Here is a 54,554-nt window from a genome sequence, read left to right as displayed (position 1 = left end):
CCAGGTCGAGACGCTGCTCTCCGGCGAGGCCGACGGCTTCGACACCTACCTCGAAGTCCATTCCGGCGCCGGCGGCACCGAGAGCCAGGACTGGGCCAACATGCTCCAGCGCATGTATGCCCGCTGGGCGGAGCGCCGGAAGTACAAGGTCGAGATCGTCGAGTGGTCGGACGGCGACGAGGCCGGGATCAAGGGCGCCACGCTCCTTATCAAGGGTCACAACGCCTATGGCTGGCTCAAGACCGAGTCCGGCGTCCACCGCTTGGTGCGGATCTCGCCCTACGATTCAAGCGCGCGCCGCCATACCAGCTTCGCCTCCGTCTGGGTCTATCCGGTGATCGACGACCGGATCGAGATAGAGATCAAGGAGAGCGACTGCCGCATCGACACCTATCGGTCGTCCGGCGCCGGCGGCCAGCACGTGAACACCACGGATTCGGCGGTGCGCATCACGCATATCCCGACCGGGATCGTGGTGGCCTGCCAGCAGGAGCGCTCGCAGCACAAGAACCGCGCCACCGCCTGGAACATGCTGCGCGCCCGCATGTACGAGGCCGAGCTGAAGAAGCGCGAGGAGAAGGCCAGCGCGGAGGCCGCCGCCAAGACCGATATCGGTTGGGGCCACCAGATCCGGAGCTACGTGCTCCAGCCCTACCAGCTCGTGAAGGACCTGCGCACGGGCACCCAATCCACCGATCCCGACGCGGTGCTCGACGGGTCGCTCGACCCGTTCATGGAAGCGTCGCTGGCGCAGCGGGTCTACGGTGGAGCCGAGGGCGTCGAGGATATCGATTAAGGCCGTCGACCCACGCATCGGGGTGGGCGAGATGGAGTGGAACTCGGCCTCGACCTCGCATAGGTTTTCGCCATGCGGGTCAAGGTCACGGCCGATTACGAGTGCTGGCCCCTCTGGTGGGACGAGGCCGAGCGTGTCGGAAATGTCTCCCCCACAGAGCTGGGGCTGAGCGACCACCTATCCTCTGATCTTCTCGCATGGGCGTCGGCCTACGACGCGACCCTGAACCGCGACGATCCCTCGTCGTCCGGTTTCGCTTCCGCCAACGAGGAACGATTGTTCCACGAGCAAGGTCGACGCTTGGCCTCTCGCGTGGCTGATGAACTCGGGAGCGGCGCGACCATCAGGCACATCGCGCACGACGAAGAAAGGTGACGTCAGCAACATCTCACAAGACAAGAGTCCAGGCGTCCAGCTGGCTTTCTTTCCTGGCCGCGAGTGAGCTTGCTGCCTAAGCTCGAAAAGTTCGCTTCTCACCCACCTTTTAAGTGCGGGCGCCTCAGGCCGAGACCGAGGCGCCTCAGACGTCGACGATATCGCGCAGCAGGACCTTCAGCACCGCCTTGAGCCGCCGCTCGTCGAGGGGCTTTTGCAGGAAGGCGACGGGGCCGGTCGCCTCGGCCGCAGCCCGGGTCGCCGGGTCGCCCGAGCCCGACACGAAGACATGCGGGATCGACCGGGCCTGCGCCGTCCCGGCCACGTCGATCCCGGTCAGCGCGCCCTTCAGCTTGATGTCGAGGATCGCGAGGTTGATCCCGCCCTGAGCCAAGTGGTCCAGGGCCGCCTCTCCCGTCGGGACGCTGGCGACCACCTCGTGGCCGGCCTCGTCCACGAGATCCGCCATGTAGCTGGCGACGAGATACTCGTCCTCGACGATCAGGACGCGCAGGCGGCGGCTCACAGCGCCACGCCCACGCGGCAGCGCGTTCCCGGGTTTCGCTCCTCCACGACCACCTCTCCGTCGATCTGCTGCGCGAGCCGCTCCACGAGCTGCAGCCCCATCCCGGCCGGTGCCGAGCGGAGATCGCCCGCGAAGCCGCGCCCGTCGTCCTCCACCGTGAGAACCACGCGGCCGGGCTCCCGCTCCAGGCGCACCCACAAGGTTCCGTCCTGCGCGTCGGCAAAGGCGTGCTGGACCGCGTTGGTGATGATCTCGTTGGCGAGCAGACCGAAGGGAACGGCGATGTCCACGGGGAGGTCCACGGCGTCGAGCCCGGATTCGAGGGTGACGGGAACGGGCGCGAGGGCCACGAGGCTGGAGGTCAGCTCTCGCAGGAAGCCCCCGAAATCGACCCGGCGGAAGTCCGGCGAGCGGTAGAACTGCTCCTGCAGCCGGCTGAGCGCCTGGATGCGCTGGCGCAGATCGGACAATCGCCGCCGGTCCGCCTCGCTCTGGATCGACTTTTCCGTCTGCCGGATCAGGCTGATGACGATCTGCAGGTTGTTGTGGAGACGGTGGTAGAGCTCGGCCAGCACCAGATCCCGGTTCTCGACCAGGGCGCGCTGGGCAAGGCCGCGTTCGACGACCATGCGCGCCGTCAGCGCCAGGCGCTTCAGCTGGTTGCGGCCCTTCACCACGTAATCGTCGAACCCCGCCTTCATGGCCCGGACCGCGAGATCCTCGGAGCCGGTTCCGGTCACCATGATGGCGTGGCAGTGGGGGTAGCTGCCGCGTACGGTTTCGAACAGCGCGAACCCATCGATCCAGCGCAGGTCATAATCCGTTACAAGGAGGTCGGGCACCAACTGGAGCGCCTGTTCGAGGCTGGGCGGATCGGAGACTTCGACGATGTCGAGGTCGGGAATTTCCTGGGAGAGCGCGCGAACGTTCAGGGCACGCGTGTCAGGGTCGTCGTCGGCAACGATAACGCGCATGAACGTTCCACTGCTCAGGAAACCGGTCCGCGGTGCTAACAGCGAGCTTCGGGCGTTTGATCCGCGATCCGGCAGGCTGAAACGTTCGAGGACTTATGGCAAGGCAGAACCTCTGACGTGGCCGCCCTGACGCAGTCCAAGCGAGGCCGCTACTCGGCCCTCGGGGTCACGGCGCTGGTCGCAGCCCTGGTGCTCACCGCGCTGAGCAGCGCCGTTCTCCTCCTCAACCTCTCGCGGCTCAACACGAGCCGGGCGGAGGTCTCGCGCATCAACGGCGTCCTGACCCTGGTGGCCGAGTTCCACGAGGCCATCCGGGCGGCCGAGACGGGACAGCGCGGCTTTCTGCTGACGGGCGAGCAGCGCTACCTCGCCACCTACCAGCAGGCCGTTCCGCGGGTCTGGTCGAAGCTCGCCGCAGCGGAACGATCGGTCCGACGGCCGGAGCAGATCGGCCGTCTGGCGAGCCTTCGTGCGCTGACCGAGAGCAAGCTCGACGAGCTGGCCAACACCGTTGCCCTTCACGCACGCAGCCAGAGCGCGGCCCTCGGCGTCGTCCGCAGCGATGTCGGACAGAATCTGATGGAACAGATCGACGCGACGATCCGGAGCATACGGGAAACCGGAACCGAGGCGCTGGCGACGCAATCGGCGCGCGAGCAGAGCGAGGCGGCCTGGGCGACGGTAATCGGCGTCGCGAGCGGCGGTTTGGCGCTCGCCAGCGCGATCCTGGGCGTCGTCACTCTCGTGGGCCAGCGCGCCCAGGGCCGCCTGTTCGAGGCGGAGGAGCGGTTCCGCAACCTCGCCGGAAACATCGAGGACGCCTTCTGGGTCTCGGATCCGCGCAGCAACACTCTGCTCTACGTCAACCCGGCCTTCGAGCGCATCTGGGGCCGTCCCCTGGCGGCGATCTACGAGAATTCCAGGGTCTGGCTGGACGCCGTCATCCCCGAGGATCGCGAGCGGGTGAGCGCCAGCTACGCCGCGAACGCGATGAAGGGGACTTACGACGAGACGTACCGGATCACGCAGCCCGACGGCTCGCTGCGCTGGATCCGCGACAGGGGTTGGCCTGTGAACGATGAGCGCGGGCGGTTCGAGTACGTGGTCGGCATCGCGGAGGACATCACGCCGATGCGCCTGACGCAGGAGGCCCTCACCAGCCTCAACGCGGACCTGGAGCGCAGGGTCGAGGACCGCACGCAGGCCCTCGTCGAGGTCAACCGCGAGCTCGACGCTTTCGCCTATTCCATCTCTCACGATCTGCGCGCGCCGCTGCGCTCGATGCAGGGCTACGCCGACGCCCTCGTGGAGGATTTCGGCGAGGGCTTGGCCTCGGAGGGGCGGCACTACACGCAGCGCATCGCCGCCGCCGCGCGGCGCATGGAAGACCTGATCCAGGACATCCTCGCCTACAGCCGCCTGGCCAAGGAAGAGGTCAGCGTCCGACCCGAATCCCTCGAAGCCTCGGTCGATCACGTCCTGTCGGAGCTGGCGCCGACCCTGGCGGAGGGGCGGGCGACGATTCGGGTCGAGCGGCCGCTGCCGGTGGTGCGATCCAACCGCCCGGTCCTGCGGCAGGCCCTGGGAAACCTCATCGCGAATGCGATCAAGTTCACGGCGCCGGGCGAGGCGCCCGACGTCCGGATCCACGCGGAGCGCCGGGGCGACCGCGTCCGGCTCTGGATCGAGGACCGGGGGATCGGGATTGCCCCGGAGCACCAGGCGCGGGTGTTCGACCCGTTCCAGCGCCTCCACGGGGTCGAAACCTATCCCGGAACCGGGATAGGGTTGGCCATCGTCCGGCGTGCGATGACGCGCATGGGTGGCACCTGCGGCGTCGAATCGGAGCCCGGTCTCGGAAGCCGGTTCTGGATCGAGCTCCCGGCTTCCGAGGAAGGTTCGCAAGGATGACGGCACTGCTCGAGGACGTGATCGTCGTGATCGAGGACGATCCGGACGACAGGCACCTTCTGGCGCGCTCCTTCAGAAAACTGGGGTCGAGCGTGCCGCTGCGCTTCGCCTGCGACGGCGACGAGGCGCTGACTCTGCTGAGCGGGCTGGTGTCCTCGGCCGATCAGCCGATGCGCCCCCTGGTGATCCTGCTCGACCTCAAGCTGCCACGCCGCTCCGGATTCGAGGTCCTGACCTGGATCAAGGCGCAGCCTGCCCTGCGCCGCATCCCGGTGGTGATCCTCACCTCGTCGCGGGAGAATTCCGACCTGAGGCAGGCCTATGATCTCGGCGCGAACTCGTTCCTGGTGAAGCCGAGCCAGCCCCAGGCCCTCCATAGCCTGATCGAGCAGGTGAACGGGTACTGGCTCGGCCACAACGAGGTGGCACCGTTGATGGTCTAGCCCCCGCGGGGACGGGCCTGCCGCGGCCTCGGTGCGCCCTAACGCGCGGCGGTCTCCAGCCCGCTTCGCGCCCGCAGGAACCGCTGCGGGTCCACCGGCTCGCCATCGATGCGGGTCTCGTAATGCAGGTGGCTGCCGGTGGAGCGGCCGGTGGAGCCGACGCGGCCGACGATGCGCCCGGCCTCGACGCTCTGGCCGGGCTGGACCGCGATGGTCGAGAGGTGAGCGTAGCGCGTGGTGACGCCGTGGCCGTGGTCGATCTCGACCATGTTGCCGTAGCCGCCGGCATATTCGGCCGCGATCACCCGACCCGCTGCTGTGGCACGGGCCGGATCGCCGGCCTCCGCCTTCATGTCGATGCCCGTGTGCATCGCCAGCCCCCGGGTGAAAGGATCGAGGCGAGGCCCGAAATGGCTCGACAGGCTGAAGGATCCGGCGAGCGGCTGGCGCAGGGGCAGCCCCTCGGCCACACGGCGCAGGCGCTCCTCCTCGCCGAGCGAGCGCTGCGCGTCGGCGAGCGCCATGCCGAAGCGATCGATCACGATCGGAACGAGGGGGCCGCCGAGGCCGGTGGCGGCCGGGCGTTCGAAGCGCGAGGCGTCGAGGCCGGTGCGGGCGACGAGGCTGCGCAGGCGCTCGGCGTTCCGTCCGGCACGCAGCGCGATCGCGGCGAGGCTGCGGCCTTGCGCTTCCGCGAGCGCGTCGAGCCGGTGCTCCAGGGCGGCGACGGTTTCCGGCAGGTCGAGGGCGGAGCGGCGCCCGGTTCCTTCCAGGCCGCCAGCCTCCTGCGTGCGGAGTTCCAGGGCATCGGGCGTGGGGATTGGCTTTCCCAACCCAGGGCGCCGGCCGCGCGCCGGCGGGACCGGAGCGGGATCGGTGGCCTCGGCCGCGGGGAGGGCGCCTTCGCCGGCCAAGGCTGCGAGCATCGCCTGGCGCCGCTCCATTCCGGCCTGACGCTGGGCGAGTTCCGCCAGCCGCGCCTCGAGGCCGTCGCGGGTGGTCGCGCGCTCGATCGCAGCGTGGTCGAGCTGGACCCGCAGGGCGTTGATCCGCCCCTCGTAGCTGTACTGCATGGCGCTCTGCTGCGAGACGAAGCGCGCCAGGACCTCGTCGTGGAACACGAGGTAGCAGGTCGTGGCGCCCGCCCAGGCCATGGTGCCGGCAAGCGCCGCCGCGAGGCAGTGGACGCTCCGGGGCGCGGCTGCGAATCTCGCGAGGCCGGATCGAAGGGAAAAGCGCATGTCGTCGGACCTGGTCCAGGTCGGTCCGTTCTGACATCGTTAGGGTTAAGGAAGGTGTAAGCGTCGGGACGGTTCGATGCAGGCAGCCCCTGCCGGAAGTCAGGCGAGGGCGCGCGTGGCCTCTAGGACCTCGTCAGCGTGGCCCGGCACCTTCACCTTCGGCCAGACCCTGGCGATCCGGCCGGCCCGGTCGATCAGCATGGTGGTGCGCTCCACGCCCATATAGCTCTTGCCGTACATGCTCTTCTGGACCCAGACCCCGTAGGCCTCCAGCATGGCCTTGCCCTCGTCGGAGGCGAGGGGGAAGGAGAGGCCGTACTTCGCCCGGAACTTGTCGTGGCTCTTCACGGAATCCGGCGAGACGCCGATGACGACCGCGTCGGCGGCGGCAAAGGCTTCGCCCAAAGCGTTGAACCCCTGCGCCTCCAGGGTGCAACCGCTGGTATCATCCTTCGGGTAGAAATAGAGGACGACCTTGCGCCCGCGGAGCGCCGACAGGCTGACGGTCTCGCCGCCCGCGCCGGGCAGATCGAAATTCGGGGCCTCGTCACCGGTGTCGAGGGGCATCGTGCCTTCCTTTCGGCCGATTAATGGTGTGCCAAGGGAGGAACCGGATGGCGTCGGCGCAGAAGACCGCGAATCTCCGGACCACCGCTCGATAACCTGGGCCGGCGTTCCGATCCAGCGGCTTACGGATTGATGAACAAGGATAACGGTCCAGGCCTACGATTGAAGCGGCCGGCCCGCCGGCGGCGCCCCCTGCTGCGGGTTGCGCTCGTGGGCCTCCTGCTCCTCGTCCTCGCGGTGGCGGGTTGCCTGGTGCGTCTCGCCGCCGGCCCTTGGCGCATTGATGGCCTGTCCGGCCAGATGGCGCAGGCTATGGCCGAGCGCATCGGACCCGGCTGGCGCGTGGATATGCGCGACAGCTCGCTCGAACTCGACTCCGAGAACTCGCTCGCCCTGCGGGTCGCGGGCCTCGACATCCACAATCCCCAGGGCGCCCTCGTGGTGCGCGCGCCCTTGGCCTTGGTCAGCCTCGACACCTGGGGCTTGGCGCGGCTCGCGGTGCAGCCCCGCTCGATCGAGTTCCGCGACCTTCAGATGACCGCCCTCGTCCACCGCGACGGTTCAATCGCCTTCGCGGCCTCCGCTCCGGCCGCACCTGGAAGCCTGTCGAAGGACCAGGCTCAGCCGCACACGCTGCCCAGCGTCGACTCCGCCCGCGGCAACGTCTCGCCGATCTCGGCGGCGGCAGCCTCGATCTTCGGTGTCGTGCTCGATTCAGCCGGCGTCGTCGGCGCCCTCGACAGAGCCCGGATCACGAACGGCCGCCTGACGCTCATCGACGACGATGCCCGCGAGCGCGCGGTGTTCGAGCGCGTCAACGGCCTGTTCCGGCGCGACGCCACCCGCGACGCCCGCATCTTCGAGCTGCGCATCGACGGCCCGCACGGAGAATGGCGCTTCGGCGGCGACGTGCACGAGGCTGGCGGCACCAAACGGACAGGCATCATCACCCTCGACGACCTGCCGATCAGCGACCTGCTCCTGCTCTCGGGCCAGTCGAAGCTGCCGATCGCGACGGACCTGAAGCTTTCCGCCAAGGCCGACGTGGCACTCGATGCCGGCCGGATCGAGACGATGACGGGAACGGTGCGGACGAGCGACGGAAACTTCCTCATCGAGGAGAAGGATTTCAACCCGGTCACCATCGAGAGCCTGGAGGCGCAGGTGAACTGGGACGAGGCCGGTCGGGTCATGAACCTCGAGGGTCTTGATTATCGCGGCGGCGGCAACGTCGTGCAGCTCACCGGCGCCTGGACCGCGAGTCCGGCGGGCGCCGACACAGCCTGGACCTTCGCGCTGGCGAGCCGCGACGCGGTCCTGCGCGGCGCCGCGGCTCAGGACAAGCCGGTCAAGCTCGCGGCGATGTCGGCCCGCCTGTCCGGACGAGGCGGCGGCATCGCCATCGACGAGTTCACGGCCGCGGGCGAGGGCTGGAACGGGCGCATCACCGGCACGATCGCAACCGCGGGCGACGAGGAGGGCCTGACCCTCCACATCGCGGCCGCCAATGCCGGGGTCCGCGATGCGCTCCGCCTGTGGCCGGAGCACGTCGCGCCGCCGGCCCGCAACTACCTCGTCGATTACCTGCGCGGCGGCCGGGTCGAGACCGTCGACATCCGCGTCGACATGAGCGGCAGCGAGCTCGCGGCCGCGACCAAGGGCGAGCCGATGCCGGACCACGCGGTGCGGATCGCCTTCGTGGTCGCGGACGCGACGTTGGCGATCTCGCCTGACGCGCCGCCGCTCAGCCATGGCCGCGTCACCGGCACCATCACCGGCCTGACCACGACGATCCGCGGCGTCACCGCCGAGGTCAGGATGCCGGACAACCGCAGCCTCGCGATCTCCGACGGCTCCTTCGTCATCCCGCAGATCACGCCGGAGACGGTCGTCGCCCAGATCGGCTTGCGCCTCGCGGGCGGCGCCGATGCCCTGGCCGCACTCCTGCAATCGAAGATGTTCAAGACCGTGATCGGCGCCGATATCGACCCCGGCACCGTCAAGGGACAAGCCGATCTGCGGATCGATTTTCCCCTTAATCTCAAGCAGATGCCGGAGCTCGCGGACCTGCCCGTGACGATGACGGGCAGCCTGTCGGAGCTGAGCGTCGACAAGGCCTTCGGCAAGGAGCGGCTCGACTCGGGCAAGTTCGCCGTCAGCTACGATCGCAACGGCTTTGTCCTGAAGGGCGACGGCAAAGTCGTTGGCTCGGCCCTCAGCCTCGATCTTCGCCAGGCCAAGGCGGGAGGGCCCGGCGAGGTATTGGTCAATCTCAGCCTCGACGAGGCCCTGCGCGCCCGCAAGGGCCTGCCCGTGGCCCCGCAGCTCTCGGGACCCGTGGCAACGAGGTTCAGCCTGCCCATCGGACGCAGCGGCAAGACGGCGATCCGGGTCGAGGCAGATCTGGGCCGGGCTGGGATCGACGGGCTCCTGCCGGGCTTCGTCAAACCGGCCGGCAAGCCCGGCCGGCTCAGCTTCATCCTTTCCGAGCCCCCCGGAAGCGGGCCGATCGAGCTGCGCGACATCGCGCTCGATGCCGGCGCGACCACGGCACGCGGCAGCGCCACGGTCAGCGCGGAGGGCACGCTTGAACGGGCGGAGCTGTCAGCGCTCAAGCTCTCGCCCGGCGACGACATGCGGGTCGGAGTGGAGCGCAGCGGCGGCGGCTACAAGGTCAGTGTCCGAGGCGCAGTGGCCGACGCACGGCCCTTTCTGCGCTCGCTCACTGGGTCCGACAGCAAATCGCCCAAGGACAGCGCGCCGAAGGAGGTCGAGGCGGAGATCAGCCTCGGCATTCTGACTGGCTTCAACGGCGAAGCCCTGACCGGCGCGAGTGTGAAGCTCGCAACCAAGGGCCGCGACATCCGTTCCGCGCAGATGCAGGGCAAGTTCAACGGCGCGCCCGTCACCGCGCAGATCGCCCGGGGCGAGCGCGGCGTGCCCGTCCTCACGGTGGAGGCCGCCGATGCCGGCGCAACCCTGCGCTTCGCCGACCTCTACCGACGAATGTATGGCGGGCGGCTCTCCATGAGCAGCGCGCTCAACGATGGACCCCAGGCTGGCGTCGTTCAAATCCGCGACTTCTCGCTGCGCAACGAGCCGGCGCTGGCGAGCATCATCGCGCAGGGGCCGACGAGCAACGAGATCGTCGACGCGCGCGGCCGCAAGCAGGTGGTCCAGGGGCAGGGCAGCGAAGTGGGCTTCGACAGGCTGCGGGCGAACTTCACCCGCAGCGGCTCACGGGTGGACTTCACCGACGCGGCGATCTCCAACGCTGCGATGGGCTTCACGCTCTCGGGCTACCTCGACACCGCCAAGGAGCGAACCGACGTCAACGGCACCTTCGTGCCGCTCTATGGGCTGAACAACGTGGTCTCGCAGCTGCCCATCCTCGGGCAGCTGCTCGGCGGCGGCCGCAACGAGGGCCTCTTCGCCCTCAACTTCCGCGTCGCCGGGCGGCTCGCCGCGCCGGACGTGAGCGTGAACCCGCTCTCCGCCCTGGCGCCGGGCATCCTGCGCAAGCTCTTCAGCGCCGGCGGCGATGACGGCTTCTCGGCGGATGCCGGAGCCAGGCCGGTGCGCTGAAGCCTTGGATCAGCACTCTTCGACCGGGGACGTAAGCTTGACCATTACGCTCATGACTGAATAGCTAAGCATCGAGCGCCGCATCGGGCCGCGCGTCGAGGACAAGCCGTGAAGACTCTTCTCCAATCCGTGCTCGCCGCGAGCGTCCTGGCCGCCGGCATCGCCGGAGCATCGGCCCAGACGACCGGCGACTGGGTCCTCTCGCGCTACAAGGGCGGCGAGTACTGGTATCCCGGCATCATCCAGGGCGTGACCGGTGACCGGGTCACTATCGCCTACGACGACGGTGATCGCGAAACGCTGAGCCTGAGCAATGTCCGTCCCTACAACTGGGCGATCGGCGGCCGGGTCGAGTGCAACTTCCAGGGCTCGGGCAAGTGGTACCCCGGCGTCATCGCCTCGCTCTCGGGAGGGACGATCGGCGTGAACTACGATGACGGCGACAAGGAGCGGATGAGCACGGGACGCTGCCGCTCGCGCTGAGGTGCTGACCGCCGAAGCCACGTCGCCGGGCTTTCCGGAGCCCGGCGACGACGTTTCAACAGAAGCACTGCGTGCCCGGCCCTACTCCGCCCGCAGCAGCGCGTGCTTCTTCTTGCCGAAGGACAGCTTGATCACGCCCTCCGGCGTCAGGTCGCCCGCGCCGAGGACGGCGCGCTCGTCGGCCACGGGCACGTCGTTGACCCGCAAGCCCCCGTTCTTGATCTGGCGCCGCGCCTCGCTGGTGGAGGGTAGGAGCTTCGCATAATCGGGGCCGAAGGCAGTCAGCACGCCCAGACCCGACTCGATCACGGCGCGCGCAACCGCGACGCTCGGCAGGTCGCTTGCCACCGAGCCCTCGACGAAGGTTTTCCGTGCAGTCTCCTCGGCAGCGTCGGCCGCCTCGCGTCCGTGCATCAGCGCGGTGGCCTCGGTCGCCAGAATCTTCTTGGCCGCGTTGAGCTCGGCGCCCGACAGCGCCTCAAGCCGCCCGATCTCAGCCATCGGCAGCAGCGTGAACAGCTTGAGGAAGCGGACGACATCGGCGTCCTCGGTGTTGCGCCAGAACTGCCAGTAATCGTAGGGGCTCAAGGACTCCGCGTTGAGCCAGACCGCACCGGCCGCCGTCTTGCCCATCTTGGTGCCGGAGGCCGTTGTGAGCAGCGGCGTCGTCAGCGCGAAGAGCTGCTTGGTGCCCATCCGCCGGCCGAGGTCGAGCCCGTTGACGATGTTGCCCCACTGGTCCGAGCCGCCCATCTGCAGGGTCACGTCGTAGCGCCGGTTCAGCTCGACGTAGTCGTAGGCTTGCAGCAGCATGTAGTTGAACTCGAGGAACGAGAGTTCCTGCTCTCGCTCCAGCCTGAGCCGCACGCTGTCGAAGGACATCATCCGGTTGATGGAGAAATGGCGCCCGACGTCGCGCAGGAAGTCGAGGTAGTTCAGGCCCGACAGCCACTCGGCGTTGTCGACCATGATCGCGGCGTCCTCGCCGAAGCTCAGGAACTTCGCGAAGACCTTGGCGATGCCGGCCTTGTTCGCCTCGATGTCATCGAGGCTCAGCACCCTGCGGCCCTCGTCGCGGCCCGTCGGGTCGCCGATCCGCGTGGTGCCGCCGCCCATCAAGACGATCGGCCGGTGCCCCATGGCCTGCAGCCAATGGAGCATCATGATCTGCACCAGCGAGCCGACATGGAGCGAGGGCGCGGTGCAATCGAAGCCGATATAGGCGGTGATCCGCCCGGCCCGCAGCGCCCCGTCGAGCCCGTCGAGGTCCGAACATTGATGGATGAAGCCCCGCTCCTGAAGGGTGCGGAGGAAGTCGGATTGAAGGGCGGACATCGGAGCGGTCTCGTCTGGCGCGGGCCGGCGACAAGGGCCGCGCCCGCGTGCTAGCTCGGCTGATCGTCTTGGTCGGAGCGGGCTCATAGCAGCCTCGATCGGGAAAGGCACGGGGCGCAGGGGCTTGGGCCATGACCATGATGCGTGCGATCGGCTTGATGAGCGGCACCTCGCTCGATGGCGTCGATGTGGCCCTGATCGAGACCGACGGCGAGGATGTGCGGGTGGTGCGCAGCCATAACGGCTACCTCGAACCTCTCGGGCCGACGGGCTATCGCGGCTACACCGACGAGGATCGCGCCCTGCTGCGCACCGCCCTCGTCGACGCCGAGGCCGTGGTGACGCGGGAGGATCGGCCGGGCTGCCTGCCCGAGGCCGAGGCGTTCGTGACGGCCGCCCATGCCGAGGCGGTGGAGGCTTTCCTGGCCGACAACGGCCTGACGCCCTCCGACATCGACGTCATCGGCTTCCATGGCCAGACCGTGGTGCACCGCCCGGACCAGCGCATGAGCGTGCAGGTCGGCGACGGCGCGGCGCTAAGCCGGCGTCTGGGCATTCCCGTCGTGTCCGACCTGCGCCACGCGGACATCGCGGCCGGGGGCCAGGGTGCCCCGCTGGTCCCGGTGTTTCACCGGGCGCTGGCCAAGGCCTCCGGCTTCGAGGGGGCGCTCGGCATCCTCAATATCGGCGGCGTCGCCAACGCGACGCTGATCGCCTCGGACGGAACGATCATCGCCTTCGACACGGGCCCCGGCAACGCGCTGATTGACGACTGGATGCGCGAGCGCACCGGCCGTCCCCTCGACGACGGCGGGCGCACGGCGGCCCGCGGGCGGCCCGACGAGCCGCTGCTCGCCTGGCTCCTGATCCACCCCTTCTTCGCCAGAAAGCCGCCGAAATCGCTCGATCGGAACTGGTTCTCGCACAAGCTCGCGGGCCAGCTCTCGACGGAGGACGGGGCGGCGACGCTCACCGCCTTCACGGCCCGCGCCGTCGCCCGGGCGCTGGACCACGCGCCCGAGCCGCCGACCCGATGGATCGTGGCCGGCGGCGGCGCCCGCAACGGCGAGCTCGTCCGCCTCCTCAACTACCATCTGCGCGCCGAGATCACGACCGCCGACGCCATCGGCTGGTCCTCGGCCTATCTCGAGGCCCAGGCCTTCGCCCACCTCGCCGTGCGCTCGCTCAAAGGCCTGCCGATCACCTTCCCGAGCACCACGGGCGTGCGCGAGGCGATGACGGGCGGCGTTCTGAACCAGCCGGCGGGGTCCTGATCATCGCCTCCGGACGAGACGCCGCTTCGGTCCCTCGCCCGGCCCCCGCGGCGTCACTGGATCTTGTCGTAGGCCTCGTTGAAGGCCGTGGTGACGTCGGCGCAGGAGGACGCCTCCGGCCCCGACATCGTGGGGACGCCGTCCGCGACGCCTTCCGTGAACCGCTTCATCGCGGGGCTCGGGCCGCTCGCATCGATCCCGGCGGATTCGAGGAGCGCCGAGGCGACCTGATTCACCTTCTCACGCGGGATCTTGCAGAAGGTCGCCGCTCCGGTGAACTGGCCGAAGCCGAAGGCGGTCTCCTCCGGCGTCTCTGCGAGAGCCGGGCCTGAGAGCGCGACCAGGCCCGCGATCGCGGCGGCGAAACAGGATTTCATGGAACGGCTCCGTTGTTCGATGGGCATTCCGGCCGTTGTCGGAAGGGCTCATGACCTGCCCCACCCGGCGCAAGCCTGACGACGCAAGCTTGGCCGTGAGATGGAGCATCTTTGCAGGGTCGAGTCCACGACCCCGAGAACCGGTCCATGATCGCTCCGGTGGATGAGAGCGGGATTGCGCGTGGTTGCTCTACCGAGCGTGGCGGATCGCTCCCTGTCGGACGCGGCATGCCGAATGGGAATTGCGCGGTCCGCGCCGCGCAGGCAGGGTTTGTGCCGTCGGCGCACCCGCGCTAGAGCGGGCCTGCGATGTCCCACAACAGCTTCGGCCACCTCTTCCGCGTGACCACTTTCGGCGAGAGCCACGGACCGGCGCTCGGCTGCGTAGTCGACGGCTGTCCGCCAGGCATCCCGCTCGAGGCGGACGATATCCAGGCTGAGCTCGATCGGCGCAAGCCCGGCCAGTCCCGCTTCACCACGCAGCGGCGCGAGCCCGACCAGGTGCGCATCCTCTCAGGAGTGTTCGCGGACGATCGCACCGAGGGGCGCCAGCTCACGACCGGCACCCCGATCGCGCTGCTCATCGAGAACACGGACCAGCGCTCCAAGGATTATTCGGAGATCCGCGACAGCTACCGGCCTGGCCACGCCGACTACGCCTACGACGCCAAGTACGGCATCCGCGACTATCGCGGCGGCGGCCGATCCTCAGCTCGCGAGACGGCGGCGCGGGTCGCCGCCGGCGCCATCGCCCGCAAGGTGCTGCCGGCCGAGGTGATCGTGCAGGCCGCCCTCGTCCAGATGGGGCCGCACGCGATCGACCGCGCCCGCTGGGACTGGGCCGAGGTCGAGCGCAACCCGTTCTTCTGCCCTGACGCCGAGATGGCCGCCTTCTACGAGGGCTACCTCGACGGCATCCGCAAGGACGGCTCCTCGGTCGGCGCCGTGATCGAGGTCGTGGCCGAGGGCGTGCCGCCGGGCCTCGGCGCGCCGATCTACGGCAAGCTCGACGCGGATCTGGCCGCAGCGATGATGTCCATCAACGCGGTCAAGGGCGTCGAGATCGGCGACGGCTTCGCAAGCGCGGCGCTCCGCGGCGAGGAGAACGCCGACGAGATGCGCTCGGGGAACGCCGGCGCTCCGACCTTCCTCGCCAACCATGCTGGGGGCATCCTCGGCGGCATCGCCACGGGCCAGCCCATCGTCTGCCGCTTCGCCGTGAAGCCGACCTCCTCCATCCTGACGCCGCGCCGGACGGTGACCCGCGACAACCGCGACGCCGACATCGTCACCAAGGGCCGCCACGATCCCTGCGTCGGCATCCGCGCGGTGCCCGTCGCCGAAGCGATGATGGCCTGCGTGCTCGCTGATCACTATCTACGGCACCGGGGGCAGGTCGGCGCGAACTGAACCTACGAAGAGACATCCTTTGCCTCATACATCGGTCACCGAGGCCATCGAGGCCTATGCGCGCGGCGAGATCGTCGTCGTTACCGACGACGACGATCGCGAGAACGAGGGCGACCTCGTCGTCGCGGCCTCCCTCTGCACGCCCGAGAAGATGGCCTTCATCATCCGCAACACCTGCGGCATCGTCTGCGCGCCGGTGACGGCGGCCGAGGCCCGGCGCCTGCAGCTCGCGCCGATGGTCGCCTCGAACGACGCGCCGCTCGGGACCGCCTTCACCGTCACGGTCGACGTGAAGCACGGGCTCACCACCGGCATCTCGGCCGAGCAGCGGTGCAACACGGTGCGGGCGCTCGCCAACGGCAACATGGGCGCCTCCGATTTCGTGCGGCCGGGCCACGTCTTCCCGCTGATCGCCAAGGACGGCGGCGTCCTCATGCGTTCGGGCCACACGGAGGCCGCGGTCGACCTCTGCAAGCTCGCGGGCCTGCCCCCCGTCGGCGTGATCTGCGAATTGGCCAACGACGACGGCACCGTGATGAAGGGGCCGCAGATCGAGGCTTTCGCCGAGACCCACAAGCTCCGGCGCGTCTCGGTCGCCGACCTCATCGCCTATCGGCAGGCGCGCGAGAAGCTCGTCGAGCGGGTCGGGAGCTTTCCGGTGAAGACCGAATTCGGCGAGCTGACGGGCTACGCCTACACCACGCCCTTCGAGGCGATCCAGCAATTCGCCTTCGTGCACGGCCGCATCGGCGACGGCCGCGATTTGCTCGTGCGCCTGCACCGCTCGAACGTCGTCGCCGACGTAATGGAGGGCGGCAAGATGATCGAATGCGTGATGCGCCGCTTCGCCGCCGAGGGCAGGGGGGTTCTCGTCTACCTGCGCGACGGCACGGCGGGCGTGCCGCTCTCTCGCTACGTCGAGGAGGGGGCGGAGGCTCAGCGCGTCCGGCAATGGCGCGAGGTAGGCCTCGGCGCCCAGATCCTGCGCGACCTCGGCGTCGTCTCGATCCGCAATCTCGCGACCTCGTCGCGGGCCTATGTCGGATTGTCCGGCTTCGGGATCGAGCTGTTGGGTGAGGAGCGGCTGGAGGGGTGAGGGGTCTCGCGAGCGATTGACCGTGGTTCTCCGCCGCCGTTATCCCTTCCCCATGTCCTTCGAGCATCGGCCGAATCTCCTGATCACCGAGACCGCCCGCCGATTTCCCATCGACGAGCTCGATCTCGTCACGCTCGCCGTCGACGTCGAGAGCAACGAGGGCGAGATCGTTCCGGCAGGATCCTCGGGCACGGTGGTCGGCGTATGGGGCGCCGGCGAGGCCTACGAGGTCGAGTTCGCCCAACCGCTCCAGGCGCTGGCAACGGTCGCGGCGAACCTCATCGCCGAGCACGAACGGACGCGCCCTTGAACGCGTATATCTCGTGGCCGTCGGGCTTCAGCGTCGGTGCGAGAAAGGTCCGGGATTACCTGCTCAATTCCCCGAGCCGTGACAGCCGCGGCAAGGCGGCTTTCTTCGAGCGCCTCGGCCATCGACGCAGCGAGCCAGACGCGCTGATCCAGCGCCTGCACTGGCACACCGACCTCGGCAACTTCGTCGGGATCAAGGTCGTACCGCGCGGCCACAAGCTGATCTTCGAGAGCGTCGTTCGGACCGGGAAGGCGCAGCGTTCCGCCTGCGCTCCATTTGGCAGGTCGATGCGGACGGGGACGGCGTCGCGCGCTTCATCACGGCCTATCCCGTCGCATCACGGTAGACTGCGCCGAACCCGCTTCACCGCCCCATCAGCGCATCCACATGCGCCGCCACGGACCGGCCCAGTCCGTTGAGATCGTAGCCGCCCTCCAGCACCGAGACGATGCGGCCGCCCGCGTGCTTGTCGGCCACCTCCATCAGCTTGCGGGTGGCCCAGCCGAAATCGCCTTCGTCCAGCTCGACGCTGCCCAGCGGATCGAGGCGGTGGGCGTCGAAGCCCGCGGAGACCACGATGAAGTCCGGCGCGAAGGCGGCGACGCGGGCGAGGATGCCCTTCTCGAAGACCTCGCGGAAGATGGCGCTGCCGTCGCCCGCCCGCAGGGGCACGTTGACGATGGTGTCGTGGGTGCCCCGCTCGCCCACGGCGCCGGTGCCGGGAAAGAGCGGCATCTGGTGGGTCGAGGCGAACATCACCGAGGGATCGTCCCAGAAGATGTCCTGCGAGCCGTTGCCGTGGTGGACGTCCCAATCGACCAGCGCCACCCGCGTCGCCCCGTGCACCTGGCGGGCGTGACGCACGGCGATGGCCGCGTGATTGAACAGGCAGAAACCCATCGCCTGCATGCGCTCGGCGTGGTGCCCGGGCGGTCGCATCGCGACAAAGGCGTTGGCACACTCGCCCCTCATCACCGCGTCTACGGCGTGCACCGCCCCGCCGACGGCACGCAAGGCCGCCTCGAGGGTCCCGGGCGACATCAGCGTGTCGGAATCAATCTGGACGAAGCCCGATTTCGGAGAGGCCTCGACGATCGCCTCGACGTAGGGCACCGGATGGGCGAGGGCGGCGACCTCCGACGTGGCGAGCGGCGCGGCGGCCCGGACGAGGCCGGCGAAGCGCTCGTCCTCAAGCGCGCGGTCGACGGCGCGGATGCGGTCGGGCCGCTCGGGGTGGCCCGGCGGCATGGCGTGATCGAGGGCGGCGGGATGGCTCAGGTAAAGGGTCGTCACGGATCGCTCCTCCCGGCCTTGCGTCCTGTCACCTTGGCGCAACAAGACGGGCAATTGCGCCGCGGTTCCCTCGGCGCCGGCTACGCCTGGCTTCGAACAGAGGTTAAGTTTCCGCCCCTCCCGTCAACCATGTTCTTTCGAACCCGGGCCGGGATCTCGGACAGGCCCTGCCATGCGCGTTCCCCTCACCCTCCTGATTCCCGTGCTGGCGCTGGCCGGCTGCAACACGCGGATGGCACAGACCTCGCCGCCGGTGCAGGTCGCGACGGCGACGCCGCTCGCCGGCGAGGCCAGGGACCGCGAGTGGATGAAGCTCGCGCCACAGGCGGCAATCGACCCGAAGATCGCGCGGGCCGTCGTCGACAATCCGACGAAGGAGGCGCCGGGCACCGTCGTGGTCGTCACTAAGGAGCGCCGCCTCTACTATGTGATGCCCGACGGCAAGGCGATGAGCTACCCCGTGGCCGTCGGCAACGCCGGCATGGCTTGGGCAGGCGTAGCGAATATCGACCGAAAGAGCGAATGGCCTGACTGGAACCCACCGCCGGAGATGCTGGCGCGCCGTCCCGAGCTACCTAAGCGCCTGGAGGGCGGCCCCACGAGCCCCATCGGCGCCCGCGCCCTCTATCTCGCCGAGGGCAAGCGCGACACTCTGTTTCGCATTCACGGCACCAACGAGCCGGAGAAGATTGGCCAAGCCGTGTCGTCCGGCTGCATCCGCATGCTCAACGCCGACGTGGTCGATCTCTACGACCGCGTTCCGATCGGCACCAAGGTCGTGGTGCGGTAAGCTCCCGTTCAGAATTACACTTCCGAAAGCCTGCTTCGTGAGCCGACTTTAACCTGAACGCCAGTTCAGACTTCCGTATTAACCTCAAGAGCGATGCCCGTCCGTCATGGTGATGACCAGACAGGACGAACGCCGGCCAAGCAAAAGCCGGGGAGGCATCAACCAATGATTGACACTGCTCTTCAGGTTTTCTGTAACCGTATGGTCGCTGCGGGTCGGATCGCCCGCGCTGACGTGCAGCAACTCGCCCGCAGCCTCCTCCGGGACGGACTAGCCAGCCGCGACGACGCCGACATGCTGATTGCCCTGGAGCGGGCGATCCCCGACAGCGATCCGAGCTTCGGCGACCTTCTGGTCAGCTTGGTCGTCGACTTCGCGGTCTGGGGCGAGCGTCCGACGGGCTACATCAATCGCGAGGTCGCGAATTGGCTCGCCGCCTCTCTCAGCGGTCGCAACGGGCCGACGCCGATTGGTGCCCGCATCGCGCTCGAACTCGTGCAGGCCGCGGAGTCCAGCGACGAGACGCTCCTTGCCTTCGCGCTTGCAGCCAATCCTCGGCGGAACGCGGCGCGGGAGCCCGCCCCGCACTTTCCCTTGGCCGCATGATCTCGAAAACTATCGCATCACTTTAGCGCGTCGTTAAGCAGCTGAAGTTGAACATCTATCAACCAGATCGGCGCTTTCATCCTCCCGTGCAATCCAGAATTGCTGCGGTACCTGAAGTGATCGGGGACATGCGTTCCCGTGATGACGGACATCTGCCTGTGATGGGGACGGAGACGAAGCGACAGGGCGGGTCGTCCAGCGGGCGCTGGGCGGCGGTCCTCGACGCCCTCGACCCGCAGAGTCGCGACGCGCTCTCCGTCGAGGTTGATGAAGCGTTATCCAGGCGCATCCGTGATCTTGATCTGAAGGGGGGGGCTGCACCGACTCTACCTCGATACGAGTTGGCGGCGGCGCAGCCAGTTGGCGCGGGCTTGGTTGATCTGGTCGATGATCTTGAGCGGCCTGATGATCCCGCTCGACTGGGTGCACGTGCCCGCGCTGCTCTACCCGTCCAGCCTGCTGCGGCTCTGCTGCCTGCCCATCGGCTACGCGGCCCTCGCCTGGGTCTGGTCGCGACCGCGCGCCGATTGGGTCGAGGGGGCGACGTTGCCGCTGGCCGTGATCATGATGATGACCGGAGGCGGGATCCTCGGCCTGCTCGGCGAGGAGCAGACGCTCTACCGCTACCTCACCGCGACCCTCCTCGCAGGGTCGACGGCGCTCCTCCTCTTCCCGGTCACCCTCGCCTGGACGATCGGCGGCGCGGGCGCGTCGATCGCCTGCTTCGTCGGCTTCGGCCTGTTCGATCCCGCGTCCCCGGTGAAGGACACGCTCGTCTTCGCCCTGTTCTTCGCGCTGATCCTGGGCGCGGTCGTCCGTGCCCGGCGCACCAAGATGATCCTCCAGCAGCACGCCTTCCTGCTCAACCTACGCGGCGCCCTCCAGGAGCGGGCGCTCGCCGGCGCGAATGCGCGCCTCGCCCTGCTCGCCAACACCGATGCGCTGACGGGCCTGCCCAACCGCCGCGCCTTCGAGGACGAGGCGGCACGGCTCTGGTCCGATCCGAGCAACCCGCCGCAGAGCTTCGGCATCGTGCTGTTCGACATCGATCACTTCAAGCGGTTGAACGACACCGCCGGCCATGCCGAGGGCGATCGCTGCCTCGCGGCCATCGCCCGTGCGATCCGGGAGGTCCTGCCCTCGACCGGGATGTGCGCCCGCTACGGCGGCGAGGAGTTCATCGCCATCCTGCGGAACGCGGGCCCGCGCGACGTCCTTCGCTTCGCCGAGCACCTGCGGGCCACGATCGAGGCCCTGGCCTGGCCCAATCCCGGCATCAAGGCCCCCGTGACCGTCAGCCTCGGCCTCGCCGTGGGCGAGACCGACCGCCGGAGCGAGACGCTCGCGGCCCTGATCGACCTGGCGGACGCCGCGCTCTACCGCTCGAAGGCCGAGGGCCGCAACCGCATCGTCCCCTCCTGGGAGCCGACCCTCGGCGAGGCGATCGACCGGCCGCTCCTGCCCGCCCAGCTCTGCGCCTGAGGAAAGGCGCGCCGGGCCCGGGCCTCGTCTTTGCGAAGCCGCGCAACTGCTTTAACGGAGACGAGCTTGGGCTTATTCCGCCCGCCGCCATCCCCGACCAGAGTGCCCGGCCCGATGTTCGAGAAGATCCTGATTGCCAATCGCGGCGAGATCGCGTGCCGCATCATCAAGACCGCCCGCCGCATGGGCATCAGGACGGTGGCCGTCTATTCCGATGCCGACCGCGACGCGGTCCACGTCGCTATGGCCGACGAGGCCGTGCATATCGGCCCGGCGGCGGCGGCGCAGTCCTACCTCGTCATCGAGAAGATCATCGCCGCCTGCAAGCAGACGGGCGCGCAGGCCGTTCACCCCGGCTACGGCTTCCTCTCCGAGCGCGAGGCCTTTCCGCGGGCGCTCGAGGCCGAGGGCATCGTCTTCATCGGCCCCAACCCCGGGGCCATCGCCGCCATGGGCGACAAGATCGAGTCGAAGAAGGCGGCCTCCGCGGCCAAGGTCTCGACGGTTCCGGGCTTCCTCGGCGTGATCGAGGACCCGGCGCATGCCGTGAAGATCGCCGACGAGATCGGCTACCCCGTCATGATCAAGGCCTCGGCCGGTGGCGGCGGCAAGGGCATGCGCATCGCCCACTCGGCCGGCGAGGTCGCGGAGGGCTTCGCCCGCGCCAAGTCGGAGGCCGCCTCGTCCTTCGGCGACGACCGCGTCTTCGTGGAGAAGTTCATCACCGATCCGCGCCACATCGAGATCCAGGTCATCGGCGACAAGCACGGCAACGTGATCTACCTCGGCGAGCGCGAATGCTCGATCCAGCGCCGCAACCAGAAGGTCATCGAGGAGGCGCCCTCGCCGCTGCTCGACGAGGAGACCCGGGCCAAGATGGGCGAGCAGGCCGTCGCGCTCGCGAAGGCCGTCAACTACGATTCCGCCGGCACCGTCGAGTTCGTCGCGGGCCAGGACAAGTCCTTCTATTTCCTCGAGATGAACACGCGTCTGCAGGTGGAGCACCCCGTCACCGAGATGATCACCGGCCTCGACCTCGTCGAGATGATGATCCGCTCGGCCGCCGGCGAGAAGCTGCCGCTCAGCCAAGCCGAGGTGAGGCTCGACGGCTGGGCGGTCGAGAGCCGCGTCTACGCCGAGGACCCGACCCGCAACTTCCTGCCCTCGATCGGCCGGCTCACCACCTACCGGCCGCCGGAGGAGGGGCGGTTCGGCACCGCGATCGTGCGCAACGATACGGGCGTGGAGGAGGGCGGCGAGATCGCGATCCACTACGACCCGATGATCGCCAAGCTCGTGACCTGGGCGCCGACCCGCGGCGAGGCGATCGCGGCGCAGGGCCAGGCGCTCGACGCCTTCGCCATCGACGGCATCCGCCACAACATCCCGTTCCTGGCCGCGCTGATGGCGCATCCGCGCTGGCGGGAGGGCCGGCTCTCGACGGGCTTCATCGCCGAGGAGTTCCCCGAGGGCTTTTCCGCCCCCGAGCCGCAGGGCGAGACCGCCCGGCGCATGGCGGCGACCGCGGCGGCGATCGACCACAAGCTCAACCAGCGCAAGCGCGGCATCTCCGGGCAGATGCGCGCTCCCGAACTGCTGCATTTCGAGCGCGACCGGGTCGTGATCCTGGCCGGCCAGTCCTACCCCGTCACGGTGGATGCGCGGGACGGCGTGCTCGTGGTCACCGCCGAGGACGGCGAGGTCTTCGAGGTCCTGAGCGATTGGCGCCCCGGCGAGCCGGTCTGGTCGGGCACGATCGGGGGCGAGCGCGTCGCGATCCAGGTGCGCGCGCTGCTCAACGGCGTCGCCCTGCAGCATGCGGGCGCGGCGGCCGAGGCCCGGGTCTTCACCCGGCGCGAGGCCGAGCTCGCCGCGCTGATGCCGGTGAAGGTCGATGCGGGCGCGGGCAAGCAGGTGCTCTGCCCGATGCCGGGCCTCGTCAAGGCGATCCTCGTCAGCGAGGGCCAGGAGGTGAAGAGCGGCGAGCCGCTGGCCATCGTGGAGGCCATGAAGATGGAGAACGTGCTGCGGGCCGAGCGCGACGCCACGGTGGCCAAGATCGCCGCCAAGGAGGGCGACAGCCTGGCCGTCGACGCGGTGATCCTCGAATTCGCCTGAGCGGGCGTGATCAATCCGGCCCGCCCATGATCAACACGGTTTTGCGCAAGATCATGCCCGTTTTGTCGCCGATCGGCGCGGTCTCGCGCGGTTCGGGTGGGATGATCACGGCCTCGCGCCGGCCCTCCGCACGGCCCGGGGCGGCCGCGAGCCCCGCGCCGGGCCGGGGGGCGTAGGCGCCGGCGAACGATGCCCCTCTACTTCGCCTACGGCGCCAACATGGACGCGGCCGCGATGGCCCTGCGCTGCCCGGGCTCGGTCCTGCTCGGCCGGGGGCGGCTCCACCGCCACCGCTTCATCGTGATGCGCGAGGGCTACGCCTCCGTGGTGCGCGACCCGAACGCCACGGTCTGGGGCATCGTCTGGGACCTGGCGCTGGCCGACGTGCCGGCGCTGGACCGCTACGAGGGCGTGGCGGGCAAGCTCTACACCAAGGCCTCGCAGCCGGTGGCGACGGAGCGGGGCGTGAAGCGGGCGCTGATCTATCTCGGCTGCAGCGCGGTCGCCGGCCGGCCGCGGCCGGGCTATCTCGAGGCGGTGCTCGCCGCGGGCGCGGCGGCGCAGCTGCCGGCCCCCTACCTGCGGGAGATCGCAGGCTGGGCGCGGGGACCCCGGCCCTCCCAGGACAGGTAGCCAAGACAGGTAGTCAAGACAGGTCGACGAGCCATGCCCGAGCCTCTCCCGCCCGCCCCCGCGACGCGCAACGTCGAGGCCCTGATCCGCGGCCGCGTGCAGGGGGTCGGCTACCGCTACTGGACCCTGGCCCAGGCCGAGCGCCGGGGCCTCTCGGGCCACGTCCGCAACCGCGACGACGGCAGCGTGGAGGCCGTCTTCCACGGCCCCGCGGAGGCGGTCGCGGCGATGCTCGCGGCCTGCCGCGAGGGCCCGCCCGGCGCGCGGGTGGAGGCAGTGGCGGTGCGGGAGCTCGAGGGGCCGGGGCCGGGCGGCGTGTTTCGGATCCTGCGGGGCTGACGCCGGGGTCAGCAGCCGTTGCAGATCGAGCGCGGGGGCACGAAGTCCGGGGCAAAGCTCACCGGCAGCGTCACCGCCAGTCTCGGTTGGTCAGGCGGAAAGGGCGGCGCCGGCAGGGGGCTTGCCCGGTTCACCGCCGTCAGCGCGGCGCGGTCGGCCATGTCCGAGCCGGTCTTCTCGACCAGCCTGGCCTCGCTGATCACGCCCGCCCGATCCACCAGGAACGTCACCACCGCCCGCCGCTTCTTGGCGGGGCTCATGCCCTTCGGCCAAGCCAGGTGCGAGCGGATGCGGGTCGCCGCCTCCCGCGCCCATCGCGACTCCTCCCCTGCCGCAGCGGCGCCGGTCGAGAGATTAGCGAGGAGGACGAGGACCGAGATTAAGCGCAGGATCGTCGGCATGGCTTAGCTCGGAGGGGGTTAGAGACGAGGAACAGTCAAAACCGCGGTTGGTGGAAACTCGATGTTGACCCCGAGCTGACGTTCGGAGGTCCGCGTCCGGGCGGAAATGCTCTTACCATGCCCGGCCACCGCGTCCGCTCTCAGCCGGGCCCCTCTCGCTTGACACTGCGCGTTGGCGCCACCCAGCCATCATAAAGTCCAACCACATTGTACGGTCTAGAACGGGGCTTCGTTGGTTTCGCGAGCGTCGAGCGGCAAAGTCGATTGAATGGAAATCAAGTGTCCGAAACTATCTCCCATTGCTGTCGTCAGCGATGATGCGTTCCTTGCGGGCGAACTGTCATGCGCGCTTGCTCGCCGCAGGCGCTACGTTTGCGTGCTGGACGGCCCTCGGCTGGGCCGTGATGATCGTGATGCCGAAGTCATTCGCCGGACTAACGCGCTAGCGCGCTTAGACGCGCGATACATTTTTCTTGCGGGACTCTCTCCCGAGTCGAAGACGGTCATGTTGGAGAGATTGCCGAAGGGGTACGCCTCGGAGGTTCAGCGACAACAACTTCCCATCATTGCCGCCGCCAGTGGGAAGCGCGACGCGGCAACACTGCGCTGGGGCCGTGATCGCATCGGCCTCGGCGTGCTGCTGGCGATGTATACTGGGCAACTGATCGTGTTCTTGGACGAGGCTTCGCCCGTGCAGCCGGTCGCATCCAGATCGGGTCATCTAGTTGTTTGCGAGGCTGGCGAGCCGTTAAGCGAAATTATCGCCGCTAACTACGCTTTCTCGCTGGACGCTGGGCTCCACATCATTGAACAGACGGACGAAGTTGAGCGAGCGCAGCTACTTCAAGCTTACTATAGCATTGACGCGCCGGGTGTAGATGCGTCGGCAGAGCGCAAGCACCTAAGAAATCGACTGCGCGAACTCGTTGGTGCCATCGACTTGCCAAAAGGGGGGTCGCTGACCTTTATCACGCGCCAGTTACCGTTCGGCGCAGCGTTCCCAGAAAGGCCGTCGACCCATCTCTTCACCTATCCCGATCTCGGCATCGTGGTTGTCAACGGTTTTACTGCCGAGCAGAAAGGCAAGCGCGGCACCAACGTCGCTGTCCTAGTTGACCCGGAAAAGGTTCGCGCCCCCGAAATTGAGGCCGCTGCCAAGCTGTTGCCCGAGCGCGGGATGTTTGTTCGCGGCTACAGGGGCCGAGGCGCCAGCGTGCGCGCGATCTCCGAAATGGTCGACCTGTTTCCGTATGACCTGTTAATCTTCGCCACACACTGCGGCGATGCGTCAGGCTGGCGATGGACGTATGACTTTCGTGACAGCGAAGGCTTCGATCGTCGGTTAGTTACTGACATCGCTATCGGTGTCGGCCAGACTGACGACGCTGATATGCTACGCGTACTGGAGTTTATCCGCTTTCATTCGCTAGATGGCGTCGATTGGAACGATCCAGTAGCCAAAGCCAGACTGTATGTCGGCACGGCGATGCGCGACTGGGCCGAGTTGAAGAAGGCAAATTCGCTCAAGCCGGTGCACAAAGAAAAAATCGGTCGTGTCGTGGGATCTGCCGCGATGATGATGTGGGACCATAACTACATTGCTATGCCTCGCACCCTAGCGGCGGAAGGCAGCCCGATCATCATCAACAATGCCTGCGTATCTTGGCACGAGCTTGCGGAGCGCTTTCTTTTCTCTAACGCACGAGCTTATGTCGGCACGCTCTTTTCGGTGTCGGACATAGAGGCTGAAGAGATTGTGGTTAGGCTGCTCGACAAGTACTTCGGAAAATCACTGCCGCACGGGCTGTGGGCTGCCCAGAACGTTGTGTATGGAGCTGGCGGTGATCGACGACCGTACGTCATGACGGGCGTCTACCCGCAGCGCTTGCGTGTGACCAAAGAGGATATTCCAGGACGAGTCCTGAGTCGGTTGCGCAGCGGTCAGAGTTACTGGCGTCGTCGAGCAGACGTGAGTCGCGGCTACGACGGACGAGGAAACAAAAACTTTGACGACATAGCGACGTTCTATGCGCGTGAGGTTGCATCCTTTGAAGCGCGGTGGTTTGCGCCGAAGTTGGCTCGCAATACGTCAGGCGACGCCTAGAGGAAGCTTATTGAGCTTACCGCTCTAGGTGCCTTCGCGGGGTTGGATGTAAAAAGGGAATTGTCGACTTAGATCCGTAAGCGTCCTCTTTCAGGCGGTGAGCTCATGTCTGTGGGTGGTGCCTCGCTACGAAGCAACAACGCGATAAGCATAGCTCCGCAAGCCATCCCCTGCGATGGCATTCGTCGATGCCCTGATGCAACTGCTTCGACGGGCTGCCCACCGCCCCACCCCTGGACAGCCCCATCCCATCCGCGCTAGCCGCGCCGCACAGCCTCATTCCAAAAATTCGCCGCGGGGCCGCCGGCCGGAGATCATGCCACCACCGAGCCTCGCCACCGCCTTCTCGCCCCTCGACCTCGCCGCGCTCGGCTTCTTCGTCGCGGTCTGGATCGGCTACGGCTTCGCCGTGGGGCGCATGCGCGGGCGGCGGGTGAGCCTGAGCGGGGTCATGAACGGGCAGCGCGAGGTCTGGGCCCGGCAGATGATCCTGCGCGACAACCGGGTGGTGGACACCACCATCAACGCCTCGCTCCAGAACGGCACCGCCTTCTTCGCCTCGACCTCGCTGATCGCGCTGGGCGGCGTGCTCACCCTGTCGCGCTCCGGCGACGACGTGCTCACCCTGTTCGGGGCGCTGCCCTTCGGCGCGGTGGCGAGCCGGACGGCCTGGGAGCTCAAGGTCGCGGGGCTGGCGGTCGTGTTCGTCTACGCCTTCTTCAAGTTCGCCTGGGCCTACCGGCTGTTCAATTACGGCGCGATCCTCATCGGCGCGGTGCCGCCCAAGGGCGCGGGGGTCTCGGCGGGGGAGATGGAGCGGGCGGCCAGGCGCGCGGCGGCCATGAACATCGCGGCCGGCAGCCACTTCGCGCGCGGGCAGCGGGCCTTCTTCTTCGCGCTCGCCTATCTCGGCTGGTTCGTGGGGGCCTGGCTCCTGATCCTGGCCACGGCCGGGGTCGTCGCCGTGATGTGGCGGCGCCAGTTCGCCTCCGAGATCCGCGAGGCGCTGCTCGCCGAGGACGATCCCCTGGCCCGGGCGCGGCTGCCATGAGCGGGGCGGGCGAACCCGAGATCGAGGAGACCCTGCTGCGGCTCGTCGCCGAGCGGGGGGCGGGCAAGACGATCTGCCCCTCCGAGGTGGCCCGGGCGCTCGGCGGCCCGCATCCGGACGGCTGGGGGCCGCTGATGCAGCCCGTGCGCCGCGTGGCCGTGCGGCTTTGCAAGGCGGGACGGATCGCGATCCTGCGGAAGGGCAAGCCGGTGGCGGACCCGGATGACTTTCGGGGGATCTACCGGCTGGGGCCACCGGTGGGGGTGGCCTAAGGCGCCGGCAGCCACGCATCCGTGTAGCCGGCGAGCCGATAGGCGGTGAGGCCGACCCATTCCTTCACCACGAGGTCGAGCAGCGCCAGCCCCTCGGAGGCGAAGCCGGCGAAGCGCAGCGCGTCGGCCGGGCCGCCGGTGCGGTAATCGACGGGATAGGCGGTGACGTCGAAGCCGGCCTGGCGGAAGCAGCCGATCGCGCGCGGCATGTGCCAGGCCGAGGTGACGAGGAGCCAGCGCTGGTCGGGCCGCGGCTTCACCAGGGCGGCCGTGAAGGCGGCGTTCTCGCGGGTGTTGCGGGAGCGGTCCTCCAGGATCAGCCGGGTGCGCGGCAGGGCGAGGACGTCGGCGAACTTGCTGACCACGTCGGCCTCGGAGCCGCCGTCGCCGCGCAGGTTGCCGCTGCCGCCGGAGAAGACGAGCCGCGCCTCGGGGAAGCGCCGGGCGAGGTCGGCCATGATGATCTGGCGCTCGCCGGCATCGTTGAGGAGGAGCTGGCCTCGCGCCAGGGCGAGCCGCGTCTCGATGGCCCCGCCGAGCACGATGATGCCGGCGACCGGCCGCTCGTCGGGGGCGAAGGCGGGGAACCGCTCCTCGAGCGGCCGGGCCACCCAGTTCGCGAGGGGCGAGAGGCCGGCGACGAGGAGCCCCGCCAGCCCGAACAGCGCCAGCCAGCGCCCGCTCCGCACGCGGCCCGCCAGCACCAGCACGATTCCGAGGAGGCCCATGAGGATCAGCAGGTTCGAGGGCGTGATCGCGAAGAAGATCAGCTTCGAGAGCGGGAAGAACATGCGTCAGGCTCGTCCGGGTCGGCGTCGGGAGGGTAGGCGTGGTCGGTGCCGGCGGGATCGCGCACGCGCCAGCCCTCCGGGGTCTCGCGAAGGTAGTCGGGCCCGACCGACACCTTGCCGTGGCCGCCGGGGATGTCGAGGACGTAGGCGGGCTGGGCGAGGCCCGAGAGCCTCCCGCGCAGGGCGCCCATCAGGGCGCGGCCCTCCCTGAGCCCCGTGCGCAGGTGCGCGGTGCCGGGCGCGAGGTCGCCGTGATGCAGGTAATAGGGCTTCACCCGGTTCTCGACGAAAGCGCGCATCAGGGCCTCGAGCGTCGCCGCATCGTCGTTGACCCCGGCCAGCAGCACCGACTGGCTCACCACCGGGATGCCGGCGTCGACGAGCCGGGCGATGGCGGCGCGCGCCGCGGGCGTGAACTCGCGCGGGTGGTTGGCGTGCAGCGCCACGAACACCGCGCCCTGGAAGGCCTTCAGCGCCGCAACGAGGGCGGCGTCGACCCGGTCCGGCTCGACCACCGGCACGCGGGTGTGGAGGCGCAGGACCCGCACATGCGGGATCGCCGCCAGCGCCTCCGCGATGCGCCCCAGGCGCCGCGGCGACAGCGCGAAGGGATCGCCGCCGGTGACGATCACCTCCCAGATCGCCGAATCCGCCGCGATGTAGGCGAGCGCCGCGTCCAGTTCCGCCTCGCTCAGCGTGCCGAGCCCGTCGGGGCCCACCACCTCGCGCCGGAAGCAGAAGCGGCAATAGACCGGGCAGACGTGGAGCGGCTTCAGGAGCACGCGGTCGGGGTAGCGGTGGACGAGGCCGGGCAGGGGGGCGTGGGCCGCGTCGCCGATCGGGTCGGCCCGCTCGTCCACCCCGGTCTCGAGCTCCTCCGCGCGCGGCACGAACTGGCGGGCGATGGGATCGGCGGGGTCGGCCGCATCGATCAGCTCGGCCATGTCGGGCGTCACGGCCACGGCGTAGCGGGCCGCCACCGCCTCCAGCGGCGCGAGGTCGGCGGGCGCGATCAGGCCGGCCCGGGCGAGGTCGGCGGGGCTGCGCAGGGTCCGGGTCACGGCGCGGCCACCGGCGTCCAGATCACGTCCTCGATCCGCGGCGCGCCCGTCGCCAGCATCACCAGTCGGTCGAGGCCGAGCGCGATGCCGCTCGCCTCCGGCATGATCGCGAGGGCGTCCAGAAACGCCTCGTCGATGGGGTAGGTCTCGCCGTAGACCCGCGCCTTCTCGGCCATCTCCGCCTCGAAGCGGCGCCGCTGCACTTCCGGGTCGGTGAGCTCGCCGAAGGCGTTGGCGAGCTCGACGCCGCAGGCATAGAGCTCGAAGCGCTCGGCCACCCGGGGATCGCGCGGGCTCGGCCGGGCCAAGGCCGCCTCGCTCACCGGGTACTCGCAGAGGAGAGTGGCGCGGCCGAGGCCCAGATGCGGCTCGATGCGCGCGACGAGGACCCGGCTGAACAGGTCGGCCCAGCTGTCGTCCTCCGCCACCCGCAGGCCCGCGCGGGCCACGCCTGCGGCGAGCGCGTCGCGGTCCGTGCCGCCGTCGGGCGCCACCGTCGCCAGGAGATCGATGCCGGCGCGCTCGGCGAAGGCCTGCGCGAGCGTCAGTCGCTCGAAGGGGGCGAAGGGATCGGCCTCGCGCCCGCGATAGGTCAGGCGGGCCGTCCCGGCCGTCTCGGCGGCGAGCGCCAGGATCTCGGCGCAATCCGCCATCAGCACCGTGTAATCGGCGCCCGCGCGGTACCATTCGAGCATCGTGAATTCGGGGTGATGCAGGGGCCCGCGCTCGCGGTTGCGGTAGACGCGGGCAAAGCTCGCGATCCGGGCCTCGCCGGCGGCGAGCAGCTTCTTGCAGGCGAATTCCGGCGAGGTGTGGAGGTAGAGCGGCGCCCGCGCGCCATCCGGCCCGATCGCCTCCGTGGCGAAGGCCGAGAGATGCGCCTCGTTGCCCGGCGAGACCTGCAGCGCGGCCGCCTCCACCTCGACGAAGCCCTCCGCCGCGAAATGCGCGCGCAAGCCCGCGACGATCCGGTTGCGCAGGAGGAGGCGCGGGCGCCGGTCCGCGTGGACGTGCGGCGCCCACCAGGGGGAGGGGGTTGTCATGGCCGATCAGGGACGGGCGGCATGTCGGGCTTCGCTCGGTCAGGGGTGAGGGCGGTCCAAACCCGGCGACTGGCAACGAGGCGACGAATAGGATAGTGCCGAGCAACCGTCGATGCGCGGGCGGCGTGTTCCGCCCCGGTGCGACGCTCGATCTTCGAAGAATGCAGGACCTGACCCCGTGAAGGTGATCGCCTCTACGCTCCGCAAGGGCAACGTCGTCGAGAAGGACGGCAAGCTCTACGTGATCCTGTTCGCCGAGAACATCCATCCCGGCAAGGGCACGCCCGTGACGCAGCTCGACATGCGCCGCATCACCGACGGCGTGAAGGTGTCCGAGCGCTACCGCACCACCGAGCAGGTCGAGCGCGCCTTCGTCGAGGACCGGGAGCACACCTTCCTCTACGAGGACGGCGAGGGCTACCACTTCATGAACCCGGAGAACTACGACCAGGTCGCCGTGCCCAAGGACGTGGTCGGCGATGCCGCCCCCTACCTGCAGGAGGGCATGGCCGTGATGATCTCCTCCCACAACGGCGTGCCGCTGACGATCGAGCTGCCCCAGCGCGTGACCCTGGAGATCGCCGAGACCGAGCCCGCCATGAAGGGCCAGACGGCCTCGTCGTCCTACAAGCCGGCGATCCTGTCGAACGGCGTGCGCACGGCGGTGCCGCCCCACATCGCGGCCGGCACCCGCGTCGTGATCATGACGGCCGACGGCTCCTACGTGGAGCGCGCCAAGGACTGAGCGGGCCCCCGTTCGATCGGTTCGGCCGTGCGCGTCCTCCTCTCCCCGCCGGGCGGGGAGAGGGTCGCATGGACCCCGTCGTCCATGCGACGAGCGGAGCGAGGGTGAGGGGGCCTCGCCGCGTGAGGCTCGTCCGGCACCGCCCCCTCACCCTCGGCTGCCGCCTCGCTTCGCCGACGACGAGGTCGGCAAAGCCCTCTCCCCGCCTGATCCCAGGCCTGCCTGGGATCAGCAAGCAAAGACCGAAGTCGGGCAAGCCCGACTTCGGGCGGGGCGAGGGGAAACGCGCCGGACCGGGCTCATCACGCTAAATTCGCATGAGCGCGGCTCCGTCCCCTCGCCCGGAGGTTACTGGCAGCGTCACTGACCCCGCCGCCGTCAGACGAACCGCACCCCGAGCTCGCCCTTGCCGCGGCGCCGGACCTCGCAGGTCCGCGGCTTGGGCTCGCCCTCGATCGAGAGGACGAAGCGGTCGGGGATGCCGGCGGGCTCGACGCCGATCTTGGCGCCGCCGGGCGAGATGTTCAGGATCATGCACGGGATGGCGCCGCCGCCCGCCTCGGTGGCGATCGTGCCCCGCTGGATGGTCGCCCGCAGGGCGACGCGGACGCGGTCGTTCGCGCGCCGCTCCTCGACGCCGACCACCCACTCGTCGAGGCTGCGCGCGATCCCGGCCACGCCGTCGGCGGCGATCCGCATGTTGGCGCTGACCTCGACCGTCGCGGCGGTCTGCCGCTCGATCGAGCCCGCGGCCTCCACGACGAAGCCCTGCACGGCGCCGACGGCCTCGGTGATCGAGGCCAGCGCGCTCTCGACGTCGCCCGACACCGCCTGCATCGCGCTGATCTCGCCCGAGATCCGGGCCGTGGCGGCCGTGGCCTGACCGGCGAGGTTCTTGACCTCGGTGGCGACCACCGCGAAGCCGCGCCCCGCCTCGCCGGCGCGCGCCGCCTCGATGGTGGCGTTGAGCGCGAGCAGGTTGATCTGCTCGGCGATGGTGGTGATCACCTGGACCACGCCGTCCATGGCCAGCGCCGCGTCCCGGAGCTTGGCGGTCGAGCGGTCCGCCGACAGGGTCCGCGCCCGGATCGCGTCGACCGCGCCGAGGGATTGCTGCATGTGGGCCGAGATCTGGCCCGCGGCCCCGTTCATGCCCTCGGCCGCCCTCGCCACGGCCTGGACGTTGCCCAAGGTGTCCTCGGCGGTCTGCACCGCGCGGCTGCGCACGGTCATGCTGCGGGTGATGTCGATGGCGTACTTGACCACCTTGAAGGGCCGGCCGTTCATGTCGAGGACCGGGTTGTAGCTGCCCTGGATCCAGATCTCGCGGCCGTCCTTGCCGAGGCGCTGGTAGACGCCCGTCATGTGCTCGCCCCGGCGCAGCTTGGCCCAGAACGCCGTGTATTCGTCGCCCTCGGCATAGACCTTGGGCACGAACATCCGGTGATGCTGGCCCCTCACCTCGGCCGCCGCGTAGCCCACGGTGTCGAGGAAGTTCTGGTTGGCGTCCTGGATCGTGCCGTCCATGTCGAAGTGGATCACCGCCTGGGAGCGCCCGATGGCGGCGATCTGCCCGTTGGAATCGGCGCTGCACAGCTTCTCCGTGGTGACGTCGGAGGCGTATTTCACGACCTTGAACGGCCGCCCGGCCGCGTCGAAGATCGGGTTGTAGCTCGCCTGCAGCCAGATCTCGCGGCCGCCCTTGCCGAAGCGGCGGTACTCGCCCGTCTCGTACTCGCCTCGGCCGAGCCGCTGCCAGAAGGCGGCGTAGTCCGGGCTCCGGCGGTACTCCTCCTCGACGAACATGCCGTGATGCCGGCCCCGGACCTCCTCGAGCCGGTAGCCCGTCGCGGCGAGGAAGGCCTCGTTGGCGTCGGTGATGGTGCTGTCCAGCGCGAAGTGGATCACGGCCTGGGACTTGTTGATCGCCTGAAGCTGGCCCTGCGCATCGGCCGCCCGGAGCTTCTGCTCGGTGATGTCGGTGGCGAACTTCACCACCTGGGCGACGCGCCCGTCCCGCCCGACGATCGGGTTGTAGGTCGCCTGGATCCAGACCTCGCGGCCGCCCTTGCCGAAGCGGCGGTACTCCGCGGACTGGAAGGCGCCCTGGCCCAGGGCCGCCCAGAACCGTGCGTAGTCCGGGCTCGCCGCCTCGGCGGGATCGACGAACATGCGGTGGTGCCGGCCGCGGATCTCCTCGAGCGTGTAGCCGAGGAGCGCCAGGAAGTTGTCGTTGGCCTCCAGGACGGTCCCGTCGGGGCGGAAGGCGATGGTGCCGAGCGACCTGTTCAGCGCGTCGACCTTGCCCGCATCCGACCGCAGGCGTTGAAGCGCTTGGAACATGACCGCGAATCTCCCTTGATCCGCGTCATCCTACTATACGAACGTTTACAACCCCTAAATGCATGCCGGCTTGCATCACATCATGAAGTATCCGCGTGTAACGTGAAATATTGCATTCAACAGCGCGGACCGCGTTGCCTGCAGCGCGAGGGCACAACCTTCAGGGCGGCGCCGCCGTGCCCTCCGCGGCGGCGTAGCAGCTCTCGGAGAGCGCCTGCGCCCGGGCCCGCTCGGCCGGCGTGAAGCCGCGCGCGCCGGTGGCCCACAGCCCCTCGCGGCGCAGGGCCTGCGACACGCAGCGGGCCGCGACGCGGCACGCCGCCTCTCCGCCGCCGGTGCGGGTGCAATGGCCCCGGTACTCGGCGTGAAAGGCGGCGAGGCCGGCGCGGGGATGGGGGCCGGTCACCGCCGCGAGCCCGGTGAGGAGGCCGAGCAGCAGGGGCTGGTGGATCAGGTAGATCGCGAGGCTGTGGCGCCCCGCGCCGACGGCGAGGCGGGCCGGGCGGGACCGCGCCCGCCAGCGGGCGAGCGGCGCCGTCGCGATGGAGGTTCGGGCGAGGCGGGCCGTCGCGACGCCCGCGAGCACGAGCCCGAACCAGGGAAGCAGCGGCACGTAATCGTTGGTCTGCGGCACCCGGGAGCCCAGCCCGAGGAAGAGCAGCGCCGGCGCGTCGAGGAGGGGATGGGCGACGAGATGCGGCGCGGCGATGGCAAGGATCGCCGCCAGCGCGGCGAGGGGCGCCGGCACGAACAGGAAGGGCAGGGCCAGCAGGCTCGACAGGGCGATGCAGTGCAGGATGCCGAAGAAGATGTAGCTCTGCGGAAAGGCGAACCAGGTCGCGGCGGTGATCAGGAGGGCGGCGCCGGCGATGCGCGCGAGGCGCCGGAGCACGGACCGCCAGCGGATGCCCTCGCCATGCGCCAGCACGAGCCCGATCCCGACGAGGACGAGGAAGCTGCCGGCGATGGCGTGCGCGGCGACCTTGCCGGCCGGGCTCATCGCGACGGGTTCGGGGATCAGCCGCAGGTAGCCGAGGTCCCAGACGAGGTGGTAGGCCGCCATCGCCAGGAGGCAGGCGGCGCGCGCCGCGTCGAGGGCGTCGATCCGGGGCGGCGGGGCGGAAGCAGAGGCGGGCATCATCGGCCGCCGCCCTAGCACCGGCGGGGCGGGACCGCGACCGCCCTCAAGACGCCGCGCTGGCGAATACGTGATCATCTGTCGCAACACCGGGATCGCCGCGCGCCCGCGGCGGTTTTCTGCGAGTCGCATCACGGGGTTGCGGCCGATCCCCCCGCTCCGCCGATGGGCGCGCGCCTGTGGCCCCGGTGCCCGCTCGGCCCGGAATGCGCAGCCGGAAGGCAGCGTGGCGGGCAAACGGGCTTCCGCCGAGTCAGCACTTTGTTAATCTCTCCTAGCGAACCGCGCAGTGCGATTCGGTGTGAGTTGCTTTGCATGTCCGATGAATTCGAATCCGGCCTTCGCGGCCCGCGTTCGGCAGCGGCATCCGGCGACGCCCGCGCCCAGGATGGGCTCGCCGGCGAGGAGGGCCGCCCCCTCGACCTCGTCGAGGTCGCCGGCCGCATCAAGTGGTTCGACGTCGCCAAGGGCTTCGGCTTCATCGTGCCCGACGACGGCGCGGCCGACGTGCTCCTGCACATCACCTGTCTGCGCCGCGACGGGCACCAGAGCGCCAGCGAGGGCGCCCGCATCGTCGTGGAGGCCACCGAGCGCGCCCGCGGCTGGCAGGCCTTCCGGGTGATCTCGCTCGACCAGTCGACCGCGCTCCACCCCTCCGAATTGCCGCTGCCGCGCACCCATGTCAGCGTGACGCCGACGAGCGGGCTTGAGACCGCGGTCGTGAAGTGGTTCAACCGCCTGCGCGGCTTCGGCTTCCTGAGCCGGGGCGACGGGACGCCGGACATCTTCGTCCACATGGAGACCCTACGCCGCTACGGCATCGCCGAACTGAAGCCGGGCGAGACGGTGCTGGTTCGCTACGGCGACGGCTCCAAGGGAAAGATGGCGGCCGAGGTCCGGCTCCTCGACGGGGCGCTCCCGGCCTCGCATTGAGGGGACGCCTGCGTGATCGTCGAGTTGTTTAGCGGCAGGCGGGCCGTTCTCGCCCTCGGCCTGTTCCTCCTCGCGGCCGCCGCGACGGCGCAGGAGGCGGTGCTCGAGCCACTGGCCATCGCCACCCGCGAGGGCCGCCGGGCCTTCCAGGTCGAGGTGATGCGCGACGACGCCTCCCGGGCGCGCGGCCTCATGTTCCGGCGCTCGATGCCGCCGGACCGCGGCATGCTCTTCGACTTCGAGCAGGTCGCGCCCGTCGCGATGTGGATGAAGAACACCTACCTGCCCCTCGACATGCTGTTCATCCGCGCCGACGGCACCGTGGCGCGGATCGCCGCCGACACCGAGCCGCTCTCGACCAAGGTGGTCCCCTCCGGCGAGCCGGTGCTCGCCGTGCTCGAGCTTAATGCCGGCACCACCGCGCGCCTCGGCATCCGGGCCGGCGACCGGGTCGAGCACGGGATGTTCAAGCGGCGCTGATCGGGCCTGTCGAACGCACCGTGAACACGCCTTGACGCGAATCCCATTCCGGACCAATGTTCCCCGAACGTTCTGGTCCGGTCGCCGCCGCGCCGGGATCGCAGGGGGAGCCACGATGATCGACGCCGACCTGGATCGCACCGGCACCGTCCCGTTCGAGAACGCGGCCTGGCGCCTGCTCTCCGACGGGCTCGAGCATCGCGACACGGGCTACTTCATCGAGGCCGATCTCCTCGGGCGACGCCGCGACGACGGCCTCTGGGACTGGCCGATGCACCTGGCCGAGAAGCGCTGGTGCGCGCCGCGCCTCTTCCGCGAGGCCTTCCTCGCCGCGCTCGACGCCTTCGGCGTCGCCCGGGACGCCGCGCTGGCGCGCTCCTTCGTCGCCGGGTTCGGCGCGCTCGCGGGGCAGGGCCGGACGGCGACCTCGACCGAGTTCGTCGCGCTGGGCGAGGTCTTCGCCCGCAAGCCCTCGGCGCGCCGGCCCGCGATGCCCGTCACCGGTCCCGCCGCCCGCCGGGGCCTCGACCCCGCCGGCCTGCGCGTCCCGGCCGGCGCCTGAGGCTCGCGGCGGCCCGACCGTCATGTCGCCGTGATGTTGCACGACCATCACCTCGCGCAAGGAACGCAGCGAGGACAGGATGCAGCACGACGAGCGCCCCACGGGATCGCCCCTCGACGGCCTTGAGGGGCTGATCACCCCGCCCGTCTCCCGGCGCGGCTTCGTGATGACGAGCCTGATCGGCGGCCTCACACTCGCGACGACGCGGGTCGAGGCGCAGGCGATCCGGACGGATTCGGAGGGGATCGAGGCCGGCGAGGTCGCGATTCCGACCGGCGACGGGCCGATGCCGGGCTACCGGGCCGTGCCCAGGGGCGAGGGGCCGTTCCCGATCGTCCTCGTCATCGAGGAGATCTTCGGCGTCCACGACTACATCAAGGACATCTGCCGGCGGCTCGCCAAGGCCGGCTACTGCGCCGTCGCGCCGGAGCTCTACGCGCGGCAGGGCGACCTCGCGACGATGACCGACGTCCAGGTCATCCTGCGCGACGTCATCGCCAAGACCCCCGACGCCCAGTGGATCGCCGACCTCGACGCGACGGCGGCCTGGGCCGCCTCGGCCGCCCGCGGCGACGGCAAGCGGCTCGGCGCGATGGGCTGGTGCCGGGGCGGGCGCGCGACCTGGCTCTACGCCGCGCATCGCGCCGACCTGAAGGCGGCGATCGCCTGGTACGGGCCGCTCGGCGGCGAGCGCACGCCGATCCAGCCCAGAACCGCGGGCGACGTCGCCGCCGAGATCAAGGCGCCGCTGCTCGCCCTCTACGGCGGCCAGGACGCGGGCATCCCCGTCGCCGCGGTCGAGGAGGCGCGGGACCGGGCGAGGGCGGCGGGACGGAGCGTGGAGCTCGTCGTCTATCCGGAGGCGCCCCACGGCTTCCACGCGGATTACCGGCCGAGCTACCGCAAGGCGCAGGCCGAGGACGGGTGGAGCCGCGCGCTCGCCTTCCTCAAGGCGAACGGGGTCGGCTGAGGCGCGGCACCGGAAAGGGCTGTCGGAACAATCTTTTCGACGATGCTCCCAGGATCGACACAATGGTTCGCCACGTTGCCTCATCGGAATCACGGCTCGGGCGGTCCGCCGTTCGGCCCTGAAGAGCGTCCCGGACCCATGAGCACTGCCAAACCGCCGGGCGCGAGGCCCGTCATCCTCGTGGTCGAGGACGAGCCCGACGAGCGCTTCCTCGCCGCCGAGATGCTCGAGGAGACCGGATTCGCGGTGATCGAGGCCGAGACCGCCGAGCGCGCGCTCGCCATCCTGAACGACCGCGGCGACGAGGTCAGCGTCGTGTTCTCGGACGTGCGCACGCCGGGTCCCATCGGCGGGTTCGAGCTCGCCCGGATCATCGGCGTGACCTGGCCGCGAGTGCGCGTGCTCCTCACCTCGGGCGATGCCGGCGATCAGCCGAGCGACCTCCGCGTCTCGGCGACCTTCATCCCGAAGCCCTGGCGCGCCTCCGACATCCTGGCCTGGGTCGAGGAAGCCGCGGGCCGGCCGCACGATCCGAACGAGGGACCGGCGGTCATCGGGACGCCGCCCGGCGCCGGCTCGAAAATTTTATCATAGGTCAAAGGGAAACAACGCCGCGCCGGGCCGTTGTTCCGCCTCCGGAAGCAATCGCCGCGAGGCCGTCCCGAGACCGTCATGAAAACCGTCGCCCCCAACTACGCCGCCAATTACAGCCGCGAGGAGCGCTCATCCATCGAGCTTCCCGAGCAAGTGCTGCTGGCCAAGATCGGCGACGATTTGCGCGACCTCTATGCCGACGTGACCTCCTCGGCGCCGCCGGACGACCTCGTCCAGCTCGCTCACCTGATCGACCGGCAGCGCGGCGGGGCCGACGAATACTAGGGCTCGGCCGCGCGGTGCGGCCAGAATAGCGCAGGCCCCTCCGGATTGCGTGCCCACCGTCGCGCGCCGCCGATCATCTGGTATAGACGGCGGACAGCCAGCGCCCCGGACCAGCCGACCACAGACGCCATGAGCAGGAACCGCCCCCTTGGTCTCGCGGCCGGATTGATCGGCCTGTGCCTGCTCTGCGGGCCGGCCCCCGCGGCGGCGCCCCCCGGGCAGCCGGCCGAGGGACCCGGCGGCGTCGGCGACCGGGCCGCCACGATCGTGAAGCGTGGGCTCGGCCGGGCCTCGGCGGCGACCTTCGCCTTCCACAAGGCCGGGCCTGCCCCGGCCGAGGGCCGCCCGGTCATCGTGTTCCTGCCTGCCTGGGGCGCGCCCAACCCGCAGGCCTACGGAGCCTGGATCGACCACCTCGCCCGCATGGGCAACCTCGTGCTCTTTCCCCGCTTCCAGGAGGTCAACCGGACCCGGCCGGCCGATGCCACCGCCAATGCCGAGCGACTGGTCAAGGCGGCGCTGGCCGAGCTGCAATCCGACGCGGACGCCAAGCCCGACTCCCGCCGGCTCGCCGTCATCGGGCACCTCGCCGGCGCGCCGATCGCGGCCAATCTCGCGGCCGAGGCCAAAGCGCAGGGGCTCCCCGTCCCGCGGCTCCTCTTCGCGGTGATGCCGGGCGGCATCGCCAGCGACGCCAAGGCGCGGGGCATCCAGCTGCGCGACCTCGCGCAGATCCCGGCCGAGACCCTGATCGTCACCGTGATCGGGGACCGCGAGGCGCGGGCGGCCGATCTCGCCGCACGCCGGCTCCTGCGCGAGGCGAGCGCCGTCCCGCTCGAGCGCAAGCTCTTCCTGCGCGCGCTCTCCGACGACCACGGCTTTCCCGCGCTCACCGCCACCCTGACCTCGCCGGCCGCCGTGGACCCCGCCTTCGACGCGGGCGCGATCAAGCTGCCGCCCGATCCGCCGCGCGACCCGAAGCAGTCGCCCCCGCCCTTCAAGTGGTCCGCCGACATGGCGCTCACCGGCGAGCAATCGACGCTCGTGTCGCAGCTCAACAACGCCCGCGCCGACAGCCTCGACTATCTCGCCTATTGGAAGACCTTCGATCTGGCGGCGGCCGCCGCCTTCGCGGGCAGCGACGCCACCGGGCTCAAGAGCAACGCGCGCTTCAGCGACATGGAGCGCTGGACGGATGGCTGGCCGGTGAAGCGCCTCGCCGTCGAGACGCCGCGCGCCGCGCCGGCGCCCTCGACCCCGGCGGCGAGCCCGGCCGCGCCCGGCGCCGCGCGCCCGGGGCAGCCCGCCGCCCGCCGACCCTGACCCAGCATCCGTCCAGCACGGGATCTCCGATGCAGCTCTTCCATTCCCATTTCTCGCCCTTCGTCCGGAAGGTCATGGTGGTCGCCCACGAGGGCGGCCTGGCGGATCGGATCAACCTCCTGCCGAGCGCGGCCCACCCGACCAACCGGGATGCGAGGATCCTCGAACGGCATCCGCTGGCGCAGGTGCCGACCCTCGTCCTGGAGGACGGCCGCGTGCTGGCCGACAGCCGGGTGATCTGCGAGTACCTCGACGCTTCAGGCGGCGGCGGACTCTTCCCGCCGGCCGGCTCGGCCCGCTGGACGGCGCTCGGCGAGCAATCGACGGCCGACGGGCTCCTCGATGCGGCGCTGCTCATCCGCTACGAGCTCACGGCGCGGCCGGAGGCCGAGCGCTCGGCGGCCTGGATCGCCGGGCAGGAGGCCAAGATCGACAGCGCGCTAACCGCCTTCGAGGCCGAGGCGGCGGGCTACGGCGACCGGGTTGACATCGGCACCATCGCGATCGCCTGCGCGCTGGGCTACCTCGACCTGCGCTTTCCCGACCTCGGCTGGCGGGGGAACCGCCCGGCCCTGGGGGGCTGGTTCGAGGGCTTCGCCGAGCGGCCCTCCATGCTCGCCACGCGCCCGCCCGCGCCCTGACTGGCGCGACGCTTGCTACGAGCCTCCGGTCACCCGGACGCCGATGCCATGCCCGATTTCATCGCCGCGCTGCTCACCGCCGCCACCTTCTGCATCGGCCTGATGGCCCTCAACGCGCTGACGCGCCTGGGCATCCAGTGGCAGATCACGCCCTCCGACCTCGCCGAGGGAGGAATGGTCCAGTATGCCGGGGCGCTCGCCCTCGCCGGCATGACCTGGCGCCGCTCGCTGCGCCGGCCGGTCTGACGGCGGGCACCGCCGGACGAAACGGCAGCCGCACCGGGTCGGGGCAGCGCGCGTCGGCGCCCTCGAGCCGATGCAGCATCCGGAAGCGGAGGGTCGTCCGCAGCGGTCCGGCAGATCCATGCGGCAGCACCGATGACGCTCGGCTCCACGTCAGCCGGGAAAATCGCTTTAACATAAGCTAGGAATTTTGATCGGATATTTTGAAGCAAATCCGTCGGTACCCCCGACTTCACCCCAGATGATTCAGGAATTCTCAGCACTCCGCGAACCATCCTCAGGCTTCAGGGAGCTTAAGCGATGGTAGGTCATCTGGGTGCGCTGGGTCGGGACCGGGGCGGCAACGTGCTGCTGATCTTCGGTCTTGGTCTGCCGGTGCTGATGGGCCTGACCTCGGCGGCCCTCGAATACGGTTCGCTGGTCAAGCGCCGCACCGAGCTGCAGCGCGCCGCCGACGGCGGCAGCATCGCGGGCGTCAACCAGTTCAAGCTCGCCAACACCGACGACGCGGCCGCCATCCGCGCGGCGATCGCCATGGCCCAGGGCCAGGCGCAGGCCTCGACCGACCGCCGGCCGCAGGTCGAGGCCGAGGTGCTGGGCAACCATTCCTCGGTCAAGGTGACGGTCCGCGAGAGCGTGCCGCTGGCCTTCGGCAAGCTCCTCAACGTACCGCAGGTGGAGCTCGTCGTGCACTCCACCGCCAAGCTCGCCGGCACCACACGCCTCTGCCTCCTCGCGCTCGAGCCAGCCGCCAAGAAGGCCTTCAGCGCCGAGCAATATGCCCGCATCGCGGCCCCGGACTGCTCGATCTACTCGAACTCGACGAGCCAGGAGAGCATCAGCGCCGGCGAGGGTGCCGTCGTGACCGCCCTGACGACGTGCTCGGCCGGAGGCTACAAGGGAACGAGCGCGAACTTCACGCCGCCGCCTGCCACCGAGTGCCCCACGCTCAAGGACCCGCTCGTCGACAGGCCCGCGCCCTCCGTCGGACCCTGCGTCGTCCTCGACGCCGCCATCAACGTGAATACCGCCGACTCGACGAAGCCGGTCAAAATCACGAAGGGCACTTACACCCTCAATCCCGGGACGTATTGCAACGGCCTCGAGATCACGGACGGCGCCACCGTCACGCTTCGACCCGGCGTCTATGTGGTGAAGAATGGTCCCCTCATCGTGAAGAGGAGGGGGTCCATGGCGGGCGAGAACGTCGGCTTCTACTTCACCGGGGACAGGGGCGGGCTCCTGTTCGACAAGGACAGCACCGTCAGCCTCACGGCGCCCAGAGGCGGGGAGATGGAAGGCCTGCTGCTCTTCGAGGAGCGGTTCGTGGCGAGTTCAGCCCTGCCGCCCGAGCCCGATGCCTCGTCGGGCGCGACGCCGCCGCCTCCGCCGGAGATCAGTCAGCCCGTTCGCCAGTATCGGATCATCAGCGACAATGCCCGGACGTTGCTCGGCACGATCTATCTTCCGGCCGGCCGCCTGATCGTCGACTCGAAGAAGCCGGTCGCGGACCAATCCGCGTACACAGTTGTCGTCGCCCGGCTCGTGAACCTCTACGAGGGTCCGAACCTCATCCTGAACGCGCGCTACGGCAGCAGCGACGTGCCCGTGCCCGAGGGCGTCGGCCCGAGCTCGGCCGACACGGTCCTCTCGCATTAAGGCGGTGCAGGCTGTCCCTACCCCATGAACGCGGGGCGGATGCCTGCAACCGCTCGGTCCGCGGACCCTAGAAGTACGACTTCAGCGGCCCGCGGCGGCGCACGTCGAGCGTGGCGCAGTGGAAGGAGCCACCGAACGGGCCGTAGGACAGGAACGGCGCCGGGATCGGGTCGAAGCCCCAACCTTTCAGGGCCTTGATCAGGGTCGGCTGGCTCGCGTCCACCACGATCTTCTTCTCGTCGATGGCGAGCACGTTGATCGAGGTCCAGGGCGAGCACATCGAGATCTTGCTCATGAAGCCCTCGACGGGGTCGGGGCGGGGCGCGATCAGCACGTCCCACTTCTTGAGGACGGCGGGCAGCTTCTCGACGTCGATGTAGTCCGGGTTCACCAGCACCTTGCCCGGCGCCAGCGGCATGAACGACGAGTCGATGTGCATCGGCTGCGGGCAGCGGCTCTCGATCTCGTGGATGCGGAAGCCGGGGCCGAGGTGGCGGCGCAGCCACTCGATGCCCATGAGGTTCGTGACGTTGGAGCGGGTCACGAACAAGTCGCGGCCGCAGCGCACGAAATCGGCCGCGTCGAAGACGGGCTCGAACTCGTTGACCGTGAACTGCATCGGCTCGCCGGCCTTCAGGTTCGGCACCCGGTAATCGTAGTTGTAGAGCTCGTCCGTGAGCTGGGGCCGCGGCGCCGAGGTCCAGCGGGCGCCAGCGCGGAAGTATTCCTTGAAGAGCGCGCGGTACGCATCGCCCTCGAAGTAGCGCGAGCGCCAGCACATCGGGCTCTCGATGATCTCGTCGCCGATGACGAGGTAGGGGTCGCGCGGGCAGGCGACGCAGAAGCCGCGCGAGGACCAGCGCGGGGCGTTGTACTTCTTCGAGAAGTCGATGGAATCCGGCCGGCGGACCTTCACGCCCTCGCCGGCGAGGATGGAGATGAAGTTGTCGAGCTCCTTCTGCGCGAGCTTCTTCATGAACTTCGGGTACCGGAAGCCCGAGGCGAAGCGGTAGAAGGGCTGGGCGGCCCGCGGCAGGTTGAAGATGACCGTCAGGTGGTGGGTCGGGATCGTGGCGCCGTCGAGCGAACCGACGATGACCTCCTCCAGCGGGTCCCACTCGTTCCAGGCCATCACCGGCGAGTGCGGTGCCGGGACGCCCGGACGGGCCGCGCCGCCGCCGGCGTAGAACGCCTCGTCGCGCACGACTTCGTCCGCCGTGATGGGTGATTCGCGGTCCATGATCTTCAGCCCCTTTTTGCCTGACCTGCAGCCGTTCTGATGGGGTCTCGCCCCTGTGCCGCTTTGGTCCGCACTGTGTCTATCGGGTGATAGACAACGCTGTGCAAAGCTGCAACTTCGAGGGATGCTCGCCGCCTTCGACGGTCTTTTGTGGTCGGAATCGCGGCGGATTTTCAGCATCGCATCATCGACGACGGTCGACAGGGGATCATGAAGCGTCTGACGACTTTGGCCCTGATCGCCGGCTTGTGCACCGTGGTCGGGCTCTTCCTGTCATCGGGTGTCGAAGACGTGGCCGCGGCCGTGGTCAGCGCCGGCTGGGGCGCGCTGTTCGTCGTCGTCGCCCGCGCATTCGCGGTGGCCTGGGCGGGGCTCGGCTGGTTCGCGATCTTCCCCGCCGCCGGGCGCCCGAGCCTCGGGACTTGCGTGAACCTGCGCTTCGTGCGCGAGGGCATCAACACGCTGCTGCCGGTGGCCCAGGTCGGCGGCGACCTCATCGCCGCCCGCCTCCTGGTCAAGCGCGGCCTCACCGGCGCGCTGTCCGGCGCCAGCATGCTCGTCGACCTGATGACCCAGGCGGTGACGCAGTTCCTGTTCACGGTCGCCGGCCTCGCCGCGCTGGTCTGGCTCGTCGGAGACGGGCCGGTGGTGCGCACGGTGGCGGGCGGGCTCGCCATCGCGGCGCCCGCGCTCGCCGCCTTCTTCATCATCCAGCGCCGGGGCGGCCACCGCCTGATCCAGGGCCTCGTCAACCGCTTCGCGGGCGGGCGCGAATGGCGGGCGCTCGGCGCCATCGACGCGCTCTACGCCGAGCTCCGCCGCCTTTACGCCGCGCCGCTGCGGGTGGGCAACGGGGTCCTCATCCATTCGGTCGGCTGGCTGATCGGCACGCTCGAGGTCTACGTCGCCCTGCGCTGCATGGGCTATTCCGTCACCTTCACCGAGGCGCTGATCATCGAGAGCCTGGCGCAGGCGGTGCGCGGCGCGGCCTTCGCCATCCCCGGGGCGCTCGGCGCCCAGGAGGGCGGCCTCATCGCGCTCTGCGCGATCTTCGGCATCCCGATGGAGGCGGCGCTGGCGCTCTCCCTCGTCAAGCGCCTCGCCGACCTCCTCGTCGGCGTTCCCGGGCTGATCCTCTGGCACGTCGCCGAGGGCAGGCCGGAGCTGAAGGAGCCGGAAGCCGCGCCCGCCGCGCCCATCGATCTCAGCGCCCGCCTCGGCGCGGTGCTCCAGCCGCCGGTGATCCATCCGGCCTACGCCTACGTGTCGATCCCCGCGGATTCCGACCTCGGAGACCTCAAGAAGTGCGCCTGAGCCGCGTCATCCTGGCCGCTGGCCTCGCCGGCCTCATCGCCTGCCTGCCGGCGCGCGCCGCCGAGGATCCGGCCGTCGAGGCGGTGCGGGGGCTCTACGCGACCTATGAGGGCGCCCTGAAGGAGGCGGCCACCGACGTGAAGGCCCGCGCCGGCGCGATCGGCGGGGTCATGGCCAAGACCTTCGATTTCGGGGGCATGGTCCGCGGCGCGGTCGGCCCGAAATGGCCGAGCTTCACCCCCGAGCAGCAGGCGGCGCTGACGGAGGCCTTCGGGCAATACTTCACCGCGACCTACGCGAACCGCCTCACTCAGGCGGCCGGCGGCAAGTTCACGGTCAAGCCCGCGAGCGAGGCGCGGGGGGCCGACCGCGTCGTGCTGACGGAGGTCGCCAACGCCGAGGGCGACGAATCCCAGGTCGATTTCCTCGTCGGTGCCGGCAACCGGGTGCAGGACGTCTTCCTCAACGGCAACGTCAGCGAGATCGCCGCGATGCGCACCGCCTTCGCCGAGCCGATCAAGACTGGCGGCGCCGACGGCCTGCTGAAATTCCTGCGCGAACGAACGGCCCGCATCCTCGCCGCCAAACCGGCGCCTTGAATCACGCCCACAGGGCCGTCCGGCCCCCGAATGCCCCGCTTTCGCGCCGCCCCGGCGGCCCTCCCGTCCGCACCGTGACCGAGCGACGCCCCCAATGGACCTGACCTGGCTCCTGGACCCGACCTGGCTCTCGCCGCTGTTCCTCCTCCTGGCGCTCGCCGGCTGCGTCTACGGGCTCGCGGCCGCCTTCCTCGCCGGCCGCTTCGCGCGCCGCGCACGGCCGTCCCTGCCCGAGGGGATGCCGTGGCCTTCGGTGACGATCCTGAAGCCGCTCTGCGGCCTCGAGCCGAACCTCTACGAGAATCTCGAGACCTTCTGCCGCCAGGCCTATGCCGGACCGGTCCAGATCGTCTTCGGCGTCCAGAACGCGGCGGACCCGGCCATCGGCATCGTGCGCCGCCTGCAGGAGGCCTATCCGGCCCTGCGCCTCGACCTCATGGTCGATGCCCGCCAGCACGGCTCGAACCGCAAGGTCTCCAACCTCATCAACATGTCGGCGGGAATCGCCCACGACGTCGTCGTGCTGGCCGACAGCGACATGGTGGTGCGCCCCGAATACCTCGACCGGATCGTCGCCGAGCTCGGCCAGCCGGGCGTCAACGGCGTCACCTGCCTCTATCACGGCGTGCCGGCGAACAGGGGCGTCTTCGCCCATCTCTCGGCGCTCGCCATCGACGTGCAGTTCCTGCCCAACGTCGTGATGGGCTTAAGCCTCGGCCTCGCCAAGCCCTGCTTCGGCTCGACCATCGCCTTCACGCGGGCGGCGCTCACGGAGATCGGCGGCTTCGAGGCCTTTCGCGACGACCTCGCCGACGATTACGCGGTGGGCGAGGCGCTGCGGGCGAAGGGCGGCCTCGTCGCGATCCCGAGCTTCACGATCGGGCATACCTGCGTCGACACCGATCTTTCCGGCCTCTGGAGCCACGAGCTGCGCTGGAACCGCACCATCCGCAACGTCGACCCCGCGGGCTATGCCGGCTCCATCGTCACCCACGCCTTCCCGCTGGCCCTCATCGGCGCGCTGATTCCCGGCGCGGGCGAGGTCGGGCTCGCCGTCGCCGCGCTCGCGCTCGCCTGCCGCGTCCTCCTCTGCATCCGCCTGGAGCGGGCCTTCGGCCTGGCGCCGCACCCCTACTGGCTGTTGCCGATCCGCGACATCCTCTCCTTCATGAACTTCACCTGGAGCTTCGTCTCGGGGGCGGTGACATGGAAAGGTCATGATTATCGCGTGGTTGCGGACGGCACACTGATCCCGGAACGACCGCTCGGCACCGATGCCGGCGCGTCTCCGCTCTGATCGCCGCCGCCACTGTTCCCGTCACTCCGCTGAGGCCTTGAACCCCATGCGCACGCTCTTCCTCCAGGCCCCCACCTTCGACGGTTTCGACGGCGGCGCCGGCTCCCGCTACCAGGCCAAGCGCGAGATCAAGTCGTTCTGGTACCCGACTTGGCTGGCTCAGCCGGCCGCGCTCGTGCCGAACTCCAAGCTGATCGACGCGCCGCCCCACAACATCAAGCTGCCCGAGATCGTGGCCCAGGCCAACGATTTCGACCTCGTCGTGCTCCACACCTCGGTGCCGTCCTTCAAGTCGGACGTGAAGACGATCGAGGCCCTGAAGGCGGCCAACCCGAAGCTCATCGCCGGCCTGATCGGCGCCAAGGTCGCGGTCGACGCCGCCGGCGCCATGGCCCAGGCCCCGGTGGTCGATTTCTGCGCCCGCAACGAGTTCGACTTCACGGTCAAGGAGGTCGCCGACGGCGTGCCGATGGCCGAGATCAAGGGCCTGTCCTATCGCGATGCCGACGGCACCGTGGTCCATAACGAGGACCGCGAGATCATGACGGACATGGACCAGCTGCCGTTCGTGACGAGCGTCTACAAGCGCGACCTGGAGATGGAGAAGTACTTTATCGGGTACCTCAAGCACCCCTACATCTCGTTCTACTCAGGGAGAGGCTGCAAGAGCCGCTGCACCTTCTGCCTCTGGCCGCAGACGGTCGGCGGGCACACCTACCGCACCCGCTCGGTCGCGCACGTGATCGAGGAGATCAAGTACTGCCTGAAGGAGTTTCCGCAGACGAAGGAGTTCTTCTTCGACGACGACACCTTCACCGACAATCTCCCGCGTGCGGAGGAGATCGCCCGCGAGCTCGGCAAGCTCGGCGTCACCTGGTCGTGCAACGCCAAGGCGAACGTGCCCCGCGAGACCCTGAAGGTGCTCAAGGACAACGGCCTGCGGCTGCTGCTCGTCGGCTACGAGTCCGGCAACCAGGCGATCCTGCACAACATCAAGAAGGGCATGCGCGTCGAGGTGGCGGAGAAGTTCACGAAGGATTGCCACGAGCTCGGCATCGCCATCCACGGCACCTTCATCCTCGGCCTGCCCGGCGAGACCAAGGAGACGATCCGCGAGACGATCGACTTCGCCAAGCGCATCAACCCGCACACGATCCAGGTGTCGCTCGCCGCGCCCTATCCCGGCACCTTCCTCTACAAGCAGGCGGTGGAGAACGGCTGGCTCGACGTGGAGAACGCCGAGCTCGTCGACGAGAACGGCGTGCAGGTGGCGCCCTTGCACTACCCGCACCTGTCCCACAGCGAGATCTTCAACTCGGTCGAGGACTTCTACAAGAAGTTCTACTTCCGCGCGCCCAAGATCGCCTCGATCGTCTCCGAGATGGTCCGCTCGCCCGACATGATGAAGCGGCGCCTGCGCGAGGGCGTCGAGTTCTACCGCTTCCTGAAGGAGCGCCAGGGCACCGCGAAGGCGGCCTGAGGCGAGGACCTCGGCGAAGCTTGAGATGGCCCGGCACGATGCCGGGCCATTTTCGTTTGGCCCCTTGGTGCAACCTGGAAAGGGCCATGCCGACGAGCTACATCGTGGCTCGGAATGAGGATCGGTCATGAAGGGCAGTTCGGTCGTACGCGCACGCGTCGACGAGAAGACGAAGCAGGAGGCGAGCGCCGTCTTGTCCGAGATGGGGCTCACCGTCTCCGATGCCTTCCGGCTGATGCTGGCTCGGGTGGCCGCGGACAAGGCACTTCCGTTCGAGACGCTCGTGCCTAACACCGAGACCATCGAGGCCATGCGGGCCGCCCGGCGCGGCGAGACCGTGAAGGTCGGAAGCGGCGGCTTGCTGACCAGCCTCAATGCGGACGATTGAGTACACGACCCGCTTCAGGCGTGACTACCGACGTGAGCAAAAGGGCCGGCACCGGAAGACCCTTGATGCAGACCTGACGGCAGTCGTCACGCTGTTGGCTGCCGACGCGATCCTCCCTGCGAGATATCGGGATCACGCCCTGGTCGGCGAATGGAGCGACCATCGTGACTGCCACATCAAGCCCGATCTCGTGCTGATCTACCGAATGCCCGATCCAGCGATCCTTCAGCTGGTACGGCTTGGATCCCACAGCGAACTCGGGCTCTGATGCAGGACAGGATACGCCTCGTCGTCACCGCCGACGATTTCGGTCTGAGCCGCGAGGTCAACGAGGCCGTCGAGGAGGCGCATCGGGACGGCATCCTCACCGCCGCGAGCCTGATGGTCTCCGCGCCCGCCGCGGCCGACGCGGTGGCCCGCGCGAGGCGGATGCCTTCGCTCCGGGTCGGGCTGCACCTCGTCATGGTGGAGGCCTGGCCGACGCTGCCACCGGAGATGCTGCCCGACCTCGTGGGACCCGACGGGCTCATCCGCTCCGACATGGGCCGGCTCGGCCTCGACCTCGCGCGGAGTGGGTCAGCGCGGCGTCAGCTCGCGGCCGAGATCGCGGCGCAGTTCGAGGCGTTTCGCGATACGGGCCTGCCGCTGGACCATGTGAACGCCCACAAGCATTTCCACGTCCATCCGGTGATCGCCGGGCTGGTGCTGCGGATCGGCCGGGATCACGGCATGCGTGCGATCCGCGTGCCCCGCGAGCCTCGCGCGGTGCTGCGGGCAGCGGAGCCGGGAGCGAACCCGCGGCTCGCCCTCGACAGCGCCCCCTGGGCGGCGCTGCTCGCCGTGCGGGCGCGGGCGGCGGGGCTGCTCGTCCCGGACCGGACGCTGGGCCTCGCCTGGTCGGGCGCGATGACGCCCGCCCGCGTCGCGGGGCTGCTGCGGCACCTGCCGGACGGGCTGACCGAGCTCTACACGCATCCCGCGACTGGGGGCGGCTTCCCCGGCGAGGCGCCGGGCTACGCCTACGCGGCCGAGCGCGACGCGCTGATCGCGCCGGAGACGATCGCGGCCGCCACGAAGAGCGGCGCGGCGCGGGGCGGCTTCTCGGATTTCCTCGCTGCGCCGTGAGGCCGGATGTCCGCCGCTGATCCTTACCGCGTCTGCTGGGCCTTCACGTAGCTCTTGAGCACGGCGTTGATCCGGGATTGATAACCCTTCCCGGTGGCTCGGAAGTGGCGCAGCACGTCGGGATCGAGCCGAAGGGTGATCTGCTCCTTCGTCGCCACCTCGACCGGCCGGGCCTCGTCCCAGAACCCCGGCGGCAGGATGTCGGCATCCGGATCGGCGTCCACCCTCCGTTCGACTTCGGCGTCGGTCAGGGCCTTGAAGGCGTCGCTCAGCGCCTGAGCCGGCGGCATGTCGTCGAGCCGATCAAACCTCACGATGTTCTCGCGCCCGCGCGTAGATTTCCCACTCATGTCTGCTCGCCTTCCATGCCGAGATGATCCGGACATCTCCACCGCGCAGCGTATAGACCACCCGCACCATCACATCCTCGCACACGCCCAACGCGATGAACCGGCGTTCGCCGTAGTCGCGACGGGTGTCCTCGCGGACGATCCGAAAAGCGCGAAAGATTTCGGCCGCCTGACGGAAGCCCAGCAGATGCTTCGCCTGGTTGGCCGCATCCTTCTCCGGATCCCATTGGAAACCCATGACCCGTCATAACTACAGAGTGTAGCTACAGCAAGGTTCCTCAGGATCGCATCGCGAGCATGAGCACCCCGATGGCGATCGCCCACAGCGCCAGCGTCGACCAGACGGCGCGGCGCTGCTCGCGGCGGGCGACGTTGGCCAGCCGGCGCGCCTCGCCCGGCGCCTGATCGTCGAACCGCACGATGAGGCGGCGCAGGCGCAGCGCGAGGTCGGGGATGTCGGCGACGACGTCGGCGATCGTCAGCGCCGCGCGCCCGGCGCTCTCGATCCGGCCCACGGGGCCGAGGTTGCGCGCGATCCAGGAGCGCACCACCGGCTCGGCGCCGGTCCACATGTCGAGCTGCGGGTCCAGCGAGCGGGCGACGCCCTCGACCACCACCATGGTCTTCTGGAGCATCACGAGTTCCGTGCGGGTGCTCATGTCGAACAGCGCGGTGACGTCGAAGAGCAGGGTGAGCACCTTGGCCATCGAGATCTCGTCGGCCCGGCGCTGGTGGATCGGCTCGCCGATCGCCCGGATGGCCTGCGCGAAGTCGTCGACAGAATGGTGCGCGGGCACGTAGCCCGCCTCGAAGTGGATCTGCGCCACGCGCTTGTAGTCGCGCAGGATGAAGCCGAGCAGGATTTCGGCGAGGAAGCGCCGCTCGTTGACGCCGAGCCGGCCCATGATGCCGAAATCGACGGCGACGAGGATGCCGTCGGCATCCACGAACAGGTTCCCCGGATGCATGTCGGCGTGGAAGAAGCCGTCGCGGATCGCCTGGCGCAGGAAGGACTGGATCACCGTCCGCCCGAGCGCGCGGGGGTCGTGGCCGGCGGCGACGATGGCGGCCCGGTCGTTGAGGCGGATGCCCTGGATCCACTCGCTCGTCAGCACGTCGCGGGCCGTCAGCTCCCAGTCGGGCCGCGGCACGCGGAAATCGGCATCGTCCTTGGTGTTCTGGGCGAGCTCGGACATCGCCGCGGCTTCGAGCCGGAAATCCATCTCCATCATCACGGAGCGGGCCAGGATCTCGACGACCTCGCGGGGCTTCAGGCGCTCGGCCTTGGGCGAGAGCGCCTGGACCACGCGGGCCATGAAGCGCATCACCTGGAGGTCGCGCTGGAAGCGCTCGCGGACGCCCGGCCGCATCACCTTGACGGCGAGCACCCGCTCGGCGCCGTCGGCATCGAGGATGTGGGCCTTGTGGACCTGGGCGATCGAGGCCGCCGCCACGGGTTCGCTGAAGGAGACGAACAGCTCGCGCACCGGCTTGCCGAGCGCCGCCTCGACGACGCGCATCGCCTGGTCCTGGGGGAAGGGTGGCACCCGGTCCTGCAGCTTCTCGAGGTCGAAGGCGGCATCCATGCCGACGATGTCGGGGCGCGTCGCGAGGAACTGGCCGAACTTCACGTAGGAGGGCCCGAGCCGCGTCAGGGCCCGCTGGACCGGACCCGCGCCGGCGCCGAGGCCCGGCCGCTCCAGGGAGCGCCCGAGCTTGAGGGCGAGGCGCAGGTGGGGCGGCAGCTCCGTCGGATCGACGAAGGCGAGGGCGCCCTCGCGCGCCAGCACGAAGCCGACGCGGATGCCGCGGAAGAGGTGGACGATCCCGCCTAGCACCGATGTCGCTCGACGGAGAGGTGATCCAGGCGCAGAGCAGCCGAAGCTTCGGGAAGGCAGGCGGAACGCAGGTCGACGGGACGCGGGTCTCCTCTCCTAGGGGGAGAGGGACAGGGTGAGGGGCGTGCCCCGTCCGGAGAGTCCACGCCCCTCACCCCAACCCTCCCCCCCTGGGAGAGGGAGCCAGCGCCAGGAGCGGAAACGGCGCTTGAAATCCGCCTCACGAAATCTTCCAGCCCGAATGGATCGCGACGATGCCGCCGGAGAGCGGGCGGTGGCTCACCCGGGAGAACCCCGCCGCCTCGATCATGCCCGCGAAGCGCCCCGGGGTAGGGAACTTGCGGATCGACTCGACGAGGTAGCGGTAGGATTCCGCGTCGCCCGCCACCCGCGCGCCGAGGCGCGGGATCACGTGGAAGGAATAGGCGTCGTAGATCCGATCGAGGCCGGGCAGGTCCACCCGCGAGAATTCGAGGCAGAGGAAGCGTCCGCCGGGCTTGAGCACGCGGCGCGCCTCGGCGAGCGCCTGCTCGATCCGGGGCACGTTCCGGATGCCGAAGGCGATGGTGTAGGCGTCGAAGGTCGAGTCCGGCAGGGGCAGCGCCTCGGCGTTGCCGGTCACGAAGTCGATGCGGCCCCCGTATCGCGCGCCCGCCCGCTCGGCCCCGACTCGGAGCATGGCCTCGTTGATGTCGAGCACCGTGACGCGGGTGCGGGGGCCGCCGGCATCCAGCGTCCGGAAGGCGATGTCGCCGGTGCCGCCGGCGACGTCGAGATGGCGGAAGGCGCGGTCGCGGCCCGGCCGCAGCATCGAGACGAGCCCGGACTTCCAGGCGCGGTGAAGGCCCCCCGACATCAGGTCGTTCATGAGGTCGTAGCGCTTGGCCACCGAGCGGAAGACGTCGTCGACCCGCGCCTGCTTCGCGTCGAGCGGCACGCGCTCGAACCCGAAATGCGTGCTCGCCTCCCCGGCCGAACCCTCGTCAACGCTCATCGCAGGCCACCCCTCGCGTGGGCCTCATAGCGAAAGGCGCGCGGAACCGCCATGTGTCGAAGCAACCTGTCGAAGCAGCCCCCGCCGATCCGCTCCACCGACCGGAGACCCATGCCCGAACTGCCCGAAGTCGAAACCGTCCGCCGCGGCCTGGCGCCGGCCATGGTCGGCGCCCGCTTCGCCCGCGTGAGCCTGCGGCGCGAGGGCCTGCGCTTTCCCTTCCCCGAGCGCTTCGCGGAGCGGCTCGAGGGCCGCACCGTCACCGCCCTCGCGCGCCGGGCGAAGTACCTCACGGCGCCGCTCGATTCCGGCGAGACCCTGATCCTGCATCTCGGCATGAGCGGGCGCTTCGACGTGGCCCTGCCCGACGGGCGCAACCTCTCGCCGGGCGAGTTCTACCTCGAGGGCGCGCAGGGGAGCCCGAAGCACGACCACGTCGTCATGGCGATGTCGAGCGGCGCCACGGTCACCTACAACGACGTGCGCCGCTTCGGCTTCATGGACCTCGTGCCGACGGAAGGCCTTGCCGCCTGCCGCCACTTCGCCGCCATGGGGATCGAGCCCCTGGGCGAGGCCCTGACGGCCGAGGCGGTGGCAGCCCTGTTCCGGCACCGGATCACGCCGCTGAAGAGCGCGCTCCTCGACCAGCGGCTGATCGCGGGGCTGGGCAACATCTACGTTTGCGAGGCCCTGCACCGGGCCGGGCTCCATCCGGAAATGCCGGCCGGGGCCCTCGCACGCCCCGATGGCGGCCCGACGCCGAAGGCGCGGCTGCTGGCCAAGGTGATCCGCGAGGTCCTGACCGAGGCCGTGGCCGCGGGCGGCTCGACCCTGCGCGACTACGCGCAGACCGACGGTAAGGCGGGCGGCTTCCAGCACCGGTTCCGGGTCTACGACCGGCTCGGGCAGGTCTGCACGGCGAAGGGCTGCGGCGGCACCGTCACGCGGATCGTCCAAGCCGGCCGCTCGACCTTCTTCTGCGGTGCCTGCCAGGCCCCGCGCGAATCGGGCGCGTGAGGCGTGGCCTGCGCCCAAGCGCATGGGCCGGCCGCAAAGCTTCGAGCGGTCAAGCCAGTGAACACAATGAATAATCACGGATTTTTGACACGTTAACCGAAACGAAGGCAAATTGACGGAGAACGATTATTGAATAAAGGATCTTGGTTTCGACTGCGATTCAATCGTCAAAAGAACGGTCGTCAACATGTTGATGCGAGCATTCAATAACCTGACTCTGCTCCCCAAGTTGCTCATTCCTATCGCTGTATTGGTCCTCGTCTCGCTCGGCCTCGTGGTCATGGCGAGCGTCAGCTTCAAACTTCTGGA

57 protein-coding genes (2 of these 57 running past the window's edge) are annotated in these 54,554 nt (G+C 69.5%); 39 read left to right on the top strand and 18 right to left on the bottom strand.

Annotated elements, in window-relative coordinates:
- Positions 1–796, top strand: a protein-coding gene (gene prfB, locus MFF55_RS09560; RefSeq protein WP_238243853.1) for a peptide chain release factor 2; it begins 333 nt to the left of the window's first position. Within the gene, positions 1–796 belong to an annotated coding region that runs on past the window's edge; the region does not span the whole gene.
- A gap of 72 nt (positions 797–868) precedes the next feature.
- Positions 869–1,171, top strand: a complete 303-nt coding sequence (locus MFF55_RS09555; protein ID WP_238243852.1) for an immunity protein CdiI family protein — start codon at positions 869–871, stop codon at positions 1,169–1,171.
- Positions 1,172–1,316: 145 nt separating this feature from the next.
- Here the strand turns inward: MFF55_RS09555 and MFF55_RS09550 are convergent, their stop codons facing one another.
- Both MFF55_RS09550 and MFF55_RS09545 read right to left on the bottom strand, forming a co-directional pair.
- Positions 1,317–1,697: a response regulator gene (locus MFF55_RS09550; RefSeq protein WP_238243851.1), complete on the bottom strand. Its 381-nt coding sequence runs from the start codon at positions 1,695–1,697 to the stop codon at positions 1,317–1,319.
- Positions 1,694–2,671, bottom strand: a complete 978-nt coding sequence (locus tag MFF55_RS09545; RefSeq protein WP_238243850.1) for a histidine kinase dimerization/phosphoacceptor domain -containing protein — start codon at positions 2,669–2,671, stop codon at positions 1,694–1,696. Before MFF55_RS09545 ends, MFF55_RS09550 begins: the two co-directional genes overlap by 4 nt.
- Before the next feature lie 117 nt (positions 2,672–2,788).
- Here MFF55_RS09545 and MFF55_RS09540 point away from each other — a divergent pair, with 117 nt between their 5' ends.
- Together MFF55_RS09540 and MFF55_RS09535 are read left to right on the top strand one after the other, a co-directional pair.
- On the top strand, positions 2,789–4,582 hold the full coding sequence (locus MFF55_RS09540; protein ID WP_238243849.1) for a sensor histidine kinase: 1,794 nt from the start codon (positions 2,789–2,791) through the stop codon (positions 4,580–4,582).
- On the top strand, positions 4,579–5,025 hold the full coding sequence (locus tag MFF55_RS09535; RefSeq protein ID WP_238243848.1) for a response regulator: 447 nt from the start codon (positions 4,579–4,581) through the stop codon (positions 5,023–5,025). The genes MFF55_RS09540 and MFF55_RS09535 overlap by 4 nt, the downstream gene beginning before the upstream one ends.
- A 38-nt stretch (positions 5,026–5,063) precedes the next feature.
- On the opposite strand, the gene MFF55_RS09530 is transcribed toward MFF55_RS09535, so the two are convergent.
- Both MFF55_RS09530 and MFF55_RS09525 read right to left on the bottom strand, forming a co-directional pair.
- On the bottom strand, positions 5,064–6,266 hold the full coding sequence (locus tag MFF55_RS09530; protein WP_238243847.1) for a peptidoglycan DD-metalloendopeptidase family protein: 1,203 nt from the start codon (positions 6,264–6,266) through the stop codon (positions 5,064–5,066).
- Between the two features lie 99 nt (positions 6,267–6,365).
- Positions 6,366–6,833, bottom strand: a complete 468-nt coding sequence (locus tag MFF55_RS09525) for a peroxiredoxin (protein ID WP_238243846.1) — start codon at positions 6,831–6,833, stop codon at positions 6,366–6,368.
- Between the two features lie 132 nt (positions 6,834–6,965).
- On the opposite strand from MFF55_RS09525, the gene MFF55_RS09520 reads away from it, so the two are divergent.
- Entirely contained in the window at positions 6,966–10,418 is a 3,453-nt protein-coding gene (locus MFF55_RS09520) for a YhdP family protein (protein WP_238243845.1), read from the top strand.
- A 108-nt stretch (positions 10,419–10,526) separates the two neighbouring features.
- Entirely contained in the window at positions 10,527–10,901 is a 375-nt protein-coding gene (locus MFF55_RS09515) for a tudor domain-containing protein (protein WP_238243844.1), read from the top strand.
- An 81-nt stretch (positions 10,902–10,982) separates the two neighbouring features.
- On the opposite strand, the gene tyrS is transcribed toward MFF55_RS09515, so the two are convergent.
- Positions 10,983–12,236: a tyrosine--tRNA ligase gene (gene tyrS, locus MFF55_RS09510; protein WP_238243843.1), complete on the bottom strand. Its 1,254-nt coding sequence runs from the start codon at positions 12,234–12,236 to the stop codon at positions 10,983–10,985.
- Positions 12,237–12,367: 131 nt separating this feature from the next.
- Here tyrS and MFF55_RS09505 point away from each other — a divergent pair, with 131 nt between their 5' ends.
- On the top strand, positions 12,368–13,510 hold the full coding sequence (locus tag MFF55_RS09505; protein ID WP_238243842.1) for an anhydro-N-acetylmuramic acid kinase: 1,143 nt from the start codon (positions 12,368–12,370) through the stop codon (positions 13,508–13,510).
- Positions 13,511–13,563: 53 nt separating this feature from the next.
- Here the strand turns inward: MFF55_RS09505 and MFF55_RS09500 are convergent, their stop codons facing one another.
- Positions 13,564–13,887, bottom strand: a complete 324-nt coding sequence (locus tag MFF55_RS09500; RefSeq protein ID WP_238243841.1) for a hypothetical protein — start codon at positions 13,885–13,887, stop codon at positions 13,564–13,566.
- Between the two features lie 309 nt (positions 13,888–14,196).
- On the opposite strand from MFF55_RS09500, the gene aroC reads away from it, so the two are divergent.
- The 3 genes from aroC to MFF55_RS09485 are packed head-to-tail and all read left to right on the top strand — an operon-like array spanning position 14,197 to position 16,703.
- The gene (aroC, locus tag MFF55_RS09495; RefSeq protein ID WP_238243840.1) at positions 14,197–15,297 is read left to right on the top strand and encodes a chorismate synthase; all 1,101 of its coding nucleotides are present in this window, start codon (positions 14,197–14,199) and stop codon (positions 15,295–15,297) included.
- 19 nt (positions 15,298–15,316) lie between these two features.
- Positions 15,317–16,393: a 3,4-dihydroxy-2-butanone-4-phosphate synthase gene (gene ribB / locus MFF55_RS09490; protein ID WP_238243839.1), complete on the top strand. Its 1,077-nt coding sequence runs from the start codon at positions 15,317–15,319 to the stop codon at positions 16,391–16,393.
- A 22-nt stretch (positions 16,394–16,415) separates the two neighbouring features.
- Entirely contained in the window at positions 16,416–16,703 is a 288-nt protein-coding gene (locus tag MFF55_RS09485) for a DUF4926 domain-containing protein (RefSeq protein ID WP_238243838.1), read from the top strand.
- A 363-nt stretch (positions 16,704–17,066) separates the two neighbouring features.
- Here the strand turns inward: MFF55_RS09485 and MFF55_RS09480 are convergent, their stop codons facing one another.
- On the bottom strand, positions 17,067–17,996 hold the full coding sequence (locus MFF55_RS09480; protein WP_238243837.1) for a histone deacetylase family protein: 930 nt from the start codon (positions 17,994–17,996) through the stop codon (positions 17,067–17,069).
- A 232-nt stretch (positions 17,997–18,228) separates the two neighbouring features.
- On the opposite strand from MFF55_RS09480, the gene MFF55_RS09475 reads away from it, so the two are divergent.
- The 6 genes from MFF55_RS09475 to MFF55_RS09450 all read left to right on the top strand — a co-directional run bounded on the left by MFF55_RS09475 (position 18,229) and on the right by MFF55_RS09450 (position 23,964).
- Entirely contained in the window at positions 18,229–18,786 is a 558-nt protein-coding gene (locus MFF55_RS09475) for a L,D-transpeptidase (RefSeq protein WP_373874770.1), read from the top strand.
- Positions 18,787–19,020: 234 nt separating this feature from the next.
- Entirely contained in the window at positions 19,021–19,392 is a 372-nt protein-coding gene (locus tag MFF55_RS09470; protein ID WP_373874766.1) for a hypothetical protein, read from the top strand.
- Positions 19,393–19,779: 387 nt separating this feature from the next.
- Complete coding sequence (locus tag MFF55_RS09465) at positions 19,780–20,874, top strand: GGDEF domain-containing protein (protein ID WP_238243834.1); 1,095 nt, start codon at positions 19,780–19,782, stop codon at positions 20,872–20,874.
- Positions 20,875–20,988: 114 nt separating this feature from the next.
- A complete protein-coding gene (locus MFF55_RS09460) occupies positions 20,989–22,992 on the top strand; it encodes an acetyl-CoA carboxylase biotin carboxylase subunit (protein WP_238243833.1) in 2,004 nt (667 codons plus the stop codon).
- A gap of 189 nt (positions 22,993–23,181) precedes the next feature.
- Positions 23,182–23,625, top strand: coding sequence for a gamma-glutamylcyclotransferase family protein (locus MFF55_RS09455; RefSeq protein ID WP_238243832.1), 444 nt, complete (start codon positions 23,182–23,184; stop codon positions 23,623–23,625).
- 33 nt (positions 23,626–23,658) lie between these two features.
- On the top strand, positions 23,659–23,964 hold the full coding sequence (locus MFF55_RS09450) for an acylphosphatase (RefSeq protein ID WP_238243831.1): 306 nt from the start codon (positions 23,659–23,661) through the stop codon (positions 23,962–23,964).
- 8 nt (positions 23,965–23,972) lie between these two features.
- Here the strand turns inward: MFF55_RS09450 and MFF55_RS09445 are convergent, their stop codons facing one another.
- Positions 23,973–24,365 (bottom strand): energy transducer TonB family protein, encoded by a 393-nt coding sequence (locus MFF55_RS09445; RefSeq protein WP_238243830.1) that lies wholly within the window; start codon positions 24,363–24,365, stop codon positions 23,973–23,975.
- Positions 24,366–24,633: 268 nt separating this feature from the next.
- On the opposite strand from MFF55_RS09445, the gene MFF55_RS09440 reads away from it, so the two are divergent.
- From MFF55_RS09440 to MFF55_RS09430, 3 genes are all read left to right on the top strand, one after another.
- A complete protein-coding gene (locus MFF55_RS09440; protein ID WP_238243829.1) occupies positions 24,634–26,469 on the top strand; it encodes a hypothetical protein in 1,836 nt (611 codons plus the stop codon).
- 316 nt (positions 26,470–26,785) lie between these two features.
- Positions 26,786–27,520 (top strand): DUF599 domain-containing protein, encoded by a 735-nt coding sequence (locus MFF55_RS09435; protein WP_238243828.1) that lies wholly within the window; start codon positions 26,786–26,788, stop codon positions 27,518–27,520.
- Positions 27,517–27,792, top strand: a complete 276-nt coding sequence (locus MFF55_RS09430; RefSeq protein ID WP_238243827.1) for a DUF3253 domain-containing protein — start codon at positions 27,517–27,519, stop codon at positions 27,790–27,792. Before MFF55_RS09435 ends, MFF55_RS09430 begins: the two co-directional genes overlap by 4 nt.
- Here MFF55_RS09430 and MFF55_RS09425 read toward each other — a convergent pair.
- Genes MFF55_RS09425 through epmA form a run of 3 tightly spaced genes read right to left on the bottom strand, consistent with a single transcriptional unit; the run spans position 27,789 to position 30,687 of the window.
- Positions 27,789–28,583 (bottom strand): YdcF family protein, encoded by a 795-nt coding sequence (locus tag MFF55_RS09425; protein ID WP_238243826.1) that lies wholly within the window; start codon positions 28,581–28,583, stop codon positions 27,789–27,791. The two genes, MFF55_RS09430 and MFF55_RS09425, sit on opposite strands and share 4 nt — an antisense overlap.
- Positions 28,559–29,644, bottom strand: a complete 1,086-nt coding sequence (locus tag MFF55_RS09420; protein WP_238243825.1) for a lysine-2,3-aminomutase-like protein — start codon at positions 29,642–29,644, stop codon at positions 28,559–28,561. Before MFF55_RS09420 ends, MFF55_RS09425 begins: the two co-directional genes overlap by 25 nt.
- Positions 29,641–30,687: an EF-P lysine aminoacylase EpmA gene (gene epmA, locus MFF55_RS09415; RefSeq protein WP_238243824.1), complete on the bottom strand. Its 1,047-nt coding sequence runs from the start codon at positions 30,685–30,687 to the stop codon at positions 29,641–29,643. The genes MFF55_RS09420 and epmA overlap by 4 nt, the downstream gene beginning before the upstream one ends.
- A gap of 178 nt (positions 30,688–30,865) precedes the next feature.
- Here epmA and efp point away from each other — a divergent pair, with 178 nt between their 5' ends.
- The gene (efp, locus tag MFF55_RS09410) at positions 30,866–31,432 is read left to right on the top strand and encodes an elongation factor P (RefSeq protein WP_238243823.1); all 567 of its coding nucleotides are present in this window, start codon (positions 30,866–30,868) and stop codon (positions 31,430–31,432) included.
- A gap of 378 nt (positions 31,433–31,810) precedes the next feature.
- On the opposite strand, the gene MFF55_RS09405 is transcribed toward efp, so the two are convergent.
- Positions 31,811–33,775 (bottom strand): PAS domain S-box protein, encoded by a 1,965-nt coding sequence (locus MFF55_RS09405; protein WP_238243822.1) that lies wholly within the window; start codon positions 33,773–33,775, stop codon positions 31,811–31,813.
- A 160-nt stretch (positions 33,776–33,935) separates the two neighbouring features.
- Positions 33,936–34,913 (bottom strand): heparan-alpha-glucosaminide N-acetyltransferase, encoded by a 978-nt coding sequence (locus MFF55_RS09400; RefSeq protein ID WP_238243863.1) that lies wholly within the window; start codon positions 34,911–34,913, stop codon positions 33,936–33,938.
- 315 nt (positions 34,914–35,228) lie between these two features.
- Here MFF55_RS09400 and MFF55_RS09395 point away from each other — a divergent pair, with 315 nt between their 5' ends.
- From MFF55_RS09395 to MFF55_RS09350, 10 genes are all read left to right on the top strand, one after another.
- Positions 35,229–35,846, top strand: a complete 618-nt coding sequence (locus MFF55_RS09395) for a cold-shock protein (protein ID WP_238243821.1) — start codon at positions 35,229–35,231, stop codon at positions 35,844–35,846.
- 24 nt (positions 35,847–35,870) lie between these two features.
- Entirely contained in the window at positions 35,871–36,326 is a 456-nt protein-coding gene (locus MFF55_RS09390) for a DUF192 domain-containing protein (protein WP_373874769.1), read from the top strand.
- 115 nt (positions 36,327–36,441) lie between these two features.
- Complete coding sequence (locus MFF55_RS09385; RefSeq protein ID WP_238243820.1) at positions 36,442–36,888, top strand: hypothetical protein; 447 nt, start codon at positions 36,442–36,444, stop codon at positions 36,886–36,888.
- Positions 36,889–36,967: 79 nt separating this feature from the next.
- A complete protein-coding gene (locus MFF55_RS09380) occupies positions 36,968–37,858 on the top strand; it encodes a dienelactone hydrolase family protein (protein WP_238243819.1) in 891 nt (296 codons plus the stop codon).
- A gap of 138 nt (positions 37,859–37,996) precedes the next feature.
- Positions 37,997–38,452 (top strand): response regulator, encoded by a 456-nt coding sequence (locus MFF55_RS09375; protein WP_238243818.1) that lies wholly within the window; start codon positions 37,997–37,999, stop codon positions 38,450–38,452.
- Positions 38,453–38,530: 78 nt separating this feature from the next.
- Entirely contained in the window at positions 38,531–38,737 is a 207-nt protein-coding gene (locus tag MFF55_RS09370; RefSeq protein WP_238243817.1) for a hypothetical protein, read from the top strand.
- A 129-nt stretch (positions 38,738–38,866) separates the two neighbouring features.
- A complete protein-coding gene (locus MFF55_RS09365) occupies positions 38,867–40,060 on the top strand; it encodes a dienelactone hydrolase family protein (protein ID WP_238243816.1) in 1,194 nt (397 codons plus the stop codon).
- 29 nt (positions 40,061–40,089) lie between these two features.
- On the top strand, positions 40,090–40,701 hold the full coding sequence (locus tag MFF55_RS09360) for a glutathione S-transferase (RefSeq protein WP_238243815.1): 612 nt from the start codon (positions 40,090–40,092) through the stop codon (positions 40,699–40,701).
- Positions 40,702–40,749: 48 nt separating this feature from the next.
- Positions 40,750–40,947: a hypothetical protein gene (locus tag MFF55_RS09355; RefSeq protein ID WP_238243814.1), complete on the top strand. Its 198-nt coding sequence runs from the start codon at positions 40,750–40,752 to the stop codon at positions 40,945–40,947.
- A gap of 297 nt (positions 40,948–41,244) precedes the next feature.
- Positions 41,245–42,603: a pilus assembly protein TadG-related protein gene (locus tag MFF55_RS09350; protein WP_238243813.1), complete on the top strand. Its 1,359-nt coding sequence runs from the start codon at positions 41,245–41,247 to the stop codon at positions 42,601–42,603.
- A 67-nt stretch (positions 42,604–42,670) separates the two neighbouring features.
- On the opposite strand, the gene MFF55_RS09345 is transcribed toward MFF55_RS09350, so the two are convergent.
- Entirely contained in the window at positions 42,671–43,843 is a 1,173-nt protein-coding gene (locus MFF55_RS09345) for an amidinotransferase (RefSeq protein WP_238243812.1), read from the bottom strand.
- Between the two features lie 210 nt (positions 43,844–44,053).
- Between MFF55_RS09345 and MFF55_RS09340 the strand changes: the two genes are divergently transcribed.
- The 7 genes from MFF55_RS09340 to hpnK all read left to right on the top strand — a co-directional run bounded on the left by MFF55_RS09340 (position 44,054) and on the right by hpnK (position 50,046).
- On the top strand, positions 44,054–45,157 hold the full coding sequence (locus MFF55_RS09340) for a lysylphosphatidylglycerol synthase domain-containing protein (protein ID WP_238243811.1): 1,104 nt from the start codon (positions 44,054–44,056) through the stop codon (positions 45,155–45,157).
- The gene (locus tag MFF55_RS09335; protein ID WP_238243810.1) at positions 45,148–45,756 is read left to right on the top strand and encodes an MlaC/ttg2D family ABC transporter substrate-binding protein; all 609 of its coding nucleotides are present in this window, start codon (positions 45,148–45,150) and stop codon (positions 45,754–45,756) included. Before MFF55_RS09340 ends, MFF55_RS09335 begins: the two co-directional genes overlap by 10 nt.
- A 94-nt stretch (positions 45,757–45,850) precedes the next feature.
- On the top strand, positions 45,851–47,053 hold the full coding sequence (gene hpnI / locus MFF55_RS09330) for a bacteriohopanetetrol glucosamine biosynthesis glycosyltransferase HpnI (protein ID WP_238243809.1): 1,203 nt from the start codon (positions 45,851–45,853) through the stop codon (positions 47,051–47,053).
- Between the two features lie 46 nt (positions 47,054–47,099).
- Positions 47,100–48,533, top strand: a complete 1,434-nt coding sequence (gene hpnJ / locus MFF55_RS09325; RefSeq protein WP_238243808.1) for a hopanoid biosynthesis associated radical SAM protein HpnJ — start codon at positions 47,100–47,102, stop codon at positions 48,531–48,533.
- Positions 48,534–48,660: 127 nt separating this feature from the next.
- A complete protein-coding gene (locus MFF55_RS09320) occupies positions 48,661–48,921 on the top strand; it encodes a type II toxin-antitoxin system RelB/DinJ family antitoxin (protein WP_238243807.1) in 261 nt (86 codons plus the stop codon).
- Positions 48,908–49,189: a type II toxin-antitoxin system YafQ family toxin gene (locus MFF55_RS09315; RefSeq protein ID WP_238243806.1), complete on the top strand. Its 282-nt coding sequence runs from the start codon at positions 48,908–48,910 to the stop codon at positions 49,187–49,189. The genes MFF55_RS09320 and MFF55_RS09315 overlap by 14 nt, the downstream gene beginning before the upstream one ends.
- Positions 49,189–50,046 (top strand): hopanoid biosynthesis-associated protein HpnK, encoded by an 858-nt coding sequence (gene hpnK / locus MFF55_RS09310; RefSeq protein ID WP_238243805.1) that lies wholly within the window; start codon positions 49,189–49,191, stop codon positions 50,044–50,046. Before MFF55_RS09315 ends, hpnK begins: the two co-directional genes overlap by 1 nt.
- 23 nt (positions 50,047–50,069) lie before the next feature.
- On the opposite strand, the gene MFF55_RS09305 is transcribed toward hpnK, so the two are convergent.
- The 4 genes from MFF55_RS09305 to ubiE form a co-directional block, all read right to left on the bottom strand.
- Positions 50,070–50,360: a BrnA antitoxin family protein gene (locus MFF55_RS09305; protein ID WP_238243804.1), complete on the bottom strand. Its 291-nt coding sequence runs from the start codon at positions 50,358–50,360 to the stop codon at positions 50,070–50,072.
- A complete protein-coding gene (locus MFF55_RS09300) occupies positions 50,350–50,634 on the bottom strand; it encodes a BrnT family toxin (protein WP_238243803.1) in 285 nt (94 codons plus the stop codon). Before MFF55_RS09300 ends, MFF55_RS09305 begins: the two co-directional genes overlap by 11 nt.
- Before the next feature lie 40 nt (positions 50,635–50,674).
- The gene (gene ubiB / locus MFF55_RS09295; protein WP_238243802.1) at positions 50,675–52,234 is read right to left on the bottom strand and encodes a 2-polyprenylphenol 6-hydroxylase; all 1,560 of its coding nucleotides are present in this window, start codon (positions 52,232–52,234) and stop codon (positions 50,675–50,677) included.
- Between the two features lie 220 nt (positions 52,235–52,454).
- Positions 52,455–53,228 (bottom strand): bifunctional demethylmenaquinone methyltransferase/2-methoxy-6-polyprenyl-1,4-benzoquinol methylase UbiE, encoded by a 774-nt coding sequence (ubiE, locus tag MFF55_RS09290; RefSeq protein WP_238243801.1) that lies wholly within the window; start codon positions 53,226–53,228, stop codon positions 52,455–52,457.
- A gap of 111 nt (positions 53,229–53,339) precedes the next feature.
- Here ubiE and mutM point away from each other — a divergent pair, with 111 nt between their 5' ends.
- Complete coding sequence (gene mutM / locus MFF55_RS09285; RefSeq protein ID WP_238243861.1) at positions 53,340–54,245, top strand: bifunctional DNA-formamidopyrimidine glycosylase/DNA-(apurinic or apyrimidinic site) lyase; 906 nt, start codon at positions 53,340–53,342, stop codon at positions 54,243–54,245.
- Positions 54,246–54,474: 229 nt separating this feature from the next.
- Positions 54,475–54,554 carry the 5' end (the start) of a methyl-accepting chemotaxis protein gene (locus MFF55_RS09280; RefSeq protein ID WP_306421407.1) on the top strand. 1,591 nt of this gene lie beyond the right edge of the window, so 80 of the gene's 1,671 nt are visible here — the first part of the coding sequence; the start codon lies at positions 54,475–54,477; its stop codon lies off the right edge, out of view.

The organism is Methylobacterium iners (genome assembly GCF_022179305.1).
GTDB classification, from domain to species: Bacteria; Pseudomonadota; Alphaproteobacteria; order Rhizobiales; family Beijerinckiaceae; genus Methylobacterium; species Methylobacterium iners.
The sequence above is the reverse complement of the archived record's forward strand: the minus strand, read 5'-3'. Positions and strand labels throughout refer to the sequence as shown.

What these genes read in the sequence shown, in the direction of transcription:
- MFF55_RS09555 (WP_238243852.1), top strand. Translation starts at nt 869, where the DNA reads ATGCGGGTCAAGGTCACGGCCGATTACGAGTGCTGGCCCCTCTGGTGG.
- MFF55_RS09545 (WP_238243850.1), bottom strand. Translation starts at nt 2,671, where the DNA reads ATGCGCGTTATCGTTGCCGACGACGACCCTGACACGCGTGCCCTGAAC.
- MFF55_RS09535 (WP_238243848.1), top strand. Translation starts at nt 4,579, where the DNA reads ATGACGGCACTGCTCGAGGACGTGATCGTCGTGATCGAGGACGATCCG.
- MFF55_RS09530 (WP_238243847.1), bottom strand. Translation starts at nt 6,266, where the DNA reads ATGCGCTTTTCCCTTCGATCCGGCCTCGCGAGATTCGCAGCCGCGCCC.
- MFF55_RS09525 (WP_238243846.1), bottom strand. Translation starts at nt 6,833, where the DNA reads ATGCCCCTCGACACCGGTGACGAGGCCCCGAATTTCGATCTGCCCGGC.
- MFF55_RS09520 (WP_238243845.1), top strand. Translation starts at nt 6,966, where the DNA reads ATGAACAAGGATAACGGTCCAGGCCTACGATTGAAGCGGCCGGCCCGC.
- tyrS (WP_238243843.1), bottom strand. Translation starts at nt 12,236, where the DNA reads ATGTCCGCCCTTCAATCCGACTTCCTCCGCACCCTTCAGGAGCGGGGC.
- MFF55_RS09505 (WP_238243842.1), top strand. Translation starts at nt 12,368, where the DNA reads ATGACCATGATGCGTGCGATCGGCTTGATGAGCGGCACCTCGCTCGAT.
- MFF55_RS09500 (WP_238243841.1), bottom strand. Translation starts at nt 13,887, where the DNA reads ATGAAATCCTGTTTCGCCGCCGCGATCGCGGGCCTGGTCGCGCTCTCA.
- aroC (WP_238243840.1), top strand. Translation starts at nt 14,197, where the DNA reads ATGTCCCACAACAGCTTCGGCCACCTCTTCCGCGTGACCACTTTCGGC.
- MFF55_RS09475 (WP_373874770.1), top strand. Translation starts at nt 18,229, where the DNA reads ATGGCACAGACCTCGCCGCCGGTGCAGGTCGCGACGGCGACGCCGCTC.
- MFF55_RS09465 (WP_238243834.1), top strand. Translation starts at nt 19,780, where the DNA reads ATGATCTTGAGCGGCCTGATGATCCCGCTCGACTGGGTGCACGTGCCC.
- MFF55_RS09460 (WP_238243833.1), top strand. Translation starts at nt 20,989, where the DNA reads ATGTTCGAGAAGATCCTGATTGCCAATCGCGGCGAGATCGCGTGCCGC.
- MFF55_RS09455 (WP_238243832.1), top strand. Translation starts at nt 23,182, where the DNA reads ATGCCCCTCTACTTCGCCTACGGCGCCAACATGGACGCGGCCGCGATG.
- MFF55_RS09450 (WP_238243831.1), top strand. Translation starts at nt 23,659, where the DNA reads ATGCCCGAGCCTCTCCCGCCCGCCCCCGCGACGCGCAACGTCGAGGCC.
- MFF55_RS09445 (WP_238243830.1), bottom strand. Translation starts at nt 24,365, where the DNA reads ATGCCGACGATCCTGCGCTTAATCTCGGTCCTCGTCCTCCTCGCTAAT.
- MFF55_RS09440 (WP_238243829.1), top strand. Translation starts at nt 24,634, where the DNA reads ATGGAAATCAAGTGTCCGAAACTATCTCCCATTGCTGTCGTCAGCGAT.
- MFF55_RS09435 (WP_238243828.1), top strand. Translation starts at nt 26,786, where the DNA reads ATGCCACCACCGAGCCTCGCCACCGCCTTCTCGCCCCTCGACCTCGCC.
- MFF55_RS09430 (WP_238243827.1), top strand. Translation starts at nt 27,517, where the DNA reads ATGAGCGGGGCGGGCGAACCCGAGATCGAGGAGACCCTGCTGCGGCTC.
- MFF55_RS09425 (WP_238243826.1), bottom strand. Translation starts at nt 28,583, where the DNA reads ATGTTCTTCCCGCTCTCGAAGCTGATCTTCTTCGCGATCACGCCCTCG.
- epmA (WP_238243824.1), bottom strand. Translation starts at nt 30,687, where the DNA reads ATGACAACCCCCTCCCCCTGGTGGGCGCCGCACGTCCACGCGGACCGG.
- MFF55_RS09405 (WP_238243822.1), bottom strand. Translation starts at nt 33,775, where the DNA reads ATGTTCCAAGCGCTTCAACGCCTGCGGTCGGATGCGGGCAAGGTCGAC.
- MFF55_RS09400 (WP_238243863.1), bottom strand. Translation starts at nt 34,913, where the DNA reads ATGCCCGCCTCTGCTTCCGCCCCGCCGCCCCGGATCGACGCCCTCGAC.
- MFF55_RS09395 (WP_238243821.1), top strand. Translation starts at nt 35,229, where the DNA reads ATGTCCGATGAATTCGAATCCGGCCTTCGCGGCCCGCGTTCGGCAGCG.
- MFF55_RS09385 (WP_238243820.1), top strand. Translation starts at nt 36,442, where the DNA reads ATGATCGACGCCGACCTGGATCGCACCGGCACCGTCCCGTTCGAGAAC.
- MFF55_RS09380 (WP_238243819.1), top strand. Translation starts at nt 36,968, where the DNA reads ATGCAGCACGACGAGCGCCCCACGGGATCGCCCCTCGACGGCCTTGAG.
- MFF55_RS09375 (WP_238243818.1), top strand. Translation starts at nt 37,997, where the DNA reads ATGAGCACTGCCAAACCGCCGGGCGCGAGGCCCGTCATCCTCGTGGTC.
- MFF55_RS09370 (WP_238243817.1), top strand. Translation starts at nt 38,531, where the DNA reads ATGAAAACCGTCGCCCCCAACTACGCCGCCAATTACAGCCGCGAGGAG.
- MFF55_RS09365 (WP_238243816.1), top strand. Translation starts at nt 38,867, where the DNA reads ATGAGCAGGAACCGCCCCCTTGGTCTCGCGGCCGGATTGATCGGCCTG.
- MFF55_RS09360 (WP_238243815.1), top strand. Translation starts at nt 40,090, where the DNA reads ATGCAGCTCTTCCATTCCCATTTCTCGCCCTTCGTCCGGAAGGTCATG.
- MFF55_RS09355 (WP_238243814.1), top strand. Translation starts at nt 40,750, where the DNA reads ATGCCCGATTTCATCGCCGCGCTGCTCACCGCCGCCACCTTCTGCATC.
- MFF55_RS09350 (WP_238243813.1), top strand. Translation starts at nt 41,245, where the DNA reads ATGGTAGGTCATCTGGGTGCGCTGGGTCGGGACCGGGGCGGCAACGTG.
- MFF55_RS09345 (WP_238243812.1), bottom strand. Translation starts at nt 43,843, where the DNA reads ATGGACCGCGAATCACCCATCACGGCGGACGAAGTCGTGCGCGACGAG.
- MFF55_RS09340 (WP_238243811.1), top strand. Translation starts at nt 44,054, where the DNA reads ATGAAGCGTCTGACGACTTTGGCCCTGATCGCCGGCTTGTGCACCGTG.
- hpnI (WP_238243809.1), top strand. Translation starts at nt 45,851, where the DNA reads ATGGACCTGACCTGGCTCCTGGACCCGACCTGGCTCTCGCCGCTGTTC.
- hpnJ (WP_238243808.1), top strand. Translation starts at nt 47,100, where the DNA reads ATGCGCACGCTCTTCCTCCAGGCCCCCACCTTCGACGGTTTCGACGGC.
- MFF55_RS09320 (WP_238243807.1), top strand. Translation starts at nt 48,661, where the DNA reads ATGAAGGGCAGTTCGGTCGTACGCGCACGCGTCGACGAGAAGACGAAG.
- MFF55_RS09315 (WP_238243806.1), top strand. Translation starts at nt 48,908, where the DNA reads ATGCGGACGATTGAGTACACGACCCGCTTCAGGCGTGACTACCGACGT.
- hpnK (WP_238243805.1), top strand. Translation starts at nt 49,189, where the DNA reads ATGCAGGACAGGATACGCCTCGTCGTCACCGCCGACGATTTCGGTCTG.
- MFF55_RS09300 (WP_238243803.1), bottom strand. Translation starts at nt 50,634, where the DNA reads ATGGGTTTCCAATGGGATCCGGAGAAGGATGCGGCCAACCAGGCGAAG.
- ubiE (WP_238243801.1), bottom strand. Translation starts at nt 53,228, where the DNA reads ATGAGCGTTGACGAGGGTTCGGCCGGGGAGGCGAGCACGCATTTCGGG.
- mutM (WP_238243861.1), top strand. Translation starts at nt 53,340, where the DNA reads ATGCCCGAACTGCCCGAAGTCGAAACCGTCCGCCGCGGCCTGGCGCCG.